At 65.3% G+C, this 52601-nt stretch carries 66 protein-coding genes and 6 tRNA genes (2 of these 72 running past the window's edge); 45 read left to right on the plus strand and 27 right to left on the minus strand.

Annotation, left to right across the window (positions count from 1 at the left end; all coding sequences use genetic code 11):
- Window positions 1-849: the 3' portion of a pyridoxal-phosphate dependent enzyme gene (locus tag DEQ67_RS02410; RefSeq protein WP_115802141.1), read on the plus strand. 255 nt of this gene lie to the left of the window's left edge; only the last 849 of its 1104 coding nucleotides appear in the window; the start codon falls outside the window, past its left edge; its stop codon occupies window positions 847-849.
- Window positions 850-866: 17 nt separating this feature from the next.
- Here the strand turns inward: DEQ67_RS02410 and DEQ67_RS02415 are convergent, their stop codons facing one another.
- Window positions 867-2225 carry a hypothetical protein gene (locus DEQ67_RS02415; RefSeq protein WP_115860473.1) on the minus strand — a complete coding sequence of 453 codons (1359 nt, stop codon included), beginning with the start codon at window positions 2223-2225 and terminating at the stop codon, window positions 867-869.
- A gap of 126 nt (window positions 2226-2351) precedes the next feature.
- Entirely contained in the window at window positions 2352-2627 is a 276-nt protein-coding gene (locus tag DEQ67_RS02420) for a YgaP family membrane protein (RefSeq protein ID WP_115860471.1), read from the minus strand.
- A gap of 138 nt (window positions 2628-2765) precedes the next feature.
- Between DEQ67_RS02420 and DEQ67_RS02425 the strand changes: the two genes are divergently transcribed.
- Complete coding sequence (locus DEQ67_RS02425; protein WP_004044449.1) at window positions 2766-2966, plus strand: hypothetical protein; 201 nt, start codon at window positions 2766-2768, stop codon at window positions 2964-2966.
- A 51-nt stretch (window positions 2967-3017) separates the two neighbouring features.
- Here DEQ67_RS02425 and DEQ67_RS02430 read toward each other — a convergent pair whose 3' ends face one another.
- From DEQ67_RS02430 to DEQ67_RS02445, 4 genes are all read right to left on the minus strand, one after another.
- Window positions 3018-3752, minus strand: a complete 735-nt coding sequence (locus DEQ67_RS02430; protein WP_004065276.1) for a protein-L-isoaspartate O-methyltransferase family protein — start codon at window positions 3750-3752, stop codon at window positions 3018-3020.
- A gap of 21 nt (window positions 3753-3773) precedes the next feature.
- On the minus strand, window positions 3774-4712 hold the full coding sequence (locus DEQ67_RS02435) for a class I SAM-dependent methyltransferase (RefSeq protein WP_115860468.1): 939 nt from the start codon (window positions 4710-4712) through the stop codon (window positions 3774-3776).
- Between the two features lie 96 nt (window positions 4713-4808).
- Window positions 4809-5465, minus strand: a complete 657-nt coding sequence (locus DEQ67_RS02440; RefSeq protein WP_004065274.1) for an HVO_0476 family zinc finger protein — start codon at window positions 5463-5465, stop codon at window positions 4809-4811.
- A 138-nt stretch (window positions 5466-5603) separates the two neighbouring features.
- Complete coding sequence (locus DEQ67_RS02445) at window positions 5604-6563, minus strand: aminopeptidase (protein ID WP_115860466.1); 960 nt, start codon at window positions 6561-6563, stop codon at window positions 5604-5606.
- A 189-nt stretch (window positions 6564-6752) separates the two neighbouring features.
- Here DEQ67_RS02445 and DEQ67_RS02450 point away from each other — a divergent pair, with 189 nt between their 5' ends.
- Both DEQ67_RS02450 and DEQ67_RS02455 read left to right on the plus strand, forming a co-directional pair.
- Window positions 6753-7820 carry a type II glyceraldehyde-3-phosphate dehydrogenase gene (locus tag DEQ67_RS02450; protein ID WP_115802147.1) on the plus strand — a complete coding sequence of 356 codons (1068 nt, stop codon included), beginning with the start codon at window positions 6753-6755 and terminating at the stop codon, window positions 7818-7820.
- A gap of 423 nt (window positions 7821-8243) precedes the next feature.
- A complete protein-coding gene (locus tag DEQ67_RS02455; protein WP_158543164.1) occupies window positions 8244-8420 on the plus strand; it encodes a hypothetical protein in 177 nt (58 codons plus the stop codon).
- 144 nt (window positions 8421-8564) lie between these two features.
- Here DEQ67_RS02455 and DEQ67_RS02460 read toward each other — a convergent pair whose 3' ends face one another.
- Window positions 8565-9053, minus strand: coding sequence for a metallophosphoesterase (locus tag DEQ67_RS02460; RefSeq protein WP_115860464.1), 489 nt, complete (start codon window positions 9051-9053; stop codon window positions 8565-8567).
- 107 nt (window positions 9054-9160) lie between these two features.
- On the opposite strand from DEQ67_RS02460, the gene DEQ67_RS02465 reads away from it, so the two are divergent.
- Window positions 9161-9460 carry a hypothetical protein gene (locus DEQ67_RS02465; protein ID WP_004044442.1) on the plus strand — a complete coding sequence of 100 codons (300 nt, stop codon included), beginning with the start codon at window positions 9161-9163 and terminating at the stop codon, window positions 9458-9460.
- 8 nt (window positions 9461-9468) lie between these two features.
- Here DEQ67_RS02465 and DEQ67_RS02470 read toward each other — a convergent pair whose 3' ends face one another.
- Complete coding sequence (locus DEQ67_RS02470) at window positions 9469-10674, minus strand: phosphoglycerate kinase (RefSeq protein WP_115802149.1); 1206 nt, start codon at window positions 10672-10674, stop codon at window positions 9469-9471.
- A gap of 75 nt (window positions 10675-10749) precedes the next feature.
- Complete coding sequence (gene gap / locus DEQ67_RS02475; protein ID WP_115802150.1) at window positions 10750-11802, minus strand: type I glyceraldehyde-3-phosphate dehydrogenase; 1053 nt, start codon at window positions 11800-11802, stop codon at window positions 10750-10752.
- A gap of 267 nt (window positions 11803-12069) precedes the next feature.
- Here gap and DEQ67_RS02480 point away from each other — a divergent pair, with 267 nt between their 5' ends.
- Window positions 12070-12432, plus strand: a complete 363-nt coding sequence (locus tag DEQ67_RS02480; protein ID WP_004970480.1) for an Hsp20/alpha crystallin family protein — start codon at window positions 12070-12072, stop codon at window positions 12430-12432.
- A 24-nt stretch (window positions 12433-12456) separates the two neighbouring features.
- On the opposite strand, the gene DEQ67_RS02485 is transcribed toward DEQ67_RS02480, so the two are convergent.
- Entirely contained in the window at window positions 12457-13329 is an 873-nt protein-coding gene (locus DEQ67_RS02485; protein WP_115891385.1) for an ATP-grasp domain-containing protein, read from the minus strand.
- Between the two features lie 85 nt (window positions 13330-13414).
- Window positions 13415-13945: a 50S ribosomal protein L16 gene (locus DEQ67_RS02490; RefSeq protein WP_004044437.1), complete on the minus strand. Its 531-nt coding sequence runs from the start codon at window positions 13943-13945 to the stop codon at window positions 13415-13417.
- Between the two features lie 160 nt (window positions 13946-14105).
- Here DEQ67_RS02490 and DEQ67_RS02495 point away from each other — a divergent pair, with 160 nt between their 5' ends.
- A complete protein-coding gene (locus DEQ67_RS02495) occupies window positions 14106-14756 on the plus strand; it encodes a type 1 glutamine amidotransferase (RefSeq protein WP_115891384.1) in 651 nt (216 codons plus the stop codon).
- On the opposite strand, the gene nucS is transcribed toward DEQ67_RS02495, so the two are convergent.
- On the minus strand, window positions 14757-15563 hold the full coding sequence (gene nucS / locus DEQ67_RS02500; RefSeq protein WP_004065265.1) for an endonuclease NucS: 807 nt from the start codon (window positions 15561-15563) through the stop codon (window positions 14757-14759).
- Between the two features lie 122 nt (window positions 15564-15685).
- On the opposite strand from nucS, the gene DEQ67_RS02505 reads away from it, so the two are divergent.
- From DEQ67_RS02505 to DEQ67_RS02540, 8 genes are all read left to right on the plus strand, one after another.
- Window positions 15686-16141, plus strand: coding sequence for a pyridoxamine 5'-phosphate oxidase family protein (locus DEQ67_RS02505; RefSeq protein ID WP_004044434.1), 456 nt, complete (start codon window positions 15686-15688; stop codon window positions 16139-16141).
- 128 nt (window positions 16142-16269) lie between these two features.
- Entirely contained in the window at window positions 16270-16668 is a 399-nt protein-coding gene (locus tag DEQ67_RS02510) for a winged helix-turn-helix domain-containing protein (RefSeq protein ID WP_004065264.1), read from the plus strand.
- A 70-nt stretch (window positions 16669-16738) separates the two neighbouring features.
- Window positions 16739-16900, plus strand: a complete 162-nt coding sequence (locus tag DEQ67_RS02515; RefSeq protein WP_004065263.1) for a DUF7560 family zinc ribbon protein — start codon at window positions 16739-16741, stop codon at window positions 16898-16900.
- A 124-nt stretch (window positions 16901-17024) separates the two neighbouring features.
- The gene (locus DEQ67_RS02520; protein WP_188148070.1) at window positions 17025-17171 is read left to right on the plus strand and encodes a DUF7560 family zinc ribbon protein; all 147 of its coding nucleotides are present in this window, start codon (window positions 17025-17027) and stop codon (window positions 17169-17171) included.
- Window positions 17172-17288: 117 nt separating this feature from the next.
- The gene (locus DEQ67_RS02525) at window positions 17289-17750 is read left to right on the plus strand and encodes a pyridoxamine 5'-phosphate oxidase family protein (protein WP_004044430.1); all 462 of its coding nucleotides are present in this window, start codon (window positions 17289-17291) and stop codon (window positions 17748-17750) included.
- A 102-nt stretch (window positions 17751-17852) separates the two neighbouring features.
- The gene (locus tag DEQ67_RS02530) at window positions 17853-18500 is read left to right on the plus strand and encodes a helix-turn-helix domain-containing protein (protein WP_115802155.1); all 648 of its coding nucleotides are present in this window, start codon (window positions 17853-17855) and stop codon (window positions 18498-18500) included.
- 114 nt (window positions 18501-18614) lie between these two features.
- Window positions 18615-19007, plus strand: coding sequence for a winged helix-turn-helix domain-containing protein (locus DEQ67_RS02535; RefSeq protein WP_004044428.1), 393 nt, complete (start codon window positions 18615-18617; stop codon window positions 19005-19007).
- A 117-nt stretch (window positions 19008-19124) separates the two neighbouring features.
- Window positions 19125-19934: a DUF7537 family lipoprotein gene (locus DEQ67_RS02540; protein ID WP_006600706.1), complete on the plus strand. Its 810-nt coding sequence runs from the start codon at window positions 19125-19127 to the stop codon at window positions 19932-19934.
- Window positions 19935-20207: 273 nt separating this feature from the next.
- Here the strand turns inward: DEQ67_RS02540 and DEQ67_RS02545 are convergent.
- The 7 genes from DEQ67_RS02545 to DEQ67_RS02575 form a co-directional block, all read right to left on the minus strand.
- A tRNA-Phe gene (locus tag DEQ67_RS02545) sits at window positions 20208-20281 on the minus strand.
- Between the two features lie 49 nt (window positions 20282-20330).
- Window positions 20331-21056: a DUF2270 domain-containing protein gene (locus tag DEQ67_RS02550; protein WP_008606036.1), complete on the minus strand. Its 726-nt coding sequence runs from the start codon at window positions 21054-21056 to the stop codon at window positions 20331-20333.
- A 169-nt stretch (window positions 21057-21225) separates the two neighbouring features.
- Window positions 21226-21420, minus strand: coding sequence for a cold-shock protein (locus DEQ67_RS02555; protein ID WP_004057909.1), 195 nt, complete (start codon window positions 21418-21420; stop codon window positions 21226-21228).
- Window positions 21421-21579: 159 nt separating this feature from the next.
- Window positions 21580-21774, minus strand: coding sequence for a cold-shock protein (locus DEQ67_RS02560; protein ID WP_004057907.1), 195 nt, complete (start codon window positions 21772-21774; stop codon window positions 21580-21582).
- A 430-nt stretch (window positions 21775-22204) separates the two neighbouring features.
- Window positions 22205-22278 (minus strand) — tRNA-Phe (locus DEQ67_RS02565).
- A 61-nt stretch (window positions 22279-22339) separates the two neighbouring features.
- Window positions 22340-23008, minus strand: a complete 669-nt coding sequence (locus DEQ67_RS02570; protein ID WP_004065258.1) for a hypothetical protein — start codon at window positions 23006-23008, stop codon at window positions 22340-22342.
- A 44-nt stretch (window positions 23009-23052) separates the two neighbouring features.
- Window positions 23053-23451 carry a VanZ family protein gene (locus DEQ67_RS02575; protein WP_115802158.1) on the minus strand — a complete coding sequence of 133 codons (399 nt, stop codon included), beginning with the start codon at window positions 23449-23451 and terminating at the stop codon, window positions 23053-23055.
- 104 nt (window positions 23452-23555) lie between these two features.
- Here DEQ67_RS02575 and DEQ67_RS02580 point away from each other — a divergent pair, with 104 nt between their 5' ends.
- Window positions 23556-23759, plus strand: a complete 204-nt coding sequence (locus DEQ67_RS02580; RefSeq protein WP_004044421.1) for a hypothetical protein — start codon at window positions 23556-23558, stop codon at window positions 23757-23759.
- Window positions 23760-23881: 122 nt separating this feature from the next.
- Here DEQ67_RS02580 and DEQ67_RS02585 read toward each other — a convergent pair.
- Window positions 23882-23955 (minus strand) — tRNA-Val (locus DEQ67_RS02585).
- 93 nt (window positions 23956-24048) lie between these two features.
- Here DEQ67_RS02585 and DEQ67_RS02590 point away from each other — a divergent pair.
- The 5 genes from DEQ67_RS02590 to DEQ67_RS02610 all read left to right on the plus strand — a co-directional run bounded on the left by DEQ67_RS02590 (window position 24049) and on the right by DEQ67_RS02610 (window position 28637).
- Window positions 24049-24543, plus strand: a complete 495-nt coding sequence (locus DEQ67_RS02590) for a DUF192 domain-containing protein (protein WP_115891383.1) — start codon at window positions 24049-24051, stop codon at window positions 24541-24543.
- A gap of 40 nt (window positions 24544-24583) precedes the next feature.
- Window positions 24584-24853 (plus strand): DUF7538 family protein, encoded by a 270-nt coding sequence (locus DEQ67_RS02595; protein ID WP_004044418.1) that lies wholly within the window; start codon window positions 24584-24586, stop codon window positions 24851-24853.
- Window positions 24854-24985: 132 nt separating this feature from the next.
- Entirely contained in the window at window positions 24986-25870 is an 885-nt protein-coding gene (locus tag DEQ67_RS02600; protein WP_115802160.1) for a NosD domain-containing protein, read from the plus strand.
- A gap of 62 nt (window positions 25871-25932) precedes the next feature.
- Window positions 25933-27870 carry an ABC transporter ATP-binding protein gene (locus DEQ67_RS02605; RefSeq protein ID WP_115860451.1) on the plus strand — a complete coding sequence of 646 codons (1938 nt, stop codon included), beginning with the start codon at window positions 25933-25935 and terminating at the stop codon, window positions 27868-27870.
- 44 nt (window positions 27871-27914) lie between these two features.
- Window positions 27915-28637 carry a creatininase family protein gene (locus DEQ67_RS02610; RefSeq protein WP_115860449.1) on the plus strand — a complete coding sequence of 241 codons (723 nt, stop codon included), beginning with the start codon at window positions 27915-27917 and terminating at the stop codon, window positions 28635-28637.
- Window positions 28638-28675: 38 nt separating this feature from the next.
- Here DEQ67_RS02610 and DEQ67_RS02615 read toward each other — a convergent pair whose 3' ends face one another.
- From DEQ67_RS02615 to DEQ67_RS02625, 3 genes are all read right to left on the minus strand, one after another.
- Window positions 28676-29113 (minus strand): DUF5790 family protein, encoded by a 438-nt coding sequence (locus DEQ67_RS02615; RefSeq protein ID WP_115802163.1) that lies wholly within the window; start codon window positions 29111-29113, stop codon window positions 28676-28678.
- Window positions 29114-29201: 88 nt separating this feature from the next.
- Window positions 29202-29672: an NUDIX domain-containing protein gene (locus DEQ67_RS02620; protein WP_115802164.1), complete on the minus strand. Its 471-nt coding sequence runs from the start codon at window positions 29670-29672 to the stop codon at window positions 29202-29204.
- Window positions 29669-30010, minus strand: a complete 342-nt coding sequence (locus DEQ67_RS02625) for a dihydroneopterin aldolase family protein (RefSeq protein ID WP_115860447.1) — start codon at window positions 30008-30010, stop codon at window positions 29669-29671. Before DEQ67_RS02625 ends, DEQ67_RS02620 begins: the two co-directional genes overlap by 4 nt.
- A 101-nt stretch (window positions 30011-30111) precedes the next feature.
- On the opposite strand from DEQ67_RS02625, the gene azf reads away from it, so the two are divergent.
- Entirely contained in the window at window positions 30112-30900 is a 789-nt protein-coding gene (azf, locus tag DEQ67_RS02630; RefSeq protein ID WP_004065250.1) for an NAD-dependent glucose-6-phosphate dehydrogenase, read from the plus strand.
- 143 nt (window positions 30901-31043) lie between these two features.
- A complete protein-coding gene (locus DEQ67_RS02635) occupies window positions 31044-31253 on the plus strand; it encodes a hypothetical protein (RefSeq protein ID WP_115802166.1) in 210 nt (69 codons plus the stop codon).
- A 43-nt stretch (window positions 31254-31296) separates the two neighbouring features.
- On the opposite strand, the gene DEQ67_RS02640 is transcribed toward DEQ67_RS02635, so the two are convergent.
- The gene (locus DEQ67_RS02640; protein WP_115802167.1) at window positions 31297-31908 is read right to left on the minus strand and encodes a DUF309 domain-containing protein; all 612 of its coding nucleotides are present in this window, start codon (window positions 31906-31908) and stop codon (window positions 31297-31299) included.
- A 144-nt stretch (window positions 31909-32052) separates the two neighbouring features.
- Between DEQ67_RS02640 and DEQ67_RS02645 the strand changes: the two genes are divergently transcribed.
- On the plus strand, window positions 32053-32280 hold the full coding sequence (locus DEQ67_RS02645; RefSeq protein WP_115891382.1) for a DUF7564 family protein: 228 nt from the start codon (window positions 32053-32055) through the stop codon (window positions 32278-32280).
- A 164-nt stretch (window positions 32281-32444) separates the two neighbouring features.
- On the plus strand, window positions 32445-33128 hold the full coding sequence (locus tag DEQ67_RS02650) for a rhamnogalacturonan acetylesterase (RefSeq protein WP_115891381.1): 684 nt from the start codon (window positions 32445-32447) through the stop codon (window positions 33126-33128).
- 170 nt (window positions 33129-33298) lie between these two features.
- Here DEQ67_RS02650 and DEQ67_RS02655 read toward each other — a convergent pair.
- A tRNA-Arg gene (locus DEQ67_RS02655) sits at window positions 33299-33371 on the minus strand.
- Window positions 33372-33518: 147 nt separating this feature from the next.
- Between DEQ67_RS02655 and DEQ67_RS02660 the strand changes: the two genes are divergently transcribed.
- The 4 genes from DEQ67_RS02660 to DEQ67_RS02675 all read left to right on the plus strand — a co-directional run bounded on the left by DEQ67_RS02660 (window position 33519) and on the right by DEQ67_RS02675 (window position 37333).
- On the plus strand, window positions 33519-34028 hold the full coding sequence (locus tag DEQ67_RS02660) for a hypothetical protein (protein ID WP_115802170.1): 510 nt from the start codon (window positions 33519-33521) through the stop codon (window positions 34026-34028).
- A gap of 188 nt (window positions 34029-34216) precedes the next feature.
- Complete coding sequence (locus DEQ67_RS02665; protein WP_115891380.1) at window positions 34217-35689, plus strand: single-stranded DNA binding protein; 1473 nt, start codon at window positions 34217-34219, stop codon at window positions 35687-35689.
- A gap of 199 nt (window positions 35690-35888) precedes the next feature.
- On the plus strand, window positions 35889-36320 hold the full coding sequence (locus DEQ67_RS02670) for a histone (protein ID WP_004044404.1): 432 nt from the start codon (window positions 35889-35891) through the stop codon (window positions 36318-36320).
- Window positions 36320-37333: a histone deacetylase family protein gene (locus DEQ67_RS02675; RefSeq protein ID WP_004065243.1), complete on the plus strand. Its 1014-nt coding sequence runs from the start codon at window positions 36320-36322 to the stop codon at window positions 37331-37333. The genes DEQ67_RS02670 and DEQ67_RS02675 overlap by 1 nt, the downstream gene beginning before the upstream one ends.
- Here the strand turns inward: DEQ67_RS02675 and cca are convergent.
- A complete protein-coding gene (gene cca, locus DEQ67_RS02680) occupies window positions 37312-38691 on the minus strand; it encodes a CCA tRNA nucleotidyltransferase (RefSeq protein WP_115891379.1) in 1380 nt (459 codons plus the stop codon). The genes DEQ67_RS02675 and cca overlap by 22 nt on opposite strands.
- Before the next feature lie 136 nt (window positions 38692-38827).
- Between cca and DEQ67_RS02685 the strand changes: the two genes are divergently transcribed.
- The 14 genes from DEQ67_RS02685 to DEQ67_RS02750 all read left to right on the plus strand — a co-directional run bounded on the left by DEQ67_RS02685 (window position 38828) and on the right by DEQ67_RS02750 (window position 49026).
- Window positions 38828-38900: transfer RNA gene (locus DEQ67_RS02685), tRNA-Asn, on the plus strand.
- 97 nt (window positions 38901-38997) lie between these two features.
- Window positions 38998-39072, plus strand: a tRNA-Ile gene (locus tag DEQ67_RS02690).
- Between the two features lie 172 nt (window positions 39073-39244).
- The gene (locus tag DEQ67_RS02695; RefSeq protein WP_233506000.1) at window positions 39245-39640 is read left to right on the plus strand and encodes a hypothetical protein; all 396 of its coding nucleotides are present in this window, start codon (window positions 39245-39247) and stop codon (window positions 39638-39640) included.
- 153 nt (window positions 39641-39793) lie between these two features.
- Window positions 39794-41611, plus strand: coding sequence for a hypothetical protein (locus tag DEQ67_RS02700; RefSeq protein WP_115891378.1), 1818 nt, complete (start codon window positions 39794-39796; stop codon window positions 41609-41611).
- Between the two features lie 84 nt (window positions 41612-41695).
- Window positions 41696-42064 (plus strand): hypothetical protein, encoded by a 369-nt coding sequence (locus DEQ67_RS02705; protein ID WP_226908717.1) that lies wholly within the window; start codon window positions 41696-41698, stop codon window positions 42062-42064.
- Window positions 42064-42471, plus strand: a complete 408-nt coding sequence (locus DEQ67_RS02710) for a hypothetical protein (protein ID WP_015060815.1) — start codon at window positions 42064-42066, stop codon at window positions 42469-42471. Before DEQ67_RS02705 ends, DEQ67_RS02710 begins: the two co-directional genes overlap by 1 nt.
- A 189-nt stretch (window positions 42472-42660) precedes the next feature.
- The gene (locus DEQ67_RS02715) at window positions 42661-44034 is read left to right on the plus strand and encodes a hypothetical protein (RefSeq protein ID WP_424020161.1); all 1374 of its coding nucleotides are present in this window, start codon (window positions 42661-42663) and stop codon (window positions 44032-44034) included.
- A gap of 1 nt (window position 44035) precedes the next feature.
- On the plus strand, window positions 44036-44209 hold the full coding sequence (locus tag DEQ67_RS02720; RefSeq protein WP_004043505.1) for a hypothetical protein: 174 nt from the start codon (window positions 44036-44038) through the stop codon (window positions 44207-44209).
- Window positions 44210-44241: 32 nt separating this feature from the next.
- Window positions 44242-44832 carry a hypothetical protein gene (locus tag DEQ67_RS02725; protein WP_115860438.1) on the plus strand — a complete coding sequence of 197 codons (591 nt, stop codon included), beginning with the start codon at window positions 44242-44244 and terminating at the stop codon, window positions 44830-44832.
- The gene (locus DEQ67_RS02730; protein WP_233505995.1) at window positions 44829-45692 is read left to right on the plus strand and encodes a hypothetical protein; all 864 of its coding nucleotides are present in this window, start codon (window positions 44829-44831) and stop codon (window positions 45690-45692) included. The genes DEQ67_RS02725 and DEQ67_RS02730 overlap by 4 nt, the downstream gene beginning before the upstream one ends.
- Window positions 45689-46078 carry a hypothetical protein gene (locus tag DEQ67_RS02735; protein ID WP_115860436.1) on the plus strand — a complete coding sequence of 130 codons (390 nt, stop codon included), beginning with the start codon at window positions 45689-45691 and terminating at the stop codon, window positions 46076-46078. The genes DEQ67_RS02730 and DEQ67_RS02735 overlap by 4 nt, the downstream gene beginning before the upstream one ends.
- Window positions 46075-47067, plus strand: a complete 993-nt coding sequence (locus tag DEQ67_RS02740) for a hypothetical protein (RefSeq protein WP_115891377.1) — start codon at window positions 46075-46077, stop codon at window positions 47065-47067. Before DEQ67_RS02735 ends, DEQ67_RS02740 begins: the two co-directional genes overlap by 4 nt.
- Window positions 47027-47902 carry a hypothetical protein gene (locus DEQ67_RS02745; RefSeq protein ID WP_233509303.1) on the plus strand — a complete coding sequence of 292 codons (876 nt, stop codon included), beginning with the start codon at window positions 47027-47029 and terminating at the stop codon, window positions 47900-47902. Before DEQ67_RS02740 ends, DEQ67_RS02745 begins: the two co-directional genes overlap by 41 nt.
- Before the next feature lie 218 nt (window positions 47903-48120).
- Window positions 48121-49026, plus strand: a complete 906-nt coding sequence (locus DEQ67_RS02750; protein ID WP_115891375.1) for a DUF4238 domain-containing protein — start codon at window positions 48121-48123, stop codon at window positions 49024-49026.
- Window positions 49027-49084: 58 nt separating this feature from the next.
- Here the strand turns inward: DEQ67_RS02750 and DEQ67_RS02755 are convergent, their stop codons facing one another.
- Entirely contained in the window at window positions 49085-49345 is a 261-nt protein-coding gene (locus tag DEQ67_RS02755; protein ID WP_115891374.1) for a MarR family transcriptional regulator, read from the minus strand.
- 536 nt (window positions 49346-49881) lie between these two features.
- Here DEQ67_RS02755 and DEQ67_RS02760 point away from each other — a divergent pair.
- Together DEQ67_RS02760 and DEQ67_RS02765 are read left to right on the plus strand one after the other, a co-directional pair.
- Entirely contained in the window at window positions 49882-50934 is a 1053-nt protein-coding gene (locus DEQ67_RS02760; RefSeq protein ID WP_115860428.1) for a tyrosine-type recombinase/integrase, read from the plus strand.
- A gap of 886 nt (window positions 50935-51820) precedes the next feature.
- On the plus strand, window positions 51821-52601 hold the 5' portion of the coding sequence (locus DEQ67_RS02765) for an ABC transporter substrate-binding protein (RefSeq protein WP_004044400.1). Its footprint extends 377 nt past the window's final position; only the first 781 of its 1158 coding nucleotides appear in the window; it begins with the start codon at window positions 51821-51823; its stop codon lies beyond the right edge, outside the window.

Here is a 52601-nt window from a genome sequence, read left to right on the forward strand (position 1 = left end):
GAGTGGGAGGCCTCGTTCAAACTGGAGTACGTCTTCCCTTCCGGCTCGTTCAAGGACCGCGGCGCGACGACGATGCTCTCCGTCGCGTCCGAACTCGGCGTCGAGCGCGTCGTCGAGGACTCCTCGGGCAACGCGGGGGCCGCCGTCGCGACCTACGCCGCCCGCGCCGGCATCGACGCCGAAATCTACGTGCCCGCGTCGGTCAAGCCCTCGAAGGTCCGCGCCATCGAGCGCGCCGGGGCGAAGCCGGTCCGAATCGAGGGCTCCAGACAGGCCGTGACCGACGCCTGCGTCGAGGCCGTCGAGGCCGACGACGCGTGGTACGCGAGCCACGCGTGGAACCCCGCGTTCTTCGCGGGCACGGCCACCGTCGCCTACGAAATCGCCGCCCAGCGCGACTGGTCGGTCCCCGACGCGGTCGTCACGCCGCTGGGCCACGGGACGCTCTTTCTCGGCGCGTACCGCGGCTTCCGCGCGCTCTACGAGGCGGGCTGGACCGACCGGATGCCCGAACTGTACGGCGCGCAGGCCGCCGGCTACTCGCCCATCGCCGACGCCCGTCACCACACGGCCGACGAGACCAACGACGTGGCCGACGGCATCCAGATTCTCGACCCCGTCCGCGAGGCCGAGATTCACGAGGCGCTCGACGCCACCGGCGGCGACGCCATCGCCCTGTCGGCCGACGCGGTCGAAGACGAACTCGACCGGCTCCACCGCCACGGCTTCTACACGGAGCCGACCTGCGCCGTCGCGCCCGCGGCGCTCCGCGAACTGCGTCTCTCGGGCGTCCTCGACCGCGACGCCGACGTGGTCGTGCCGCTCACCGGGAGCGGTCTCAAATCGTGAGCCGGCTCAGAACACAGCTACCGTAGCGCTCTCCACGACCGGAGCCAGCCGACCAACGACCAGCCGCGTCCCGCGTTTTCGACGCCGGCTCTCGCTTCGGCTCCCGCGTTGCGGTCGCCCGCTCGGGCTTCGAGGTCGCGTCGCCGCTCGCGCTCCGCGTCGAGTTCGTCGCGGAGTCGCTCGTTTTCGTCGACGACCTCGTCGAGCCGCGCCCGGAGTTCGTCGAGGCGGTCGAACCCCCCGCGACCGTCGCCCGGTGACGCGCCGGGTGAGGCCGGCGGCCGTCGCGCCGGGTCGGTCACCGCGTCGTCGTCGCGCCGATTCCGGTTCGGGTGTCGGTGTCGGACCCGGTGTCGGTCGTCGTCCGATTGCGTCGCTGACCGCCGCACCGCGCTCGACCAACCGGACGGGTCGTAGAACTCGCTGGTCTCCCGAATCGCTCGCCGGACCGTCCTCGCGCCGTAGGTCGAGCCGTCGGCGTGGACGACTTCGTCCCACGTCGGCCGAAAGAGTCCGGAGTCCCGAAACAGGCGGCACATCTGTCGCGCGTCGCCGGCGGTCCAGAACGCGAGCATCGAACACAGCGCCGCGTCAGCCTCGTCGCGGTCGTCGTAGCCGCTCGCGTCACCCCGCCACAGGCGGGTGAACGCCACCCCGTTGACGGCGTTCGAGGCGCGGCGGACGACCTCGTCGTCCGTGAGGTCGTTGCCCGGGCCGCTTATCTCGTCGAGACGCGCGTCGGCGGGCGCTCGGTCCGAGTTCGGAGCGTCTGGGTTGACCGAGTCGATTGAGGCGGCCGGGGCGACGGCGTCGACCGACGGCGACGGCTCCGGGTCGGTTTCGAAGTACGCACCGTGAACCGTCGCGAGCGCGTCGCTCCGTTCTGCGACCGCCGCGGGCGCGCCGTCGGCGCAGTCGCCGGTCACGGGACGGAACCGCGTGGCGTCCGAGAGTTCGAGGCCGCCGGCTCGGGCGCTCCCTGACGGGAGCGTCCCGCGGACGATAACGCGGAACCCCGTTCCCGAGGGAGTTACTTCCGTGTAGGAGTCGAGTCGGTCGACGAGCGCCCGCGCCCACTCGTCGGTCGCGCCGGTCTCGACGTCGCGGCAGTTTTCGAGCTCGATACCGACGAACGGGTCGTCGTCGGTGAACGCGAATCCCACGCCGTCGACGCGCCCCTCCCGAGCACACGCGAGCGCCTCGTCGAATGTCGCCCACGTCGAGTCGTCAGTTGCCGATGCGGGCCCGCCGTCGGTCGCGCTTCGGGGCACAACTGTCTCCTCGCCGTCGCACAGCTGCGTTCGCCACCCGACCCAGTTGGCCCGTTCGAGCAGGTCGTCCGGGAGCTGTTCCCGCGTCGGGAGTGGTGGCGTCATCGCTACTTCCGGTCTCTGGAGCGATGCAAAAGCTGTTTCCCGCAAGATATCAGATTTGATAGTAAGTCCCCGGTCTCGCCGCACTCGTCGGTCCGGCCGGGCCCGAGTGACGAGTCGAAGAAACGCTTACTGCGCGCGGGGTTTGCCCGCGGATTCGGTCTCGGTCGCCGTCGCGCCCTCGTAGGTGTCGACGCCCAGCAGGTCGTTGAGCGGGCACTTCTGGGTGACCGCCGTGGTCGCGAGGACCGCTCCGACGAGGAGCGCCGCGACCGCGATGACGAGTCCGAGGGTGCCGGCCGCGATGGTCAGGAAGCCCGCGAGACTCGCCGCCCCGACGACGATGAGCACCGGTCCGAGGACGGCGCGCGCGATACGGTCGTAACCGCCGACGTTCTTCTCCATGGTTGATTCACCGATACCTAGGTACGCGCTCTGCGGCTAAATCGTAGATTGGTGATTCCCGCGCCCGGAGACGCGTGACTGTCACGCCGGCCGACACGTCGACAAAAGCTAACTCCCTCGGCCGCGTCTCCCCCGCGTATGCCCCGGCTCTCGTTCCTCCTCCCCGGCGAAGACGACACAATCGGTCGGTTTCTGACGCTCACGCTCGTCATTTACGCCGTTATCAGCGGTTTCGAAATCCTCGGCGTCCTCTGGGCGATGTGTCTCGCGATGGCGGTCTGGACGCTCGCCACCGCGATTCAAGGGTTCCGGTACGGCTACCTCGAAGGCGCGACGTAGTCGGCCAACCTGCCGCGCCCGCTTCCACCCTCCCGCGTCGTTCCGCCTCGTCTACCCGCTGCCGCCCCAGTCTATCCAGTCCTGTTCCCAGCCGTGGCCGGCGTGCCAGCCGCGACCCTCGTACTCGGGGTCCTCGCGGCGCGTCCGGTTTCTGACGATGCTTCCGGTCTGTTCGCCGTCGACGAGCAGCGGCTTGAACGACAGCGGGCCGAACGACTCGGCCACTTCGCCGTCCTCGACGGCGACGAGCGTCTGCTCGCCGACGCCCTTCGGCATGACGAGTCGGCCGCCGTCAGCGAGCTGTGCGAGGAGTCGCGCGGGCGGGCGGACCGCCGAGGCCTCGACGAGGATGCGGTCGAAGGGCGCGTAGTCGGCCAGCCCCTCCGCGCCGTCGCGGCAGTCCACGAGGACGCCGCCGTAGCCGGCGCGCTGGAGGTTCTCGCGCGCCTCGTAGACGAGCGAGCGCGTGATGTCGACCGCGTGGACGCGGGCGTCGCCGACGATTTCGGCGAGGACCGCGGCGGTGTAGCCGACGCCCGCGCCGACGACGAGCACCTCGTCGTCCGGTTGGGGGTCGAGCGCGGCGAGCAGGCGCGCGACCGTCGTCGGCGCGAGGATGGTCGTGTTCGTGTCGCGGTGCTCCGTCGGGCGGTTCTGATACGGCGAGTCGGTGACGAACTCGTGTCGCGGGACGCTGCGCATGGCGATGGAGACGGCCTCCGGGAGCGACTCCAGCGAGTGCTCCAAGCCGTCGACCATGTCGTCGCGCAGCACCGAGTTGTCCATAGTCGACCTCGGAGGTCGGTCCTAATCAACCGCACGCTCGCCAACGACCGCCTGGAGGTCGGTCCCCGGCACGTCTCGAACCGTACAGCCGTCGAATCCGGCCGATTCGACCCACGAGCGAACGGTCTCCTCGTCGTGGAGGTCGCCGCGGCCGGCCGCGAGCGCGTTCACCGCCCGCCCCGCAGTCGCGTCGGTCGAACACCGGCCGTGCAGGCTATCGACGAACACCGCCGCGCCGCCCGGTTCGAGGACGTCGAACGCGCCCGCGACGAGGGCCCGCGAGTCGTCCGGGTCGCGCCCGGCGAAGGCGTCGCCGGCGAAGACCAGTTCGAACCCCGATACCGGCGGGTCGGTCGGGTCGCCCGCGACGAGGTCCACGCCGGCCCGGGAGAGGAGCGGTCGGACGACTTCCACGGTCTCCGCGTCGTCGACGAGGGTCACGTCGCGGCCGCGGGCGACGAACTCGCGGGCGAAGACGCCCGACGCGCCGCCGAGGTCGAGGACGCGCGTCGCGTCGGGAGCCGCGCGGACCGCGGCGGTCACGCAGGCCCGGACGACCGACTCCTCGGTGGCATCGTGCGCGCCGAGTCGGTTCCGAAGCCAGTCGTCCGGGAACGCGGGTGGCTGGCCGGTCGCCATCGTCTCCGGGAGGTCGGCGTAGAGCGAGAATCGGTCCAGCGCGTGCGGGAGGCGGCCGATGGAGCGCACGTCGCGCTTGGCGAGGAAGCCGAGCGCGCGGTTGGTTATCTCGTACTCGTCGCCGACGCGCTTGATGAAGCCCATCGCGGCCAGCGCCTCGACGGTGATGCGGGCCGCACGGGGCTCGATATCGGCGGTCTCGGCCACGGCCTCGGCGGTGCCGGCGCTCGTCGTGAGCGCGTCGATGACGCCGCTCTCGCGGGCGGCCCACAGGAGCGCGAGCGATTCGACCGACGACTGCGACCGGTCGCGGGTAGGCATGGTCGCACCGACGGGGCGGGAGACAAAAGGTCGTGCGTTGGGTGGGCGGTATCGTCCGGCGTCGGCGGGGCGGAGCGTTTCGGCGTCGGAGTTCCCTTACCAGGCCGACCACGCGGTCGAGGTCTGGTCGCGGGCGTAGACGCGTTTCGCGTCCTTCGCGTACACCATGTCGCCGGGGTGGTCGAGCTTGCCGTGGCGGTACTCGGGGGCGTCCGAGCGGACGACGAGGCCTTCGATTTCGACCTCCTCGTCGCCGAACGCCTCCGTCTCGCCGACGACGAACTCGTAGTCGCCGGGGACGTTGACGGTGACGCTCCGGGTGTCCTCGCGCTTGCCGTCCTTCGGGTGGATGGTGACGTTGACCGCGACGTTGTCGACGACGCGGGTCCAGACGGTCTTCACGTCCGCGACCGCGGCCTCGTCGGCGCGCTGTTCGGGGCCGACCTCGATGCCCGTGATGCGCACGAGTTGAATCGCTTCGGGCGTGTCGACGATGAACTCGTCGCCGACCTCGATGGTCGTGCCGACCGGCACGGGCACTTCGGTCGAGACGGAGTCGCCGTCCTGCGAGACGACGACGTTCATCTCGGTCTCGTCGGGAATCTCGACTTTCTCCTTGTGGACGTGGCTGCATTCGGTACACCGGACGGTCGAGTGACCGCCGGGCTTCAGCACCTCGTGGACGGTGGGTTCGTCGGGCGAACACGTCGGACAGGAGAGGGGGACGCGCTCGCCGGCGTCGGGTAGGCTCATACGGGTCGCTAGCCCATCAGGCCGTAAAAAGCCGCCTTTCTCCGCCTCGGCGTGGGAGTCGGTGGCAGGACGCTCGCTCAACGAACGGGGCGAGCCGACCGACCGGACCGGCCGGTCACGGGCGCGGCGTGCGCCCGCTTAGGGTTGCGGCAGGTCGACTGCCTCGCCGTCGGCGTACACCGTCGGCTCGCGGATGATGCCGTCGAGGTGGAGCGGCGCGTCGGTGTCGCCGCCGATGCCGGCGTCGTCGCCGATGGCGATGTGGACCGTGCCGGCGGCCTTCTCGTCGAGCAGGACGGAGCCGACGAGGTCGGTGACGCCGACGTTGGTGCCGATGCCGATTTCGGCGAGGTTGTAGGCGTCCTTCCCGACTTCCTCGGCCGCGGCCTCGACCTGCTCGCGGATGTCGTCGTCGGAAATCTCGGTGACGTAGCCGTCTTCGACTTCGAAGCGGAGTTCCTGTCCCTCGTCGAGGCGGCCGTGGGGCATCATCGTCCCGTCGACGACGTAGGTGCCCGTCGCGGACGCGGGGCTGAGGAAGATTTCGCCCGCGGGGAGGTTCGAAAACGAGCCGGCGTCCGCGATTGCGCCGGTGTCTGCGAGCCACTCGCGGTCCCCGCGGACGAACGTGACGTCCGTGCCTTTCTCGGTCGTGACGCGGAGTTCGTCGGCGCCGCCGACGGCGTCGAGCATCGCCGCGCTGTGGTCGTAGATGGCGTCGTAGTCGGCGTCGAGGCCGGTGACGAACACCTCCTCGGTGATTCCGGGAAGGGTCGCGCCGCGAGCGCCGGCGTCGCAGGCGTCGCCGCGGGCGCGGGTGTGGCTCAGGCTCTTCGTCGTCGGCGCGAGGAAGGCGTCGCAGGCCTGCATCGCGGCGGCGACCGGCGCGGGCGGCTCCTCGCCGTGTTGGTTCCCCGGGGGGTAGCGGACGATGGTCGCGTCGTCGGTCACCTCGCCTGCGACCTCGTAGAGCGCCTCGCCGATGCGCTCGCGCTTGTCGTCGGTGACGACGACGAGCGACTCGTCGGGCTGGAGGTCGAGACACTGACGGACCGCCGTCTCGCTGGCGGCGCGGAGGTCGGCGTCGGCTTCGGTCATGTGGACACCTGCGCCACCGGCGCTGTTAGGCGTTCCCATCTGCCCCCTCGCGTTCGGTTTCCGCCCCGTCGCCCCGAATCGGGGGTTTCACTCGCCTCGGAGGTAATCGAGGGACTCACTCGCCCGAGAGTTAATTTCTAAGTATTAACCATCGAAATAACTATGGTTGGGCCCGGTCGTTTGTCTCCCATGATACGAGTGGGTGTCAACGGCTACGGCACAATCGGAAAGCGCGTCGCCGACGCGGTCCACGCGCAGCCCGACATGGAACTCATCGGCGTGGCCAAGACCCAGCCCAACTTCGAAGCGCACACCGCGGGCGAACGGGGCTACCCGATGTACGCCGCGATTCCGGAACGCTCGCCGCTGTTTTCCGAGGCCGGCGTCGACCTCGCCGGCGAGGTTGACGAACTGGTCGCCGAGGCCGACGTTATCGTCGACTGCACGCCGTCCGGCATCGGCGCGGAGAACCGCGAACTGTACGAGACGCACCACACGCCCGCCATCTTCCAAGGCGGCGAGGACGCCGACGTGGCCGACGTGAGCTTCAACGCGCGGGCCAACTTCGACGCCGCCCGCGACGCCGACTACGTCCGCGTCGTCTCCTGTAACACGACCGGCCTCTCGCGCATCATCGCGCCGCTCGAAGCCGAGTACGGCGTCGAGAAGGTTCGGGCGACGCTCGTCCGCCGCGGCGGCGACCCCGGCCAGAACTCCCGCGGGCCGATAAACGACATCCTGCCGAACCCAATCGAGATTCCGTCGCACCACGGCCCCGACGTGAAGACCATCTTCCCCGGCCTCGAAATCGACACGCTCGGGCTGAAGGTGCCGGCGACGCTGATGCACGTCCACGCGCTCAACGTCACGCTCGAAGACGACGTGACCGGCGCGCACGTCCGCCAACTGCTCGAAGGCGAGAACCGCGTCTACGTCATCCCCGAGGGGATGGGCATCGACGGCGCGGGCAAGCTCATGGACTTCGCGCTCGACGCGGGCCGCCCGCGCGGCGACATGTGGGAAAACTGCGTGTGGGGCGAGTCCATCGGCGTCAACGGCCGCGACCTCTATCTGTTCCAGGCCATCCACCAGCAGTCCGACGTGATTCCCGAGAACGTCGACGCCATCCGCGCGATGTTCGACCTCGAAGACCAACAGGACAGCATGGCGCTCACCGACCGGACGCTCGGCATCGGCATCTCCGGCGACCCTTCTGGGTTCTCTGAGCAGGCGCGCGCGGAGTTCGCCGACGACTAACGGCGAATCGTCTGTTCAGTTCGGTGCGGTGCGGTTCGGCTGCGGTCTTTCACCCATTCGGCTCTTTGAACCCCGTAGCAGATCCACATCTTGACTGTACGATTAGTAGCGTATGTGAGAACTGCAACTGACGACGTGCTCTGATACCAACCAGCGAAAGTACTATCTTTCAATCACTTCATCAATATATATGGTGGAAGTTACCTGCCCCTACTGCAACAAGAGTACAATTCCTGAATATGCGGATGTTGGTCATGGGGATGGACGTGTGTGGGCTTGCAATAAGTGTAATAAAGTCCTGGGAATGACTACAAAGTAGGCGAAAGATGGATGTCCCTCTGGATTCCGTAGTTCTATTCACTTCAGAAAAGCAGATCTATACAATGGACGGCTTTTAAATAACTAGGTCTCTCTTATGTATTCATGCCTGAATTAGCAGTACTCAATGATAATGGGTGGAAAATAACGACTTGCTGGGACTTTGAGGAGACCGAAAACAATCTGATTATTTTCGACTCAGATGGAGAGAAGAAGGGGTGGCTACAACAACGGAATGTGGGTAAAATTCTGCCCGTTGAGGAAACCCAAGACAACGAGTAATCTGGATCTGTTGAAGTGACAATTACTGTATACTAACTTTAGTGAAATAGCCGGCCAGTTTGTACGCGCTACCGAGCGGCTGTTTCACACGACGGCCTCGCTGAAGCAGAGGTTTGTAACAGCTATCCGCTCACTCCACCCGTCTCACAGCGACCGCGACGCCACGTTCCCCGTGTCGAGGTCCACGACCGCGACGTGGAACGCGTCGTCAGCGCCGGGAATCGGCAGGCCGCCGGGGTTGATGTGCGTCGTCTTCCCGCGGTGTTCGACCACCCGCTCGTGGGTGTGGCCGCGCAGGACGAGGTCGTACGTCCCCGAGTCGACGAGCGCGTCCACCAGTCCGGCTTCCGTGCCGTGGTACACCGCTATCTCTTGGCCGTCGAGCGTCAGGTGCGCGAAGTCGCCGTGGTAGGTGCCGAACGACTCGACCGCCTCGCGGAGCGCCCACTCGCCGTCGTTGTTGCCGCGGACGGCGTGGAAGTCGAAGTCCGCGTCGAACGGCGCGGCCGAGAAGGGCGCGACGATGTCGCCGCAGTGGACCACCACGTCAACGCCCTCGGATTCGAAGTGCGAGACCGCGGCTTCGACGTGGTCGAGGTTGTCGTGCGTGTCGGAGACGACGCCGAGTTTCATGCGCGTCGGTTCGGCGGCGTCGGCTATCAACGTTGGGTGACACTTTTATCCCGAGCGCCCGCTGTCGCCGGTATGTGCCATCTCGCCATCGACTCGGAGGCCGGGAAATGAGCGACGACCCAAACCGTCACGGCGACGACATTCCCGACGACGAGCCGACAGCCGCGACCGACTCGGACGGTCTCGTCCTCGAAACCGGCGACCACGGGACTGTCTTCACCGGCGCGGTGCTCGTCGGTGTGACGACGTACAGCGCGGCTCATACACTCGCAGTCCGCGCGGCCGGTTCGTTCCCGGACGGCGGGCTTCTCACTGCGGTTTTGACGCTCGGCGTCTTCGCAACTGGCGTGGGGTTACTCGTCGACGGGGCCGCCGGGCTCGTCGCAAAAAGGGACGCGGATCTCTGAGCGCGGCTTCAGTCCTGCTTCAGCGCCTCGACGCCGGCCAGCGGCGCGCCGGTCAGCGCGCGGATGTACGCGCCGCCGGCGATGGAGACGTGGCCGAAGTCGCCTTCGTCCATGCCGTACATCCCGATGGCGCGGGAGGTGTCGCCGCCGCCGACGACGGAGAAGCAGTCGGTCTCGGCGATGGCGCGGAGGACGCCGGTCGTACCGACCGCGAAGCGCTCGTCTTCGAACAGGCCGAGTGCGCCCTTCACGAAGACGGCCTCGGAGTCGCGGATGATGGGGTCGTACTCGTCGACCGTCATCGAGCCCACGTCGAGGTACGCGCGGTCCTTCTCCGTGATGTTGGCGACCGCGATTTCGCCGCGGTCGTCGGTCTCGTCCTCGTAGGCGAGGTCGACCGCGAGTTTAATCTGGTCGCCGCGCTCGTCGAGAAGCGACTCGATGGTCTCGCGGTTCGCTTCCCACTGGTCGTCGAAGAAGTCCATGCCGTCGAGGTCGAAGCCCACGTCGTTGCCGGCCGCGCGGAGGAACAGTTCGCCGGCGATGCCGCCGAGCAGGAACTGGTCGACCTTGTCGCCGAGGTTGTTCATCACGTCGATGACGTCGGTGGCTTTCGTCCCGCCGACGACCATCGTCACCTGCCCGTCGAACTCGCGGGTGGCGATGGAGGAGTTGGCCTCGTACTCGGTCTCCATCACGCGGCCCGCGTAGGCGGGTAACACGAGCGGGAAGCCGACGAGGGAGGCGTGCGAGCGATGGGCCGCCGAGTACGCGTCGTTGACGTAGGCGTCGACGTGCTCGGCGAGCGTCCGGACGAACTCGGTGTCGGCTTTGACCTCAGGGTCCTCTTCGGGGAGTTCCTCGTCGCACATCCGCGTGTTTTCGAGGAGGAGCACGTCGCCGGCTTCGAGCGCGTCGATGGCGGCGATGGCGTCGTCGCCGTAGGTGTCAGCGACGAAGCCCACATCGCGGTCGATGTGCGAGGCGAGGATGTCCGCGTGCTGTTCGAGCGAGACGAAGTCGTCGCCGCCGGGGCGGCCCTGATGGGCCATGAGGACGACGCGGTGGCCGGCCTCGGCGAGTTCGCGGACGGTCTCCGCGTGGCGGTCGAACCGTCGGTTGTCTTGGACCTCGCCGTCTTCGACCGGCGAATTGAGGTCGAGTCGGACGAGTACGCGCTGCTCCGGGTCGAGGTCGTCGAGGGTCTTGAACATCGGGTGGAAGAACGTGGAGGGAGTACTTAGTGGTGGGTAGCTCGCGCTGAAACCGCGGGCGATTCGCGGCGGCGTCTACTGGTGCGTGACGAAGTGGGCGACGTCGAGCATCCGGTTGGAGAAGCCGTACTCGTTGTCGTACCACGTCAGAATCTTGTAGAGGCCGCCGTCGTTGACCTGGTTGGTCGTGTTGAGGTCGACGGTGCTGGAGAACGGCAGGCCGAGGATGTCACGCGAGGTGACTTCGTCGTCCGTGTAGCCGAGGACGCCCGCGAGCGGGCCGGAGTCGGCCGCGGCGCGGAAGGCGTCGTTAATCTCCTCGACGGAGGGCTTGTCTTCGAGGCGGACGACGAGCTCGGTGAGCGAGCCGTTCGGCACGGGGACGCGAATCGCCATGCCGTCGAGCTTGCCGTCGAGCTGGGGCAGAATCTCGGTGGCCGCCTGCGCCGCGCCGGTCGTCGTCGGGACGATGTTCTCGGCGGCGGCGCGCCCGCGGCGCTGTTTCGCGTGGGGACTGTCGATGAGGTTCTGGCTGCCCGTGTAGGCGTGGACGGTCGTCAGGAGACCGTTTTCGATGCCGAACTCCTCGTCGAGCACCTTCGCGACCGGCGTGACGGAGTTGGTCGTACAGGAGGCGTTCGAGACGATGTCCTCGCCGTCGTACTCGTCGTGGTTGACGCCGTAGACGATCTGCTTGACCGGCTCGTCGCCCTTCGGCGGCGCGGAGATGACGACCTTCTCCGCGCCCGCTTCGAGGTGTGCGGAGGCGTCCTCCTTCGTGCGGAAGATGCCCGTACATTCGAGCGCCACGTCCACGTCGAGTTCGCCCCACGGAAGCTCCGCGGGGGACTGGACGTTGTAGAGGCTCACCGAGGTGCCGCCGATGGACAGCGAGTCGCCGTCTCGCTCGACGCCGTCGAGCCGGCCCATGACGGAGTCGTACTTCGCGAGATACGCCATGTCGTCGAAGTCCATGACGTCGTTGATGGCGACCAGTTCGACCTTCGGGTTGTCGAGGACGGCACGGAAGATGTTCCGGCCGATGCGGCCGAAGCCGTTGAGTGCCACCCGCACCACGTCCGATTCATCCACGTTCTCGCCCGCGCTGAGGTAGGATTTTTCACTCATGTTCGAGTAGTATCCGTATAGATATCTCGAGCGCAGGAGTATATCTGTTTCGGTAAATCAGACTGAATCGAACGTTACCTTTCATTCACAATCACAATCTAGACAGAAACGAACATAACCGGTCAGACACGGGCGGCGATTGACACGCCCGCACGGGGGCGAGTGGTCAGGTTGTAGACGGTCGCTCGCGGCCGAATCCTGGCGATTCGCTGGCAGGTGACTGTCACAGGCAGAAACGTTTTATCCTCCGATTTCATAGCGCCCCTCATGGTCAGAGACGACCGCGACGACCCGTTCGACAACATCTTCGACGAAATCGAACGGATGATGAACGACATGACCGGAGGCGACGCCGGATTCGCCTCCGAGACCCACATCGACGTGTACGATGAGGGCTCTACACTCCGACTCGTCGCGGACCTCCCGGGCGTCGACAAAGACGCCATCGACCTCAAGTGCGACGGTGAGACGTTGACTATCAGCGCCGCCGGTGACCGCCGCGAGTACGACGAACGCATCCGCCTCCCGGCCCGCGTCGACGAACACTCCGCGTCGGCCACGTTCAACAACGGCGTCCTGCAGGTCACGTTCGACCGCGCCGAGGACTCCGCCGCCATCGACGTCGAGTAACGACTCGGCTTCGCTACGGCCCGCTCAGGACTTCTTTGCGACCCGCTCTATGAGCGCCGCCAGTCGGTCGAAAAAGTCGGCGTCGTACTTCGCGTCGTCGTCGATGGTCGGCCGGGCGTTCGTCTCCGAGACGACGACCCGCCCGTCGGATTCGAGCAGGTCGACTCCGAGATAGCGGATGCCCAGTTCGTCGGCGACCGACTCGACGAGCTCGCGGTGGCGCTTCGGGAGGGTCACCCCGACCGCCTCCGCGCCGCGGTGGACGTTGTGCTTCCAGCGCCCGCCCTCGCGCGCGCCGTCGGACAGGCGGCGCTCCACCGCGCCGACGACCTCGCCGTCGAGCACCATCGCTCGGTAGTCTCGCGCCTCCGGGAGCCACTCCTGAATCAGAAACGACTTGTCGCCGGTCGCTCGGAAGTCGTGGACGAGCCCCAGCACGTCCGCGTGGCCCGAGAGCGAGTCCGGGTCGTGGGCCTTGGCGATGCCGACGCCCCGCGTCGTCGAGTTCGGCTTGACCACGACCGGGTAGTCGAGGCCCGCCGATTCGACGGCGTCGAGCAGGTCCGACTCGTCCGCCGGGTTCGAGACGCAGACGCTCCGCGGGACCGGCAGGCCGGCGCGTTCGAGCGCCGCGATGACGCCCGCCTTGTTCCGCGAGGTGAGCACGTCCTCGCGCGTGTTCACCCACGGAACGTCGTGTCTGGCGGTGACGACGCCGCCTTCCATCGGCCGCGTGGGGTAGACGAAGCCAACGTCGAACGACTCGGCCGGCGGCGTCGAGAGGTCGAGCGCGAACTCCTTGGCGCGGAGGTGTCCCACGTCGATGCCGCGGTTTCCGAGCGGGCCGCGCATTCGCTCGAACGTCTCGCTGGAGGTGGTGACCGCCAACCGAAGCATACGCTACGAGGCGGGGTCCCGGGGGAAAAATGGTGGGTTCGAGGCGAGGCGCGTTCCGAGCACGCGCCGACGCGCCGACGCGAACTTACGCGACGAGCAGCTCTTCGCCGCGGTCGACGACGATGCGGCACGGCGGCGACATCTTGTTGTACGCGCGGCGGAAGGCGTCCTTCGCCGTTTCGGCGTCCTCGACGTCGCAGTAGATGGTGAACACCGTCTCCCCCTTGGGGATGCGAGCGGCGGTCCCGACGACCTTCCCGAACGACTGGCGCATCCCGTCGGAGACGCGGTCCGCACCCGCGCCGGTCGCCTGCTTGTTCTCGCGGATGACGTGGTGCGGGAACTTACGCAGAATCATCTTGTACTGCTTTTCGCCCGCGTGCTTGAGCATGAGGCGGTTGGCAGACAGACGCGCGGATTCGAGCGACCCGTGGCGAATCTGCACTTCCTCTTCGACCTTCAGGCTGATCTGGACGGGGTAGTCCTCGGGGTCGGCCTGCAGGTCGCCCATGTTGTGCTGTGCGATCTTCGAACCGGGGATACCCGTGATGTACTCGCGTCGGGTGTACGCCGGGTTCGTAATCTCCCGGTACATAGAGGCGGGTTTGTCTGACATGGTTACTTGTGAAACCGAAGGGTCAGGCGGGCTAAAAACGCTTCGAAGCTTCATTCGCCCGCCGCGGTCGTGTCAGCCCCTCGCACGCCGGTTCGTCGCAGGGACCGACCGTCCCGGCCGGGAGACAGTCTTATGCGCCGCCGCCGCCACGGTTCTGTCCATGCTGCTCGTCTGCGACTGTATGCCTGCGGACGGCCCCGCGTACTTCACCGACGCGCTCGCCGACCTCGCGCTCGACGGCCGCGAGGGGGCCGTTCACTCGATTCCCGCCGACGGCCTCCCGACGCTCTCGAACGTCGACGCCGTCGTCCTCACCGGGAGCACCGCGGGCGTTTACGAGACCGACGAGCGACCGTGGCTCGACGACGCGCGCCTGCTCGCCCGCGACCTCGTCGCCCGCGAACTGCCCACGCTCGGCGTCTGTTTCGGCCACCAACTCGTCAACGACGCCCTCGGCGGCACGGTCGAAGCCGGCGACCAGCGCCGCGGTATCACCGACGTGAACCTCGACGACGACCCGCTGTTCGACGGCGTCTCCGGACGTATCCCGATGGTTCACGGCGACTACGTCGTCGCCCCCGGCGACCGCATGGAGACCGTCGCCGCCGCGGACTACTACGACCACCTCGCCACCCGCCACGAGGACGCGCCCGTCTGGACGGTCCAGTACCACCCCGAGTTCACAGCCGGCCTCCTCGACCGTATCGACGACGACTTCGGTTGGCCCGACGACGACGCCGACCGCGACTTCGACGACGTGACGGCCGACCGAACCCTCGAGAACTTCGTCGCCGCCGCCGGTCTGGACTGATTAGGCGTCCGCGTCGGCGTCGGTTTTCTCGTCCTCGTCTTCTCCTTCGTCCCCGCTTTCACTCTCGTCCTCCTCGACCGGCGGTTCGCCCGTCTCGGGGTCGAGCGCGACGAACTCCAGCCCCTCGCGGTCGAGCATGTCGGCGGCTCGCTCCGTCACCGACGGCGCGACGAGAACGCCCCGAATCGGCTCGTCGTCACCGAACTCGCGGTGGAGCGCGTCGACGTACCGGCGAAGCTGACTCGCCGCCGAGGGACCGACGCGCCGCCGTTTCAACTCCACGACGACCGGAACGCCCGCTGCGTCCTCGCCGAAGATGTCGATAGCGCCCGCGTCGCTCTGTCGCTCGGTTTCGAGCGGCTCGAACCCCGGTTCGAGGACATCGGGGTCCGAGAGGATGTGCTGACGTAGGTCCTCCTCGCTGCCGACGAGTTCGAGGTCGCTCCGGTCGTTGACGGCGTAGGCCGAACACTGCTCGACGCGCTCGAACTGTACGTCGAGGCGCTCGTCGGGGCTCGTGCGCGTGCTTCTGACCCGAAGCCGGCCGTCGCGGACGCTCGCGGAGTGGGTACAGCCCGGCGGCTGCCAGTTGACGGGCGTCCGCTTTTCGTCGGTGTGGACCAGAATCGAGCCGTCCGGCTTCAGGACGACGAGCCGGTCGCCGGGGCCGAGTTCGCTCGTCGCGCGGCCGTCGTAATCGACCGTACACCGCCCGAATATCGTCACCATGTCGCCGCGCTCGAAGGCGGCTTCGAGGTGGACGAGGGCGTCGCGGTGCGTCGGCCGGTGGAGTGTGTTCACCGTCATCCGGGTGTCGTCCCGCGGTTCGTCGTCGCCGGGGATAAGCCCCGCGTCGCCGCGTCGGGGGACGCTGGTGAGACGGGTCAGTTCGCTGGCAGGCTTATGGTCTCCCCGTGTGTATCTCTCCCATGGCCCCTGACTTCGCCCAACACAACCGCATCGAGATGCCGGCCGAGGAGATAGACCGCCTGCTCCGCGAGGAGGGCGTCGGCGTCCTCTCGCTCGCGGACGACGGCGTCGCCTACGGGATTCCCCTCTCGTTCGGCTACGACGCCGACCGGGGGCGGCTCTACTTCGTCTTCCTCCGCCCCGGCGAGTCCTCGAAGAAGGCCGAGTTCGCGGAGCGGACCGCCCGCGCGAGCTTCACCGTCTGGAACGCCCCGTCGCGGGACCAGTGGGAGAGCGTCGTCGTCGACGGCGAACTCCACCAGGTCGACGACGGCGACTGGGACCGCGTCCGCGACGCGCTCGAAGACAACGCGTGGTATCCGACCCTGTTCTCGGAGACGGAGCCGATGCAGGACATCCTCGGCTGGGAGCTTCGCATCGACTCCCGGTCGGGGCTTCAGCGCCGGCGCGCGTGAGCGCCGAGTTCGAACCCCGCGGTGCCCCGCAGACTGGCCCGACTCGAAGCCTTCGACGGGTCGAGTACTTAAACCTCCCCGGATAGCGCGGGCGGAGATACCTCCCGCTGTCGGTCGTCTATCGAAGTATGAACACGTCATCTGTCTCCGCCGTCGAACAGTCGTTGACCCGAAACTCGCGCCGCAGCCACGTCCTCTCTGACCCGTCGAGTGCCCTCTCGGCGCTCAGCGACGGCGACAGCCGGCGAATCCTCGCCGCCTGCGACGAGGCTCCGAGAACCGCACAGGAGTGCGCCGAACTCTGTGACGTGCCGCTGTCGACGGTCTACCGGAAGCTCGACCTGCTGACCGAGGCGTCGCTCCTCGACGAGCGACTGCGGGTCCAGACGGCGACGCACCACCCGCGGGAGTTCGCGACCAACTTCGACACGCTCTCGTTTTCGTTCGACGACGCCGGCGTGTCGCTCGCGTTCCGGCAGGTCGCCACCGACGGCGGCGAAGACGGCGCGGAGGGCCGGTCGCGATGACCGCGACGCGCGCCGCCGCGCGGCGGACGGAGCGAACCGAGACGGCGCTCGCCTCGCCGGAGGTGGACTGATGAGCGCGACGACGACGACGGACGACTACGAGTTCACGTGTTCGCAGTGCGGCGAGGGCTTCGCCGTCAACGGCGGGATGCGCGCCGCGGTCCTCGAACGCGGCTGTCCCATCTGCGGAAGCCCCGTCTCGGCTGACGCCTTCGACCCATGTCCCGCGTGAGTCTCGCTTTTCGGTCGCGCCCGCGACCGAACCGGCGCTCGGTCGGGGCGCTCGCCTCGCCGCGTCCCCGGCACTCGAAAAACAGTAGGCTACATATACGTGTGCCACGCGTACTACGAACCACATGAGTGACAGCGCGGACTACACATTCGTCTGCCCTGAGTGTGCGGAGTCCATGCTGGTCAACGACTCCATGCGCGACGCTCTCCTCGAAAACGGCTGTGTCGTCTGCAGCGCCGCGCTCACGACCGACGCCTTCTCGGCTACCTGAGCGCGCGCCCGCGACCGAGTCGCGACCGGGTCCGCCGATATCACCCGACTCGACTCTCTCGGGCGTGCCGAGAAGTAACAGTAATTACGTCGGCCGCGAGTCTGGTGGTACGAACCGATGTCTCTGGACCAACAGACCGAACTCTCGCCCGACGAGATACGCGAGGTCCTGTCCCGTCACGAGACGGGCGTCCTCTCGCTCGCGAAGGCGGACGAACCATACGCGATTCCCATCTCCTACGGCTACGACGGCGAGAGCGGTCGGTTCTATCTCCGACTCGTCTCCACACCCGAAAGCGAAAAACGGCAGTTCCTCACGTCGTCGCCGCGGGCTCGACTCGTCGTCCACGAGTCGAACGACGGGAGCTATCGGAGCATCATCGCCGAGGGGACGCTCGAACGCGTCGACCCCGACGAGCTGACCGTCGAACGAATCGTCCAGTACGGCAAGGCAAAGCGTCCGCTGTTCGAAATCTGGGGCGAGACGAAGCGCGACCTCGACATCCAACTGTTCGAACTCGACCCCGAGACGCTGGGCGGGCGCGCCGTCGAACTGGACGCCCCGGAGTCCGACCAGTAATGCCCGCGGTCGTCGCCTCCGAGGCGGCCCCCGTCGCGACGGTCGTCGCTGCGGCGGGCAGCGCGTCCCGCGACGAACCTCGACCCGCCCGCTCGTAACCTCATGCCCGCCGGTATCCGCGCCACGGTCGAGTTCGACTCGCCGTCGGTCTGCCCCGTCGCCTCGGTCGCCCACTCGACGGACTCCGTCGTCGATTCCGTCTCGACCAGCGTCGTCTCCACCCCCGGCGAAGTGAGCGTCTCCGAGTTCGTCCTTGAGGCCGACGACCCGCCGGACGCGTCCGCGCTCGAACCCATCTTCTCCTACGGTTCGAAGCACCTCTACCGCTACACTCACGACGGGAGCGCCGACTGTCCCTGCGAGTGCCTCGGGGAGTTCGGCTGTCCGGTCGACCGCTACTTCGCCCAGCGCGGCAGCCTGACGCTCGTCTTCCACGCCGCCGACTACGAGCAGTTACAGGCCGTCATCGGTGAGCTTCGCGACCGCTTCCCCGGCCTCGACATCAAGCGCCTCGTGCGCTCGCCCACCGGCGACGCCCCCGGCGACAGCGTCTTCGTCGACCGCGGGAAGCTCACCGCCCGCCAACTCGAAGTCCTCCAGACCGCCTACGACATGGGCTACTTCGAGCGCCCGCGCGGGGCCAACGCGACCGAGGTCGCCGCCGAACTCGACATCAACCAATCGACGTTCTCGGAACATCTCGCCGCCGCCCTGACGAAACTGCTCGGCGACGTGCTCGAAGAAGGATAGCGACCCGCCGCCGTCGCCGCCGGCCCCCTCGCCACCCGAGTCCGACGGGAGTATATAAACGTCCCACGCTATCGGGGTTGTCAGTTGGTCCCCGTTCGCCGGTTCTACAACAGTATGAGTCAGGCTTCGCTCCCGTTCGATTTCCGCTCTGCAACGGCCGCCTCCGAACCCCGCGTCGTCGACGACCACGACGAGGTCGACGCGCTGTTTTCGCTTCTCGAAGACGACGACTGCCGACGCATCCTCGACGCAACCGACGGTATCGCCCGCTCTGCGAGCGAACTCTCCGAGGCGTGCGACCTCCCGCTTTCGACCACCTACCGAAAGCTCGACCCGCTCGTGGACGCCGGCCTCCTCTCGAAGCGCCTGCGCATCTCGCGGTCCGGAACTCACACGGCCGAATACGAACGCACCGTCGACGACGTGACCGTCTCCGTCACCCCCTCGGGCGTCGAGGTCCGCGTCTCGCACCGCGACGTGGCGCAGTCGGCGTCGGTGACCGCCTGAGCGTCGCCCCGTCTGAGCGCCGCGCTCGCGCGGCTCCCGTCCCGTACTCGCCATCGACAGCGCCGAACGACGCGGTTCGCTGTGCCTACTTAAGATTCTCCTCGTCGTATCGTCGTCGTGTACTCCAACCGCATTCCCGTCTTACTTATCGCAGTCCTCGTGCTTCTCGCCGGGTGCGCCGGCGGCGCGGATGTCGCCCCGGCCGCCGACGCCGACGACACCGATACTCCCACCGACGGCGGTGGCAGCGCGGACACCGACGCGTCGAGCGACGGCGACGACTTCGAACTGAGCGACCCCGAGCGCCTGCTCCGCGACGCCGGGAGTTTCACCGTCAGTTGGTCGTACACCGGCGTCGACGCGGACGGCGTCGAAACCGCGGTCACCCGCGAGTTCGCCGCCGACCTCGACGCCGAACGGTCGTACAGTCGCACGACCTCGACGACCGACGGGCAGTCCGACGCGGGCGGCGTCGAGCAGTACGTCGCCGACGGCGTGACGTACGTCCGCGTCGGCGGCGACGACGAGGCCACGTACACCTCGTACGAGGGGTCGACGGAGGTTCTCGCCACCGCCATCGCGCTCTCGCAGGCCCGCGCGTACGGCGCTGACGACGACCTGACGTTCGCCGGCACCGAGACGCTCGACGGCGCGTCCGTCGAACGCTACGAACTGTCGGCCGCGAACGAGGCGCTGATTCTCGCCGGGTCGGCCGCGGCGCAGGGCGAGCCCGGAACTCTGGAGGTCACGAGCTTCGAGTACGTCGTCCTCGTCGACGAAGACGGCCTCTCGCGCCACGAATCGTGGTCGTTCTCGGGGCGGATGGACGACGGGTCCGAGGTGAGCGGGTCGTGGGAGTACTCGCTCACGGGCGTCGGCTCGACGACCGTCGAGGAACCCGCGTGGCTCGACGAAGCGCGGGCGTAGGGGGCCGGTTTGGGGTCCGAGTCTCGGTCTTCAATGAGGCCTCCCGGATTTGAACCTCACTCGCAAATCAGAGATTTGCTCGCTGGTTCAGAATCCGGTCGGGTCGAATTTTCACTGCTCACGACTCGGTCGCTTCGCTCCCTCGGTAGTTCGCAGGAAAATGCCGCCTCCCGGATTTGAACCGAAAGAAGGCTCACTCCGTTCGACTTCTTGGGTTCAAATCGGTCCGGCGTCGTTTCTTCGATTCTTCGCGTCGCTCAGAATCTCAGAATATGCCGCCTCCCGGATTTGAACCGGGGACAGCTCGATCTTCAGTCGAGTGCTCTCCCAGTCTGAGCTAAGGCGGCGCGATTCGACAGACGCGCAGGAGCGAAAAAACCATTTCGAATTGCGGCGCTACGACCCGCCGTACTCCGACTCTTCCCACCCCGTCACGTCGCTCGGGATGAGTTCGCCGTTGACGTGCCACTCGCGCGGGCGGAACGAGATGCCGAGCAGCGTCGCGTAGAACCCGGCGACGAACGCGACGATGATGTTTCCGGGGACGCCGCCGATGCCGGCGCTCCCGACGAGGGTCGTTCCGTCCGTGTACGTCGTCAACTGGATGACCCACGCGGCGAGCATCACGAGGAACAGCGGCAGGTACACCCGACGGAGCCGGTGGGCCAGCGCCTCCTCGAAGGGGATTTTCATGTTCGGCGTGCGGTAGTCCTCGCCGAGTTTCTCCCGCCAGTTCTCGTCGAGGACGCCGCCGTCCGGGTCGAGCGCGTACGCCCAGACGTTCTGCTGAATCAGCCGAACCCGAGAGCGCCAGATGTCGTACGCGCGGAAGCGACGCGCCTCGATACTGAGGAAGATGCTCAGCGTCACCACTCCGAGCAGGATGAGGTAGTGCGGATGCGTTTGTGCGGAAAACGACCACGTCAGAATCCCGGCCATCAGCGTAATCGCCCAGTTGCTGGTCCGGTCCAGCCGCTCCCGCCACGACTTCATCCGGTGTATCTCTCCCCGATAGAGGTGCGCAAACGACGACCCCGGCCCCATCGTCTCGTCGAAGACGCCCGCGCCGATGTGGGTGTCGTCCATTCCCGCGGGAGGTTCCAGCTCCCCGTCGTCAGACATTGTTGTTCGTTTGATGCACAACTGCCGGAGGATAAGAGCCTTCTGGGTTACGGGCCGAGGAAGGTGTCTCCTGCGCTCCGGCCGGCCTCGCACCGGACGGTCCCGTAGCTCAGGGGTGTGAAAAAACGCTCAGAAATCGATTCGTCTGGTACTGAATTCGGAAACCGAATTACAGGCGCGTGACGTTCGTCGCGCGCGGGCCCTTGGGGGCCTGTTCGATGTCGAACTCCACTTCCTGACCCTCTTCGAGGTCCGGACCGCCAACATCTTCCATGTGGAAGAACACGTCGTCGTCCGCGTCGTCAGTAGAGATGAAACCGTAACCGCCAGTGTCGTTGAAGAAGTCGACCTTACCTTTCGCCATTGCGACTGTACAACGACCCTGCGGACGGATAACCTTTCCGCATATGTGGGTATCGCTCGCCCAGTCGACGACTCGCCACCGAGCGCCGCCGCTCGCGGTCGTGAAAAACGGAGGAAAGTTCGTCAGTCTGTGAATGTACTGCGGTGAACGGAAGCCTGCTTAGAGGCGGGTGACGTTCGTCGCGCGGGGGCCCTTGGGGGCCTGCTCGATGTCGAATTCGATTTCCTGACCCTCTTCGAGGTCCGGACCGCCAACATCTTCCATGTGGAAGAACACGTCGTCGTCCGCGTCGTCAGTAGAGATGAAACCGTAGCCGCCAGTGTCGTTGAAGAAGTCGACCTTACCTTTCGCCATTGCCTTTGAAACCAACGACCTCACGCTCATAAGTCTTCTGAAGCACGCCTCGGCTTCCCGTAGTGCGATATAGACGACTCTCCGTGGTTGAACCGCCCAGATTCCGCGTCGTTCGTATTGCGTCGTTGAGAATTCGGTCGTCGTTTTTCCGAGGTGACTCTCGGCCCCGACGTTCTATGTCGCTCCCCGCCTCCCGGATTTGAACCTCACTCGCTCGCTCACTTCGTTCGCGTCGCTCGCTGGTTCAGAATCCGGTCGGGTCGCATTTTCACTGCTCACGACTCGGTCGCTACGCTCCCTCGGTAGTTCGCAGGAAAATGCCGCCTCCCGGATTTGAACCGAAAGAAGACTCACTCCGTTCGACTTCTTGGGTTCAAATCGGTCCGGCGTCGTTTCTTCGATTCTTCGCGTCGCTCAGAATCTCAGAATATGCCGCCTCCCGGATTTGAACCGGGGACAGCTCGATCTTCAGTCGAGTGCTCTCCCAGTCTGAGCTAAGGCGGCTCGCACTCTTCCGAAGCCGGACCGCATCAAAAAGACTTTCGAATCGCCCGTCGGCGCTGGGTCAGCGGTGCCGACCGCCCGTCGCGCTCGCCCGCGCCCGCTCCGCCCGCGAACGAATCCCTTTGAGCATCTTCCGTTCCATGGCGAACTGGACCGGCTCGACGACTAACCGATTCACCGCGCGCTCGCGGAGCGTCTCCGACCGCCCGCGGAATCTGACGACCAACCGCGTCGCACCGGGAGCCACCTCGTGCAGCGCGAAGCTCCACGTCGCCCGGCTCTCGCCGGTCTCCCAACCCGGCGCGCTCAACACGAGGCAGCGCTCGGTGTCCACGAAGGCGACCCGGAACGACGGCGCGCCCGACCCCGGCGGGCCGAGCCGTATCTCGTCGCCCACGTCGAGTCGCTGGTGTTGCGGGAGGATTCGGTCCGCGTTATGAATCTGCAAGCCGAACAGGTTCTCCAGTCGCTCGTAGCTGTAAAAGCCGCCGCGGCCCTGTCCCAACTGGACGAGCCACGGCCAGACCGCTCGCGCGGGGGCCATAATCGTAATCGCCCGCGTCGAAGAAACGTCCGCGTCGCCGGCGAAGTCGTCGCCGGGGAGCCAGCCCGTCGCCTCGTCGTCGGTCGTCCCCCAGCGTCTGTGCCACGGCCGAACCGCGAGGAGGTACGTCCCGACGACGCCGATTCCCGCGAGACCGAGTGCCCGGATGAGTCGTCTCGTGCCCATTGCCTTCACCGTTCGTGCCCCCTTGGAGAGGGGGTGAGATAACCCTACCCCCGAGCGTCCGCGACCCGAACGGCCGCGACCCAGACGACCCCGCCGAGGACCGCGCCAGCGAGGTTCGCCCCCGCGTCAGCGACGCCGAACGACCGGTACGGGAGCACCGCCTGCACGACCTCGATACCCGCTCCGAACGCGCCGGCGGCGAGGGCGGCCGCCGCGACCTCGTCGCGCCCCCTCGCGCGCACCGCGGACGCGAAGGCGAAGCCGAGACCGGCGTACCCGGCCGCGTGGACCCATTTGTCGAGGCCGACGACTCCGAGCGGTCCCATCGGTGCGAGGCTCCCCGGCGGCGTCGGCGCGACCGACGCCGCGAAAACGCCGAGCGCGTACCCGAGGGCGACGGCCGCCCGCCGCGGGTTCTCGCGGAGTCGCGTGATTGGGTTCACTACCCGGTGGTGGGTCCGTCTCGGGCTAAAGGGTTCGTGTCTTCGTGGCTTCGAACGCGACCACACGGAACTAAATAGCAGGTGGAAGACACGTTTCGACTACCGTGTCACTACTCCCCCGCTGGTTCACGTCGAAGAACTTCGCAGTACAGCTCGTCATCCTCGCGTTGGTGCTCGACCCGGTCGGGTTCGTCGGCGGCTACCTCCTCGGTCCGTCGCTGGGCGTCGACCCGCTCGTCGGCGGCGCGTTCGGTCTCGTCGCCGCCAGCGTCCCGATGTCGCTGCTCGTGATGCAACGGAGCGTGTGAGTCGGCGGTTTGGTTGCTCGGGCGGATTCGAACCTCGGTCGCTCACTCCGTTCGCTCCCTGATTCGAATCGCCCTCACGGAACAGATTTGTGACTCACCGTCCGGTTCGTCACAAAATCTGATGGGCTCGGGCGGATTCGAACCACCGACCTCAGCCTTGTAAAGGCCGCGTCATAACCAACTAGACCACGAGCCCTGCACCTCAATCGAACCGGTTCGCGCTCATAACGGTTTTCGTTTCGCCTGACCCCCGGAACCCTTAGACGCGCGGCGAACGTCACGTCCGGCAATGACATCTCGTACGCGAATTGCCCTGCTGGTCGCCGTCGTCGTCGCGGTTGCGAGCGTCGCGTACCTCACCAACCCGGCGGTCGTCCCCGGCTCGACCGACGGCTACGAACGGACCACGCTCACCGTCGTCGACGACGAGACCGACGAGACCCTGGCGACCGTGGACGCCCGCGTCGCCGACACCCGCGCCAAGCGCTTTACCGGCCTGAGCGACACCGAATCGCTCGCCGAAAACGAGGGGATGTGGTTCGTCCACGACTCCTCGGGCACCTACGCCTACGTGATGCGCGACATGGACTTCCCGCTGGACATCGTCTTCGTCGCCGAAAACGGCACTATCACGCGCATCCACCACGCCGAACTCGACCCCGAGGGGACGAGCGAGTCCGACCTCACCCGCTACCGCGGAACCGGGAAGTACGTCCTCGAACTCCCCTACGGCTACACGAACGAGACCGGCATCGAAGCGGGCGACCGAGTCGAAGTCGAGTAGAAGCGAAACGCCCGAAGGGCCGGCGACCGTTGACCCGACCATGACAGCACACGTCGCGGCGCTCTCCGAACTCGAAGGCTGGCGCGCCGAGGAGTTCGCCGCGCGGGTCCACTACCGCGGGGCTGACGACGCTTACAGCATCGAGTACTACGAACCGTCCGACTGCGTCCTCTACTGGAAGGTGAAAGGCGACGGCGAGGTCGCGGTCCCCGTCGGCCGCGACACGGTTCCCGACCCGCTGCGCGAGCGCGTCCGACAGGACCTCGTCGAGGCCGGCGTCGACCCCGAGGTCGAAGACCGAGTCGTCTGAGCGCCAAGCGCGACGACGCGTCCGACTCGCCTACCAGTCGGCGTTGCAGTACGTCACGAATACTGATACGTAGTTGGTATGCATCTCACAATATCTGTATTTGTGCCGACGTGTTGTAGTTGAACGGGTGTCATGTCGACTCGACTCACGAGGAGAAGAGCGCTTCGGGGGCTGGGCCTCGCCGCGCTGCCGGCGCTCGCGCCGGGCGTGTTGCAACCTCGGACCGACGAGGAGTTGCTTTCGGGATGTGCGAGCATCACCGAGTCGGGGCGGTACTCCCTCGACGAAAACCTCGACTGTCTGGAGATTCTCGCCGACGACGTCCGTGTCGACGGCCGGGGCTACGCCGTGAACGGTGAGACGACGATTTCGGGCAGTCGCGTCTCGATAACCAACATCGTGCTGACGAAGGGCGGGCGAATCACCGATTCGAGCCGGGTGACGATTGCCGACTCGCAGGTCGTTGGCTATCCGGACGATTGGAGACCACAGTTCGTCCTCGCGGATTCCTCGCGCTGTGCGGTGACGAACACGAGTTTCTTCACGCCGAGCGTCAGGGGCGTGATTCTCGACCGAGTTGAGCGAACCCGATTCGAGTCGTGTACGCTCGTCAGTCCGGTCGTGCTCACGCTCACGGATTCGCACCGAAACGAGTTCGTCGACTCCGAGTTTAGAACCGATACCATCCAGGTCTCGCTGTACGGGAGCACGCAAAACAGCTTCCAACGGAATCTCGTCGACGGAGAAGGTCCCGGCTTCCAACTCCGCGACAGCCACCGAAACCGCTTCGTCGAGAACGAGGTCGATATCATCATCGCCGGGTTCGAACTCGTTGGAAGCGACCGTAACGCGATTCACAGGAACGTCGTGACGACCGGCCTCTTGGCTCACGGCGTCACACTGGAGGACTCCCACCGCAACCGACTCACCCAGAACGACCTCTGCGGCGTCAGCCAACAGCCGGTCGTCGAATCCGGCGGTTCGAGCAGGAACACGGTTCGGAACGCCTCCTGTTGAGCTACCGGCGGCTCGCTCCCTCACCCGAGTACTTTACTGCGAGCGCCCCCTGAACGGTTGTCGTGTCCCCTGAAACCGACGACGACCCGTTCGAGGACCAACGCGAGCGGGTCGACAACCCGATGCGGCGGTTGTTTGCCGAGTACGGCCGCGAGAACACCTTCGAGTTCGTCGTGGGCGTCCTCGCGAGCGTCGCCGCCCGCGTGCTCGACCTCATGCCGCCGGTCATCCTCGGCCTCGCCATCGACGCCATCATCCGGCAGGAGACGTCGTTCGCGGCCGGCTTCCCCGTCCTCCCCGAGGCGTGGATTACCCCGTACGTACCGGCGACCAGAGACGGCCAGTTCCTCTTGGCGGTCGGCATCATCGTGTTCAGTTTCACCGCCGGCGCGGTGTTCCACTGGCTCCGCAACTGGGGATGGAACGCCTACGCCCAGCAGATTCAACACGACGTTCGGACCGACACCTACGACCGGATGCAGCTGCTCAACATGGACTTCTTCGCCGACAAGCAGACCGGCGAGATGATGTCCATCCTCTCGAACGACGTGAATCGCCTCGAACGGTTCCTCAACGACGGGATGAACTCCTTTTTCCGCCTGTTCGTGATGGTCGTCGCCATCGCGGTGGTCCTCCTCTCGTACAACTGGCAGCTCGCGCTCGTCGCCCTGTTGCCGGTCCCGCTCATCGCGCTTTTCACGTGGAAGTTCGTCGATATCATCCAGCCGAAGTACGCCGACGTGCGCTCGTCGGTCGGCAAGCTCAACTCCCGGCTGGAGAACAACCTCGGCGGCATTCAGGTCATCAAGACGTTCAACGCCGAGTCCCACGAGTCCGACCGCGTCGACGGCGTCTCGATGGACTACTTCGACGCCAACTGGGACGCCATCAACACCCGCATCAAGTTCTTCCCCGCGCTCCGCATCCTCGCCGGTATCGGCTTTTCGCTCACCTTCGTCGTCGGCGGCCTGTGGGTCATCAACGGGCAGGGCCCCGGCCCCTTCACCGGCGACCTCGAAATCGGGGAGTTCGTCACGTTCATCCTGCTCACCCAGCAGTTCGTCTGGCCGCTGGCTCAGTTCGGGCAGATTATCAACATGTACCAGCGCGCCCACGCCTCCAGCGCCCGCATCTTCGGCCTGATGGACGAGCCCGCGCGGCTGGCCGAACAGCCCGACGCTCCCGACCTCGCCGTCTCCGAGGGCCGCGTCGAGTACGACGACGTGACCTTCGGCTACGGCGACGGCGAGACCGTCGTCGAGGACATCTCCTTCGAGGTCGACGGCGGCGAGACGCTCGCGCTCGTCGGGCCCACCGGCGCGGGGAAATCGACGATTCTCAAGCTCCTGATGCGGATGTACGACCCCGACGAGGGGCGCGTCAGCGTCGACGGCCAAGACGTGCGCGACGTGACCATCGCCAGCCTCCGGGAGTCCATCGCCTACGTCAGCCAAGAGACGTTCCTGTTCTACGGGACCGTCCGCGACAACATCACCTACGGGACGTTCGACGCCGACGACGAGGCGGTCGTCGCGGCCGCCAAGGCCGCCGAGGCCCACGAGTTCATCTCGAACCTCCCCGACGGCTACGACACCAAAGTCGGAGAGCGCGGCGTGAAGCTCTCTGGCGGCCAGCGCCAGCGCGTCTCCATCGCTCGCGCCATCCTGAAAGACCCGGATATCCTCGTCCTCGACGAGGCGACTTCGGACGTGGACACCGAGACGGAGATGCTCATCCAGCGCTCGCTGGACGAACTCACGGCCGACCGGACGACGTTCAGCATCGCCCACCGCCTGTCGACCATCAAGGACGCAGAACAGATTCTCGTCCTCGAGGACGGCCGCGTCGTCGAGCGCGGCACCCACGACGACCTCCTGTCGGAAGACGGCCTCTACGCCCACCTCTGGGGCGTGCAGGCCGGCGAAATCGACCAACTCCCCGACGAGTTCGTCGAGCGCGCCGCCCGCCGGCAGGCCGAGGTCGACGCCGGCAACGACTGAGCGAAGCGCCCACCACTAAGGGCGGGGCCGTCCCTTCTGTCGCCATGCGACTCTCCGAGGCCACCTGGACCGAAATCGCGGACCTCGACGCCGACCTCGCGGTCCTCCCGGTCGGAAGCACGGAACAGCACGGCCCGCACGCGCCGCTCGGCACCGACGCGCTCAACGCCGAATCGGTCGCCGAGGCCGGTATCGAGGAGTTCGACGGCGAGGCCGTCGTCGGCCCGACTATCCCGGTCGGCGTCGCCGAGGAACACCGCGCCTTCGACGGCACGCTGTGGGTCTCGCCGGATACCTTCCGCGCGTACGTCCGCGAGACAATCGAATCGCTCGCCCACCACGGCTTCGACCGCGTCGTCGTCGTCAACGGCCACGGCGGCAACATCGACGCGCTCGCGGAGCTCTGTCGGCGCGTCTCGCGGACGGGCGACGTTTACGCGGTCGCGTTCACGTGGTTCGACGCCGTCGGTGACCACTCCTCGGACATGGGCCACGGCGGCCCGTTAGAAACCGCACTCCTCCGCCACACGCATCCGGAACTGGTTCGCGAGGACCGAATCGACGAGGCCCGCGCGGGCGGGTCCGACCGCTGGGGCGAGTGGGTCTCGGGCGTCAACCTCGCCCACGACTCCGACGAGTTCACCGACAACGGCGTCGTCGGCGACCCCGCCGAGGGCAACGCCGACCGCGGCGCGGAACTGGAATCGCTCGCGGCCGACTCGCTCGCGTCGCTCCTCGACGCGGTCGAAAGCCGGCAACTCGACTGAACGGCCCGCGGACGCGGACCGGCGAGCCGGTCTACGGATTACTCCTCTTCTTCGTCTTCGTCGTCCGAGCTGGCGACTTCCGCCGCCTCGGCCGCGTCGGTGAGCGCGCCGCGGAGTTGCGGCATCGTGTTGGTGAGTTCCCCGACGAGTTCGTGGGCCTCCTCGACCATCTCGATGAGTGCTTCGAGCTCTTCGATGGCCGCTTCGAGGTCCTCGGGGTCGTCGAACGCCTCGGCGCGCTGGCCGATGACGTACCACTTCTTGGCCTGTCGGACGTGTTCGGCCGCGCCCTCGACGTCGAGCGAGGAGCGGAGGCCGTTGAGGACGCCGAGGACGTTGTCGGCGTCGGCCTCCCACACGTCGTCCGGGTCGGGAAGCGCCGACCGGGCCTCGCCGAGATGTTCCTCGACGTCGGCGCGCATCTCCGCCGCCGCCTCTCCGAACAGGTCGTCGTCGCCGAGCGTGCTTTGACTCATGCTCACACGTTCGGCGCGCGGGGGTTTAAAAACGACCCCGAAAGTGAAAGTGAAATCGAACGACTCCGGAGTCGTCGCCGCCGGATTCTCAGTCCACGTCGCCGAGGTAGACCGCGCCGCGTGCGTCGCCCATCTCGTCGGAGTCGCCGCTCCGGAGTCGGTCACCGAGCGGGCCGGGGAAGAACCGGACCTCCCCGAGTTCGTCGAGGGGGAGCCACCGTACGCCGACCTGGACCGAATCGCGCTCCGTCGGGTCGTCCGGCTCGTCTCCCACTCGCTCGCACCAGAAGAAGTGGTCTACTTGATGGCCGTCGTCGTCTCTATCTTCGTAATGCGTCGAGGGCACGAAATCCCTAACGTACGCGAGCGACCCGACGGCGACCTCGTAGCCGGTTTCCTCGTACACCTCTCGGCGGACCGTCTCCGCGAGCGACTCGCCGCGCTGCTGGCCGCCGCCGGGCGCGACGTACCAGTCCTCGCCGTCGGTGCGGTACTGAATCGCGAGGAGTTCGTCGTCGCGGACGACGAGTCCGCGGGCGGCGCTTCGCGGGCGGGTCATTCGACCGACACGAGCTTCATCAGCGGGTAGCCGTCTTCCATCTCCATTTCGGTCCGGACGCGGACGCCCTCGTAGTCGATTTCCATCTCGACTTCCATGAACCGCCCCGTGAGTTCCGTGTAGTCGGCGGTCGACCCGGCGAGTTCGGCGTCCAGCGCGTCGTCGAGAATGTGGACGGAGACCGACTCGCAGTGCGGTTGGTTCTCGATGGCCTCGGCCATGGCCCGTTCGAGGCTCCGGGCGCTGTCGGGCGAAACCGGCGTGCCGGCGAACTGGTGATAGAGCGTCCCGAACTTGATGCCCGCCTCGAAGCAGGCCGTCTGCGGGTCTGTGACCATACCGGGAACACCGTCGCTCCGGGTTAAAGTTCGGCGGTCCGAAGGGTCCAGCGAGCGCGAACCGGTCCTTACTTAGCCTCCCTCGCCGGACGTTACACCGAATGGACCAGCCGGTTTTGCTGACGGGGGCTGGCGGGCGCGTCGGCCAGGCGATACTAGGGCACATCGGCGACGCCTACGACTGGCGGCTGTTGGACCGCGAGCCACTCTCCGACGAGAAGATTCCCGATTCGGTCGACTCCACGGAGGTGTACGTCGCCGACGTCACCGACGAGACCGCCGTGCGAAACGCCATGGACGGCGTCCACGCCGTCATCCACCTCGCGGGCGACCCGCGTCCCGAAGCGCCGTGGGACAGCGTCCTGCGGAACAACATCGACGGCACCCAACAGATGTTCGACGCCGCGGTCGACGCCGGCGTCGAGAAGTTCGCGTTCGCCTCCTCGAACCACGCGGTCGGGGCGTACGAAACGACGGACCGGACGCCCGATATGTACCGCCCGCACCACGAGTTCCGACTCGACGGGACGGAACTACCGCGCCCGAGTAACCTCTACGGCGTGAGCAAGGCCGCCGGCGAGACGCTCGGCCGCTACTACCACGACCACCACGACATCTCGGTCGTGAACGTCCGCATCGGCAACCTCACTCAGCACCACCCGCCGAAGGAGTACGAACGCGGGCAGGCGATGTGGCTGTCGTACCGCGATTGCGGGCATCTCTTCGAGTGCTGTATCGAGGCCGACTACGACTACGAAATCGTCTACGGCATCTCCGACAACGACCGTAAGTACTACTCCATCGACCGCGCTCGGGCGGTGCTCGGCTACGACCCGCAGGACAACTCCGCCGAGTTCACCTTCGAGGGCGAACCGCTGGACGAAGCCTGATTGCGGCGTCGGAACTCCGACGTTTGGCCCCGTCGAACCCCGATTCCGATTCTTCGGCTAGCCCGTCGCGTGACCCGGCCGGGTATAGACGCGCGAACGTGCCGGGGGAAAACTTATAGAAATACGACACGTCGGTGGACGTAATGACGCCACTGGGTTCCACCGCGGAGGACGCGGGAGTGTCGCTCCGCGACGCGGTTTTACTCGTCTGCTCCCTGTTCGTCTTCCACCTCGGTCGAGGATGGGCGCGCGGACTCGTCGAAGGGGAGTATCTGATAGGCATCGTCGGCTTGCTCCTCGCCCTCGCCCCGGTCGTCTGGCTCCTGTTCGTCATCAGAAAGGCGTACTTCTGAGACGGTCTCGCCTCCAGCGACGTTCGACGACTCCCCTCTTTGCTCACTCGAACAGGCCGCTCACGTCGTCTTCGCGGCGTCGCCGCCGGCGGACGTGCTCGCTCAATCGCTGAAACACCAGTCCGCGCTGGGCTTCGTTCCGCACGAAGTCGAACACCATCGCCGTGAACTGCGTCTGTTCCCCGTCGGCGACCTCTTCGTGGGCGTACCCGACCGCGTCGGCGACGACCGACTCGTCGTAGCCGTCCAGTTCCTCCGCGAGCGTCTCGGCCGCGACCGCGACGGCGTCGAAATCGAGGTCGTCGTACGTGACGACCCGGCCGTCGAGTCGGAGCGCGGGCGGGTCGGCGGCGACGCCGGGGTCGGCTTCGAGGCGCGCGAGAGATTCTCGAACGCCGGCGAGGTCGACGCCGCGGTAGTCGTCTGCGAGGCCGTCGAGGTACTCCCGCGCGCTCCGAGCGAGGCCGACCGCGCCGGAGTCGTTGCCGTCGCGGGCGTGGTGGACCGCCGCGGTGAACTGGATAAGCCCGTGGAGAAACCGCTCGTCGTCACCCCCGCGGTCGAGCGACAGCCACTTCGACTCCCACGCGCCGTGGGCCGCCCGGTACGCGCCCGCGTTGTAGATGGCGACGCCTGCGCGAAGCGAATCGTCCATGCGAACCGTTCGCCGTCCACGAGTAAAGATTCCGCGAAGGGCGCGCTCCCGCGGCGTAGGGCTTGCATACTTATCCCTCTCGGGAACATATGAGGTATGATAGCACATGAATGCCCTCGAAACCCTCGTCCGAGGTGTCGAACGATGACCCAGTCCCCGGTTTGTATCCGCTGCGGTGAGCAGTATCTGTTCACGCGGGCGTACAAAGGCAACTACTGTCGGGACTGCCACGGGTCGTGGGCCGCGAAGCCCCGGTCCGAGGAGACGCCTCGCCCCCGTCCGCAGCGGTCGCGCACGACCTCGTCGGTCCGCCGCCGCCGCGAGGACGACGAGCGGTCGCCCGGCCTCGAACCGCCGTACGACGAGGCGTAAGCCCATTTTTCGGTCCGGACTGCCGAGTGCGCTCGGCGCTCCGTCGGTCGGTCCAACGCCACGTCCCGGCGGGTAGGCACCCGTTAGCGACGGTTAGGAGCTGATTTTTCCGTCGATTGATCCGACCGGTGTCACTATACGTCGCCCGGACGAGCGCTATCGAAATGTCGTCCGAGTCGATTACCGTCCATCTCGTCGGGGATTCCACCATGGCCGACAAGGAGGCGCACGAACGCCCGGAGACCGGGTGGGGAATGCCCTTTGCCGACCGCTTCGACGACGCCGTCACGGTGGCGAACCACGCCCGAAACGGTCGCAGCACCCGCACGTTTCTGGAAGAGGGTCGCTGGCGTCCCGTCGCCCGCCAGTTGACCGAGACCGACTACGTGTTCGTCCAGTTCGGCCACAACGACGAGGTGTCGTCGAAAGAACAGCACACGACCGAGGCGGCGTTCGTCGACAACCTCCGGAAGTTCGTCGGTGAGACGCGCGAACAGGGGGCGACGCCCGTGTTGCTCACGCCCATCGCGCGCCGCCAGTTCGACGACGGCGGCGTCCCGAAAGACACCCACCGCGCGTACGCCGACCTGACGAGAACCGTCGCGCTCGACCGCGACGTGCCGCTCATCGACACGGACGAGCGAACGCGGGCGCTCTTGGCTGAACTCGGCCCCGACGCGTCGACGGCGCTCTACAACCACCTCGAACCGGGCGAACACTCGAACTATCCGGAGGGAATCGCTGACGACACGCACTTCAGCGAGCACGGGGCGCGCCGCATGGCCGACGTGGTGCTCGGCGGGGTCGCAGAACTGGACCTCGGACTGGCCGCCCACGTCGAGTCCTGACGAGCGGTGAACCCGGTCGCGACGATATCGCTCGCTGTTCAGGTCTCCGGAGAGACGGTGTACCGCCCCGAGAGCGCAGAAGGCTCTCGAAGGTCGGGTCCAAAGAGAAACGTCCACAGAGCTTCGGTGAAGACAGACCGCTTCGCTCGTCGTGTAGTTCCTCGTAGAAACGTCCTGACGGAGATTTGAACTCCGGTCCCTGGCTCCGCAAGCCAGGAGGATAGTCCACTACCCTATCAGGACTGTCTTGCTGCATCCTTCGGTACTCGACGGTTACTTAAGACGGTTACGATGTGAACTCCCAGTGAACCGCGGGACCACGGCACGAGGCGGGCGTCGGTGTGCGTGTCGTACGCAAGGACTTTTTCGCGAGCGGGCCTAGTTTCGCACGTGAATCGACGCGCGCTCCTCCTCGGAACAGCCGGGCTGTGCGCCTCGCTCGCGGGGTGCGCGAGCGGCGGCGACGCGGCGGAGGGGTCGACGGCGAGCACCGGCACCGAGACCGGAACCGCGTCGCCGACGGCGACGGAGACGCCCCGCCGCCCGCGACTCGTCGGGCGGTCGTTCACGCCCGTCCGCGCCGACGCCTGCTCGGCGGACGGCGGGGCGCTCGCGTCCGAGACCGAAACCGGCGTCTCCGTCGTCGGGTGCGTCACGGGGGCGACCGACTGTTCTATCGCCCGACTCGCGCGCGCCGACTACGACGCGGCGTCGGACACGGCCACGCTCGTCGTCGAGACCGTCGAGCGAGCCGACGCGGAGAACTGCGCCGAATCGCCGGTCGTCCGCGGCTACGAGGCGACGCTCCGATTCGAAAGCGGCCTCCCCGGCCGGGCGGTCGTCGTCCACGACGACGCGGACGGTCGTCGAGAGGTCGCCCGCATCGATATGGACACCTGAGGCGTCCGAAGGTTCAAATCCGGGGCCGCGACCACCCCCGTTATGTCGCTCGATTCGCGCGGTCGGTTCGGCGGTCCAATTCGGAGGAAAACAACGCTTAAGCGCCGCCCTTCCCTGTTCGTCCATAGTATGAGTATGACGCTCGGTCTGCCGCGACGCGCGCGCTTCGTTCCGGGAGGTGACGCCTGATGGGCGTCATCCGGGAGGTCTACGACGACCTCGACACCGATGTCGAGTTCGAGGAGTTCGAAGCGGCGGTCAACGACAAGGTCGAACAGATGGGCGGCCTCGCCGACGAGGAGACGGCGGCGATGCTCATCGCCCACGAACTGCGCGACGAGGAGGTCAACGGCATCGCCGACATCGAACCCGGCATGGAGGACGTGAAGTTCCTCGCCAAGGTCGTCAGCATCGGCGAGGTTCGGACGTTCGAGCGCGACGGCGAGGACGAAGACGGGCGGGTCGTCAACATCGAGGTCGCCGACGAGACCGGTCGCATCCGCGTCTCGCTGTGGGACGAGATGGCCGCCGGCGCGAAGGAGAATCTCGAAGTCGGCACCGTCCTCCGCATCGGCGGTCGCCCGAAGGACGGCTACAACGGCGTCGAAGTCAGCGCCAGCAAGGTCGAAGAGGACCTCGACGCCGAGGTCGACGTGCAGGTGCTCGATAGCTACCGCGTCGAGGACCTCGCGCTCGGCCTCTCGGACGTGAACCTCGAAGGCAAGATTCTCGACGCCGGCACCGTGCGAACGTTCGACCGCGACGACGGCACCGAGGGCCGCGTCTCGAACCTCTCGGTCGGGGACCCGACCGGTCGCGTCCGCGTCACGCTCTGGGACGAGCGGGCGGACCTCGCCGAAGAACTCGAACCCGGCCAGTCGGTCGAGGTCGTCGACGGCTACGTCCGCGAGCGCGACGGCTCGCTCGAACTCCACGTCGGCTCCCGCGGCGCGGTCGAACCCATCGACGAGGACATCGAGTACGTCCCCGAGACGACCGACATCGGCTCGCTCGAACTCGGTCAGACGGTGGACATCGCCGGCGGCGTCATCGAGGCAGACGGGAAACGCACCTTCGACCGCGACGACGGCTCCGAGGGGCAGGTCCGAAACATCCGCGTCAAGGACGGCACCGGCGATATCCGGGTCGCCCTCTGGGGCGAGAAAGCCGACGCCGACGTGGACCTCGCGGACTACGTCGTCATCACCGACGCGGAGATAAAAGAGGGCTGGCAGGAGGACCTCGAAGCCTCCGCCGGCTGGCGGTCGTCCGTCGCCGTGATGGACGAGGCACCCGAGGGCGCGGCCGGCACCGACGCCGGCGATTCGGGGCCGACGCCGCCCAGCGACCAAGGCCTCGGCGCGTTCTCCGGCGACGGGTCGTCCGGTGGCTCGTCCGGGTCGTCCGACGACACGTCCGCCGCGAACGGCGGGTCCTCGTCGGACGCGTCCGCGGCCGAGTCCGCCGGCGAGGCGGTCGAGTTCACCGGGACGGTCGTACAGGCCGGAACGCCGGTCATCCTCGACGACGGCACGCAGACCAAGACCGTCGACACCGACGCCGACCTCGGCCTCGGCGACGAGGTGACCGTCTCCGGGACGGAGACCGACGGCCGCATCAGCGCCGAGTCGGTCGAAGTCCACACTGGCGCACAGCAGTAGGACGGATAGACCACCGGTCGCCGGTCGCCGGTCACCCACCGCCCCGCCGTCGGCGGGCCGTCGAACCTGACTCATCGTTCGCCCGGTTTTCGCGGCTCTTCGGCGCGAAATCCGACCGCTCGGGAGCGCTCCGTGCGATAAAATACAGAAGGGGCCGCGACGGAAAGGATTATACGCCGCACGGACCCGATATGTGGGTATGAGTGTCGAGCTACCGTTCGCCCCGGTAGACGCGATTATCCGGCAGAACGCAGGTGAGTTGCGAGTGAGCGCCGGCGCCGCCGAGGCGCTCGCCCGCCGGATTCAGGACCGCGGCGCGGAACTCGCGATAGACGCCGCCGACCGGGCGACGGCGGACGGTCGCAAGACGTTGATGGCCGAGGACTTCGGCGTTCAACAGGTCGTCGACCGCGACGAACTCTCCCTCCCTATCGCCCCCATCGACCGCATCGCCCGCCTCCGAATCGACGACCGCTACCGCGTCGCGATGGACGCTCGAATCGCCCTGGCCGATATCCTCGAAGACTACGCCGTCAACGTGGCGGACGCCGCCGTCAAACTCGCCCACCACGCCGACCGGCGGACGGTCCAATCCGAGGACATCGAGACCTACTTCTCCCTCTTCGAATAATGCAATTCGGCTACAGCGAAACGTGTCTCGACCACGACACCGGGCCGCGGCACCCCGAGACGGCCGACCGACTCCGGGCCATCCGGCGCGGGCTGGCGAAGCGCCACGGCGTCGAGTACGTCGACGCCTCGCCCGCCGAGAAATCCACCGTCGCGGCCGTCCACGACGACGGCTACGTCGACGAGTTCCACGAGTTCTGTCGCGACGGCGGCGGCAACTGGGACCCCGACACCGTCGCCGTCGAGGCGTCGTGGGACGCCGCGCTCACCTCCGCCGGCCTCGCGGAGTGGGCCGCCCGCGCCGCGCTCGACGGCGACGACGGCCGCGACACGCCGTTTTCGCTCGGTCGCCCGCCGGGCCACCACGCCGTCGAGGACGACGCCATGGGCTTTTGCTTCTTCAACAACGCCGCCGTCGCCGCGCAGGCGGTCATCGACGACGGCCTCGCCGAGCGCGTCGCCATCTTCGACTGGGACGTTCACCACGGCAACGGCACGCAGGACATCTTCTACGACCGCGGCGACGTGTTCTACACGTCCATCCACGAGGACGGCCTCTACCCCGGCACGGGCGAGGTCGAAGAGACCGGCGAGGGCGACGGCGAGGGGTCGACCCTCAACGTCCCGCTCCACGCCGGCGCGGGTGACGCCGACTACGTCTACTCGTTCGACGAGGCCATCGCGCCCGCAGTCGAGCGGTTCGACCCCGACCTGTTCATCGTGAGCGCCGGCTTCGACGCCCACCGCCACGACCCCATCTCGCGGATGCGCGTCTCCACCGAGGGCTACGCGATGCTCACCGAGTGCGTGCAGGAGCTCTGCGAAGAGACCGACGCCGCCATCGCCTTCGTCCTCGAAGGCGGCTACGGCCTCGACACGCTCTCCGAGGGCGTCGCGACCGTCCACGAGACGTTCGACGGCCGCATCGCGATGGACCCCGACGAAGACCCCGACGAGAAGAACGTCGAGCTAGTCGACGACGTGCGCGCCGCTCACGGCCTCGGCGCGAAGTAGCGACCCAACTCGGCACCGAACGACTCCGCGAGCGCGGCCACGTCGCCGCTGACGAGCACGTCGTAGCCGTCCTCTCTGAGCGTCGATTCCACGTGTTTTCCGAGGGCCACGTCGAACAGCGCGTCGCTTTCGAGGAAGCCGGTCGCCGTGGTGAACTCGCGCTCGCGCTCGACCACGTAGCGGTCGCCGTCGAGGAACGGCCCGTAGTGGTCGTCGCCGTCCTCGTACGCGCCGTAGAACCCCTCAGCGTGCTGGCGGACGTGGACCGGCGGCCCCTCGTGGCGCTCGACCGTCGGGCGCTCGGCCACCGAGAGTTCCGCGAACAGGACGGCTTCGCCCTGCCCCTCGCCGTCGGTGTCGGCGAACGTCGCCCGCCGGAACACGTCGAAGCCGCGTCTGTCGAGGCCGTCGGCGACGCCGGTCAGCGACTTCCTGAGCTGCGGGTAGAGCTGGTCGTCCACGAGGTCCGGGCAGTCGAAGACGACGGCGACGGCCGTGGTGCCGCGGCGGTCGAGGTGGTCCCGAACGCCGTCGGCGTCGAGCGCCCGCGGGTCGGGCCGGAAGAACAGCGATTCCCGCGGGTCGGAAAGCAGGTCGCGGGCGTAGTGCTGGAGTCGGGCGACGTTCTCCGCCGAGCAGACCGCGGCGACGTTCCGCTCGGAGTCGGTCGGGTCGATGACGACGAGCGGGTCCGAAAAACTCCGTGTCCCGTGGTCCTCCGGGTCGAACTCGACCTGTGGACTCCAGTCGGCGGCCGCCCGGAGCAGCGGTTCGAAGCCGCCGTGTCCGACGACGAGAAGCTCGGCGAGATAACCCGAGAACCCCTCGGTTCGGAGGTCGCTCCCGTAGGCATCGATACCCTTCAGGAAGCGCTTGAAGACGCGAACGTCCGCCGCGAGGTCGTCGTCGAGGCGCTCGGTCAGGTAGGCGTTGTGAAACGGCGTCCGGTCGACCGCCGAGCGGATGTCCGAGGCGGACGGCACGTCGTAACAGGGGACGAGGTCCACGTCGAAGCCGTCGTAGTCGCCTTTCACGTAAGGGTGTTCGGCGTACTCCTCGTGGCCGTCGGGGAGGACGGCGTGACCCACTTCGAGGCCGTACGCTTCGAGTTCCTCGCGGTCGAGGTCGGCCGGAAAGCGCACGAACAGGTCGATGTCGCGGTCGCCCGAGAGCCACGTGCCGCGGGCGGTGCTGCCGACTTGCAGCGCGTCGGCGTCCACCGGCAGGTCCGCGAGGGCGTCGTACACGCGGGATTCGAGGGCCGCCGCGGCGTCCGCGAGCGCCCGACGCTCCGCCTCGTCGGGGTCGATGCGCTCGCGGACCGCGGCGACGACCGCGGCGAGGTCCGAGTTCGTCATGCCCGCTGGTTTCCCGCGGGCGGGCGAAAGCGTGACGGTGCGCTCGCGACCGCGTCAGGCGGTGGCATCCGCCAGCCGTCGGTTAAAAACGAAAGCCCTATCAAGAAACATCGAATACGAGAGAGTGCAGACGAAAGCCGCCGTAGCTCAGTTGGTAGAGCACCTCGCTGTTAACGAGGTTGTCCCAGGTTCGAGTCCTGGCGGTGGCGCTTCTCCGTTTCTCATCCCGACGAGCGGTTCGTCTCCGGTTCGTCGGCGACGGCTTCTGATAAGACATAAGAGGGACGACGGGAAAGAATCGGCCGAGGGCCCCTAGCTCAGTCTGGTCAGAGCGCTCGGCTCATAACCGGGTGGTCATGGGTTCGAACCCCATGGGGCCCATAATAATTTTAGTCGATTCGTTGCTGATGAAAAAGGTCGACTACGGACCCTAACGCGCCTAAATTCGCCGTTTCCGCGAAATCTCGAAACGCCCGAAAATCCCAATTCCATAAGCTCTGCTTACGGACCGGCTCGCGGTCGGGCGATAACTTTAGCCGGGGGTGTTCGGTAGATGTCGCGGGCTCGTCGAGAGACGAACCTGTGGCGGTACGTCCGCTACGTCTGCGGCAGTTGCAAAGCGTGGTGTCTCGTCGACCACGCTGAGCGCGCCGCGAAGATGCGCGAGTGCAAGGACTGCGCGCGCATCCCCGCCATCGAGGACGAGATTCGGGACCATCGACTCACCTCGCTCCTGTGGGCACACCAACTGGCCGCAGAGACCACCGCAAGGACCGGAACAGCGGAGGGCGGGTCCCAGTCCGCCCGGAGCGGCCGGAAGCAGGGGCTTGCCCCTGACCCGGAAGCCGGTCCGCATGAGGCCGACAGCCGTCGGCCGAAAACGAGCGGCGGTAAGGCCCAGTGCCGTCTGAGCGATTTCATCCGCACAGACGGGGGTTCGCGTGAGTAACGCGGAAACTCGCGCCCCCGGCGCTCACGACTCACCAGCCGCGCGTGCGGTCTCTCGGAGAGACGAATGAGCGTCGGAAAACGCTCATCGTCCGAAATCGCTGACGTATGGGGCTCTCGCCTCCGCCCGGACCGATGTAAAGATACCTACCTCGTGGACTACCTGGGCGACCTCGGCCTGTTGGCCTACGGGTACGACCCGGCAGACTCGGACGACGACCTCGAACTTCGCGGGCGCGACCGGGACCGCGTACGACTGGTAAAGCGCATCTCGACCTCGCCAGAGGGGATTTACCTGCCGACGCTCGTCTCCGAGTGCGTCAAGGGTCAGTACATCGGGCAGTGCGAGCGGTTCGACGGGAGCGACCCGGACTACCAGTTCGTCTACCGGTTCCTGAACGACCTCGACGGGCACGACCCCCAACTCATCGAAAAACGCCAGTCTGACGGCATGACGATGGTCACCCCGACAATTCGCCTACTTGACTTGATATCAGAAGGCATTACTCAAACAACCAGGGAACGCGACGACTTGCTGTATGACCGGCATTTCTGCGAGAACTACCTGAGAACCGCGAATAAGGTCGATGACTGGGGTCGGGACCTGCTGGAAGACTCTTTACATCGGTATCTGAAGCGCATCGAGAACTACCAACTGCTGTTCGACGTCCACTTCTGCGGGCGACGCGGCGGCGACACCACCCGCCGGATGACGAAACAGTACAACACCCGCTTCAACTCCCAAGGGCGACTGCGAAAGACGTGGGCGCGCTACAATAGCGCGCTCGAACACGCGTACGAGAAGTACGACAACGCCGTCTTGATGACGCTGACGACGGACCCCGGCACGTACGACGACCCGACTCGACCCGACCCGCGCTCGCTGTACGACGGAATTTCGTCGATAAACCCGAACTTCAATCGGCTCCTCTCGTACTTTGACTCCGACCCGTCGACGAAAGACGACACCAGGAAGGATGGCGTTCCCAGCTGGTCACGGGCGCTCGACGACAAGGTGACCGGGCGACCTCGCTACCGGCCACCGTATCTGAAAGCTCTGGAGTTCACCGAGAAAGGCTACGCGCACCTGCACGTCCTGATGTTCGACGTGCCGACCCGCGAGAGCGACGGGATGCCGTTCCTGATAGACAAAGCGGAGCTAGAACAGAAATGGAAGGACTACGGTCAGGGCCAAATCGTCGACCTCTACCCGCTCGTGTTTCGGGATGACCTCGACGAAGTCGGGAACTTCGGCACCAAAACGCTCGTCGACGACGACGGCGACGAGTTCGAAGTACCGGTTTCGAAAGGGTTCGTGGACTGGTACCGCTACGGCGACCACGACCACGGCGAAGAGTGGATAGCGAAGAACGCGAGGTCTCACGACCTCATCGAGTTCTACGACGACGAGAGCGGCGAGGACGGCGACGAACAGATGCAAAGCCGGACGGCTGGCGCGTACCTCGGAAAGTACCTCTCGGCCACCTTCGGCTCCCTGCTCGAAGCCTCCGAGTCGTTCGAGGACGCGAAAGAGTCGGATTCGTACGCGGACAAGGCGGCGACGTGGAAACTCGGCCTCTACTGGGCGACCGGTAGGCGATTCTGGTCCATCTCGCGGGACATCGAGAAAGCGATAGAGAGACCCGAGCACCTGCAAGACCCGGATGTTCGGCACGCCGTTCGAGAGCTCTCTATCGACTCTCTCCATCTCGCGTGCGATGGCGCGACAGTCGATGACCTCGACCTCGACGACGTGGTGACTCCAGGCGTCGAATCGACGCTCCCGGAGAGTGCCGATTTCTACTGCCATATCGACTACTTGGGTTGCTACGCCTACTGGGACATGCCGACGGCCGACGCGACGGCTGCCAACCTCGAATACGTCGAAGATTACGTTGCTGCGGGCGGCCAGCCCGAATACCCCGATGTGGGCGGCGAGAAACCCCCACCGGTAGCCGACGTGTGGGGATGATGTAGGCACCTACTGTCTGGTGATTCCACTTTCACACGGCTGGTAGGTACGACTAGTACCTACTAACGGAGTAGTCTAGTTGTAATGGCGTCTGAACCAATGTCGTTCGACGACTTCGAAGAAACGCAAGTCGAGGACGACTACGACGACGGAGTAGAGGAAATCAAGTTCGAAGTAGACGAGCCGGTCATCGGCGTTATCGTCGACATCGACCGCGACGTGGGACCGAACGAAAACGACGTGATTCACCTCGCCCGCGGCGGCGACCTCGGTGACCGAGTGAAGTTCTGGTCGAACGGCCAGATTCGCCGGACTATCGACAAGAAGGGTCTCGGCAACGGCAGTTGGCTCGCGGTCAAGAAGACCGCCGAGACCCGGACGTACGAAATCGAGCATGACGACGGCTCGACCGAGGAGCGTGAGTACCACGTCTTCGACGTGAGGGGCGAGTAATGGCGTCGCGCTACTCGCAGGGCCTCGGTGGCCTCGCGTCGGACTACGCGATGCTGCGGACCATCCCGGCGCTCCTGTCGGTCGTGTTCGTTGCAACGGGCCTGTACGCCTTCGGCGGCATCTCTGACATCACCATCACGTGGCTGTCGTCCTACACGCTGACGAGCGAGCACGCGACGCTCGGCGGGATTCTCGTGTACGCGCTGGCGTTCATGTCGAGCGAGACGAAATCGCTCGAACACTACGAGTACTGGGAGATGGCGTTTATCGTCGCGTCGCCTGCTGTCATCCTCGGCTGGCAGTACGTGACCGAAATCAAGGACCTCCTGCTCGGACTGGGCGACCCGCTGGGCGCGCAAGTCGCGTTCCTGATTACGGTCGTCGGCTGGGCGGTCGCCGTGAGGTAACCAGACCATGACTATTCCTTTCGGCCTCACCAGACTGGAAGCGACTGCGACGCTCGGCTACCTCGCCGCGTGTCTCGGTGCAGCTGCGTTCATCGTCACGGGAGGCCTCTGATGCGCGAGTTCGCTCGACGCGGGCTCGCGTTCGTCTTCGCGTTCCTGCTGATTGCGACCGCGTCGACGAGCGGCGTCGTGCCGGGCGCGTCGCCAGTCGGTGACGCCTCGGCTGAGTGGGTCGACTGTAACCTCACCGACCCGCTGCTCGGTGCGGCGTTCAACACCCTGACGGGTGCAGACAGCGGATGCCGCTGGCAGTCTGGTGATGTGACGGACTTCGAAAACGTCTCTAAGACAGATGGTTACGCGAGTGCGCTCGGTATCAAAGACGCTTCTGAGTCGTACACGACGACGACGGGCAACTTCCTCGAAGACACGCGCTCGGTTGCGTGGTCCAAAGCGAAACTCACCATCGTCAATGAGCTGAATAACGGCTCGTCGGCGGCGGATGCGAAAGCGGCTGCGAACGCGACCATCGAAGAGTATTACTCTAAGATGCAGCGCAACGTCTTCGCTGATTGGAACTCGAAGACCCACACGCTTGACTATATCCACACCGAGACGGGGGTCGCACTCGGCCCCAACGAACACACCCAGATTAAGGAGTGGGACAACAAGACCTACACTCTGTCGAACGGGACGGGTGTCGCTGTTCGCGTGATGGACTTCGCTAACGATGGTAATGACAACTACCACGCTGGTCCTACTACGTCAGTGATGCCTCACTCGACAGCCGACCCGGGTTTTGATGGCGGCCCGACGAACATCAAGGCGTACGACCCGAATTCGAGTGATGTGACGCTCATCTTGAACTCGGGGGAGTACGCCGGTATCCTCGACGAGTCGTATCAGCAATCGACTCAAGTCAAGGGTAACGTCGACCAGTACGTTGATGGTGTCTTTGCTGAGTATCAGGCGGGCGAGATTAACGCGACGAGCCTGCTCGACCCGACGACGATTGCCTCGCAAGCGGCGACTGAGTATAACTCGACGGGGTACTACTCGTTTGCCGCGGTGCAACTCGCGTCGCTCGGTGCGTCGGGAGACATCAACGCCTCACACACTCTCGAGATGGGAGACGGTACGACGCTGAACGGGACGCTCTACTACACGGGTGACGACGCGCCTGCTGGTGGTTGGGTGACCGGTCAGAACTACACCATCTCGAACTTTAGCGGGGCGTTCTACGTGGCCGCCCAACAGCAGGACGGCAACGGGAGTATCGTCGACCTCTCGTCGTACGAGAGCTTCACAATCACGGACGCGGTCAACACTCGGACTGGTGAGGCGCTGAACGCTACCCAGCCTGAGGCGTACGTCTACAATTCGACGAACGCGAGTGCGCTCGAATCCGAAATCGGCCGTCTCAAACAACTCCGTCAGGAGTACGAGACTGCCGGTTCGGGTGGGTCGTCATCCGGTGGTGGCCTCGACTCGCAGGCGCTCGGTATCGCGCTGCTGGTTGGCGCTGCTGCGGTGCTGCTCATCCAGCGGGAGGGCAACGAGTAGGATGCTCCTCTGGTTCTTGAAGCAGCTGCCCATCGGGACCATCGCCGGCGCGGTCGTGCTCGCTGGTGCTCTGCAACTCGCGGGCATCGACCTCGTCGGGATGGGTTCGGACCTGCTGCTCGACCTGCTCGGCGTGCCCGACTGGTCGGGCGACTGGTTCGGGTCGCTGCTGTAACGCTTGCCAACCTCCCTGCCCCACCCCTTCGTATGACTCGAATACACACCATCATACTCGTCAGTTGTATCGCTCTGCTGTTCGCCGTTCCCGGCACAGTCGCCGCCCAAGAGACCGCGACCGCGTCTGCTCCGACAGAGACGACGACAGCCGCGGCTCCGACCACGGCTTCGGAGTCGTCGAACGAGACGACGTACTACGGCGACGTGGCCGGCGACCCGCTGCTTCGCATCGTCGATGCGGAGTACCGCGACGGCACCGCCATCATCACGCTCGAAGCCGACGCCCCGCGGCTGGTGACGGTGACTGCCCCGACCGGCTCGACCTCGGCCGGCGTCGCTTCGGGGAACATCGTCCGTCGCTCTGTGCCGAACGGACGCTCGACGATTCGCGTCGCGTCGCCCGAACCGCGGGTGACGCTGACGACCTCGACCAGCGTCGGAAACGGCCAATACACGGAAATCCGGTTCGAGGACGGTTCGGCGCTTATCGCTGGTCCGTTCACCGGAACGGACGTGCGAGACGCGGCTATCGGCGGAACGGTCGGCACGTCGTTCGGTGCGCTCCTGATAATCGTCCGGCGGCGCTTCGGGCTCCACCGTGGCATGGAGCGTGTCGCATGAGCGACGACGCCGAAAGCAGTGCTGAGGCGCAGCGGCAACCCCCGGAGGAACCAGAGATGACTGCGGCCTCGACGACGGTCGCGCCGGACCGCGACGCGGGACGACTCGTGACGGCGTTCGTGTGGGTGATGCGCTACGGCGTTCACCTCGCTGTCGCTGGTTCGCTCCTGCTCGTCGGCCTCGTGCTCGTCTTCGACGTGCGCGTGCCTCGCTCGCTCCAAATCATCGGCCTGACGGCTGGTCTGTCGGCGGTCATCGCCGGGCGCTGGGTCGGCGGGCAGGCCGTCGACCTGATGGGCGGCCCGCAGATGATGTGGCTCGTCGACGTCGACCTGCTCGACCGCGACGGCGCGGGTGTCTACACCTGCCCGACGCCGCGGTGGTCCGAGTGGACAGTTGTCGATGGACAGCTGTGGTGGGCGACGCCGAACCTCGCGTTTGGCCGCGGCGTCGACCTCGACGCGCGGGAAGTCGCCGGGACGTGGGTCGGCTCGCTGCCGGACCCGGTGCTGGCGCGGGCGCTCGAATACCTCCGGTACAATCGCAAACAGTTGGAACCGAAGGCCCGGAAGGGCGAATCGCTCGAAATCAACTCCTTCGCTATCGTCCGGGCGGCGGCTGTCAAGACCGTGAAACACGTCGTGCGGACGTTCGAGAAAGGCGCGCTCCCGGACGACGGCGAGGCGCTGCACGCAGAGATTGATAGCGTGCTCGAAGACTTCGACCTGGACGGCTCGGATTCCATCTTCGACGAGGACCCGACCGAGTGGGCACCAGGTGACGGCGACCCGGCACCGGACCCGCTGGCCGACCTCGACCAGCGACGGAAGCAACACACGGCCAACGGTGAATCAGAATGAAACTCGAACTCGAACTTTCGACGCGCGAACAGTACATCATCGCCCTCTCGCTGTCGGTCGGCATCGTCGCTGGCCTGTGGTTTGGTATCCTGATGATACCGCCGCGGGCGCTCGACGTGCCGATGCGCTTCCTTGAGGACGGTTCGGTGTCGGCGTCGTACTACCCGGTGACGAACACGCACCTGTTCATCTCGGCGGCGCTGCCGCTGGCGACGGCATACCTCGTACGGAACCACGCGCGGGACGACGAGACGGACGACGCGGACGAACTCACGCCTGACCGCTCCGACGGTGACGGAGATGGGCGCGACTGCGCTCACGACCTCGACGGCAGTTCGACCCGCGAGTTCGGCCCGCATCCCCTCGACGGAGGTGAATCCGCGTGACCGACGAACGACTGCTGACGGCGGCGAAGCTGTACGAACAGGTGCGCGGCCGCATCGACGGCGACCACAGACTGCTCGACCACGCGGGCCTGCCGGTCTCGCAGGGCGACCACGCGAACCTGTCGTTCCTAAACTCGCTCGACCTCACCGACGACGACGAACTGGCGGACTCGTTCGCAGAAACCTCGCTCGGTCGCCTCGTCGATTCGTCGCTGCGGACCCAAGCCGCGACCCGCGCGGTGCAGTCGTCGCACGCGACCGCGCTTTCGTACCTCGTCGGCGTGACCCAGCAGGACCTCGACGCCAGTTCGCTGACGCTCCCGCTGCGGCTCGTCGACGAACTCGAAAACGGCGGTGGTCTCACGACCATCACCGGCGCGGGCAACCCGAACACGGGGAAGACGAACACGATGTTCCTGCTGAACGGCGACCTCGCGCGGGCGCACTTCGGTGATGACCTGCTGGTCATCTCGAACGTGGGGACGTGGGACGGCGCGGACATCGTGGTGCGGTCGATGTACGACCTGATGGACGTGCTGCTGACCCACCGCGAGCGGCCGAAGACCGTCACTATCGACGAAGGTTCGACGCACTTCGACGCCCGGACGTTCAGCCGCGAAGTTGCCTCCCAGTGGACGCCCGCGATTAAGCGGTTCTCGAAGCTCGGCGTCGAGTCGGTCGGCGTGGTGAGTCACACGGGGAAGGACGTGCATCCCGAACAGAAACGACTCTCGACGCTGTCGTTCTACAAAGAGGCACAGGACGAAGTGACGTTCTACCGCGACTGGGACGCTGATTCAGACTCGCCCGCTGGTGAGCTGTTCGGCGGCTCGCTCGTGAACCTCGAACCGACGCTGGAAAAGTACGACCCGGACGACGCCGCGCCGTGGGCGTGGAATCTGCCGAGTGATCTGTTTCAGGAGCAGTTCGAGGACTGGAGCGAGTTTCATGACCTCTTGCAACGTGCTGAGCCTGTGGAGAAACGCTGAGAAAGATATAATTTCCCACACGAAATCTTCGGATGTAGTGTACCGCTATACCCCGGACGAAATCGACTACGAGCGCGCCAACCACCAAGCGAAAATCCAGGACCGAAAGAACCTCGACGTAAAGCGAATCGGGAACCTCGGAGAGCTCGCGTTCGAACAGTTCTGCCGCGAATACCTCCCTGTCGAGCTGTGGGAGTGGAAGAACGAAGAAGCGATGCGGCGATGCAACCCTGAAAGCTTCTCGTCGTACGACTTCGAAGTGTTCGGCTACGAGGTTGACGTGAAGACCTCGCGCGACGTGTCCGCGTTCCTTCCCGAAACCCTCCTCGACAACGACCCGGATGACGACATCATCGTGATGGTCTGGCATCGAGACAACGAAGACAGCCTCATCCTGCTCGGCTGGGAGCGCACCGAGACGCTGAAATCGAAAGCGGCCTCGCAGGAGAAGTATTCCGGCGAAGAACCCGAGAAACTGGATCACCTCGCGGCCCGACCGATGAACGAACTCATCGACCTCGGACCGAACACGGCGTACATGAACCAGAAGCCGGAGAATCCGTTTTCGCCCGGCGACCGAGTGAAAAAGAAAGGCGACAAAGACGCATCCGTTGCGATTGTCGTGGAGGTACTGCCGCCGGAACAGAACACCGGCGCGTACGGTGTGGAGATGGAAGGCGAAGCGGTGAGCGTCGCGTTCCCGTCCAGCCTCGACGAAGGTCCAGGTAACTGGGAAACGATTCACCCGGCGCTGTATGCCTCGTACTGCTACGACCAGAATATCAGGCTCTACACGTACAAGCATTCAAATCTGGAGTTTGCTGGGGAAGAGTAGTCCCAACTTTGAACTGATGTTAGAGAAGTACGACCCGGACGACGCCGCGCCGTGGGCGTGGAACCTCTTGAGAGACCTGTTTCAGGAGCAGTTCGAGGACTGAGAGGAGTTCCACGAGTTACTTTTGTCATGATGGACTGAGTAGTGATCTCCATCACCACACAGTTATGTCTCAGAGTGCCGATAGTTATTATGTCTAATCCCTACTATATTCTTCTGTGAGAGAGGAATATATTGCCCAACATCTGGTGCACGCGTATCATCTGTCGATGTTTAGTATATCAGAGGATACAGATCATGTCCATGCGTTCGATAAGGTTTCTGAGAGTACATTTAAAGCGTCTGTATCCAATGTCGCTGTTGCTGACTGGTACTACGATGGGAAAGAAGAAGACCCCGAGACTGAGCTTTGGCTTCAAAAAATTGAGTCCGACGTTGTTGGTCAGACCGGCGCATACAATAAATTCAGGATTCTGAAGGACCTGTCAAATACACAGATAACCCGCGAAGATGTCCGTGCGATGGCGAAATATATTGCCTTACATGATGAAAGGACTGCTACTGTTCGGAAATGGCTCAAGAAGATTCCAGAACATATACTGAAGATTTATGACGGAAATATGACTGACGATTTCCGTGAAGAACTTGAGAGATCTATGGAAACAGATTCTCTTAGAGACACACATGTGAATGTGATGAAATCAGTAGTTTCTTCGGCTCAGACCTTGATTGATGAATTCTATTGGGCAATTCTCGAAAATGACACAGAGATCCCTCTCTGGACTTCTGATAATCCTGTTGCTAAAACCAATGAATATGATTTGAGCCCGTACGGTTCACTAGGTTTACATTCTCCTGGTATACAGATCTACTTTCCATTATCGCCAGATTCTGTTCTGGCTCTCTTTGACCCTGACCAATATTATTTAGCTAGTTCAGAGATCACAAATCCGGCAGAGATAAAGAAGTTAAACCGAATTCAGGTTGAATGTTGTGACCGGCAAGTTTACTCTTCAACATGTGATTTCTCGGATGCGAAAGAACTCATCTCACAATATCCTGAAATTGCAGATGAGGATTATACAAGACAAAGCTTCGGTACTGGTCTTCCAGATAGCCTGTGATAATTAACACCCACCCATCCACCCGCCCCCTTTACGGGTAAGGGTGGTGGGTGCTTGCTCACTCGCTGTTCTCTAACTCGGCGGCGTCGATCTCCCCGGAGAGATAGTCGCGCCCCTTCGAAGAAATCCGGTAGTACCCGCGCTCGACTTCTTCGATTAGCTCTGCTTTGCTGAGTTTACTCATTCGTCTGGAAACCCAGTTTCGAGTATAATCGAGATTCATCGCAACAACAGCTGGGCTGAGAATCAGATCAGATTCGTCTAAAAGCTCCAGTACCCGGTCGTCGGTCTGATTCATCCAATCGACGCGGGGGCGCATATCTCACCGTCAGTCTTTGACATATAAGCGATACCGAGACGTGGTCAAATAAACACGAATCACAATTTAGTAGAACACGAATTGTTGGGTTAAAACTAAGGTCCCTGACTGTATCCGCTATCTCATACGGAAGCTACACGCGACGCTGACTGTTGTGCAGTCGGCGTCAGAAAGCGGACCCGGTGCTCCAACACCGGCCCGCGGTGGCTCCCGTAATCAAGGTACGGAAGCATGTTTGCCTACACGACTCGGGCTATTGAAGCCCCACGACGGACGGCTGTTGATAGACTGACAGAAAGCGACTTCACTTTCGCTCAAACGTACACTTTCACTACGGGGCCATGGCTCAGTACTTTAACTAGCCCCCCCGAATGGATTACCCGGCTGACGGTCCCCTTCGAGGGCGCTCACCCTACCAAAGTTAGCACCCTCGACCCGGACCGCGGCCTCACAATGGAAGCCATGAATCAGTTATCGCACCCCGGTTGTAAGCGTAGCGAATGGGCCGGAAGTGAATCCGGTTCGGAGGTGATTCGATGAGCGACGAACTCGACCCGATTACCCCCGAGTCGGCAATGTCGTACTACCTCGACGCTCGTCGGTACGACCTCTCCCCGGACACGATTCAGTCCCATCGGTACCGCCTGAAATCGTTCGTCCGCTGGCTCCAGTCGCCGGACCACGGGTCGGGCGAAGTGATGAACATGAACGACGTGGACCTGCGGACGGTTCACGCCTACCGCGTGTTCAAGCGCGAGGAGAATTTCGAGGGCGACGACCCGTGTGCCGCGGTGACGATGAAGGGGCAGGTCTCGACGATTCGGACGTTTCTGAGCTACATCGCTGACATCAACGCCGTTTCAGAGGACCTCGCTGAGCGCATTCGGATTCCTCGGATTGAGGACGGAGAGGGAGTTTCGGATGCTGTGCTCGAGGCGGAGCGTGCGCGTTCGATTCTCGATTACCTCAATCGGTGGGAGTACGCGACCGTCGAACACGTCGCGCTGTTGCTCCTCTGGAGGACGTCGTGTCGGCTCGGCGGACTGCGGGCGCTCGACGTGTCCGATTTCGACCGGGAGGACAACGCGCTGTGTTTCCGGCACCGACCGGAAACCGGGACTGGCCTGAAAAACGGGTCGCACGGCGAACGCGACGTTTCGCTGAAGCCCCACGTTGCGAAGGTCGTCGGGGAGTACATCGACGGCCCGCACCGCGACCGGGTGACGGACGAACACGGTCGGGCTCCGCTGATTACGACGACCCACGGCCGGCCGTCGACGACGACGATTCGGATGTGGTGCTACAAGTGGACGCGACCGTGCGCGATTGGCGAGGGGTGCCCGGATAACCGGGTCATCGAGGACTGTGACGCGACGTACATCGAGCACGCGAGTAAGTGTCCGTTCTCGGTTTCGTCGCACCCGTTCCGTGCTGGCTCGATTACTGCGTATCGTGATGCCGGTACTCCTCGGGAGGTGCTGTCCGACCGTGGTGATGTGAGCGAGACGGTTCTGGAGAAGCACTACGACCGGGCTTCGTCTCGCCAGCGCATGCGCCGCCGCCAAGACTTCATTCCGGACGACCTATAAGAATGTTTAGGTACACGTTTCCGGGCTACGTCTGCCGGTCGAGCGACCGATATGTCAAAACCCATGGGGCCCATACGGTCCCGTTACGATTCTGAGCCGTTTACACCGGAGGGTACGGCTTCCTCCCTCGTTTCGGGCTGTCGGTCGGTCTCGGTCCTGACGCCTCTCGTACGCCCGGTTCGAAACTCACCATGCGGAGGCATCGTGTCTTCGAGTCGAATCAACTGCGAGAGCGAAATGTCGCGGTTCGGAAGCGACCGAGCCAGCTCGACCAGCGGGAGTAACTCCGACCGCAGAAGGCTTCCGCGACGATAGCCGTACGGTCGGGTCGGTACCGAGAGAGACAGTTCCGATTCGAGATACTGGTCGAACGGAGCGTTTTCGGTCGGACTCTCGGCGGTCAAGGCTCGGACTGACGTGGTTAGCTTCCTCACCGTGTTTATGTCGTTCCCCGCGTATGTTCTTCGTCTAACTGGCGCTGAGTTCGGAGTTGACTCGGCGACGACGAGCCAGACGGTGCGAAGACGACGACCAATTCCGTTGTGAAATTGGAGCTAGAAGGCTTCTAAACCCGGAATCACGGCGATAAGATACGTCTGAGAATTTTTATTATTATACCGAGTAAATGAATATCAATCGTTAAGTATGGTGCGTTCGACAGTGTCTATGTATGTCACGCGATAGCCAGTCTAACGACAATCGGCTCAGTCGGCGTCAATACGTCGCTGGGGCGGGAGCGCTTGCGACGATGGGGCTCGCCGGCTGCTCCGGTGGCGGCGGTTCCAATGACGGCGGCGACGGCAGTACTACTGAAGCGGGCGGCGACGGTAGTACTACTGAAGCGGGTGGCGACGGCGGTGACGGGGGAAGCAGCGCCCCGGTTGAGGTGCTTCACGGCTGGACCGGCGGCGACGGCGCCGCGGCAGCTGAAGCGCTCGAAGCGGCGTTCAACGAGGCCTATCCCGATGTCGGCCTCGACATGAACCCCATCGGCGGCGGCGGGAATCAGAACCTCGACGCCGTCGTGGCGAACCGGCTCCAGAGCGACGACCCGCCGGGCGCGTTCGCCAACTGGCCGGGTCCGAACCTCCTCCGCTACGAGGGCGTCCTCGGCAGCGTCGACGACGTCTGGGAGGAGAACAACTTCGAGGAAGTGATGATCGACGAGGCGGTCGAGCTTCACCAGCAGGGCGGCAGCTATCGAGCCGTTCCGCTGGGTTCGCACCGCCTGAACTGCCTGTTCTACAACGTTTCGGTCGTCGACGAGGCGGGCATCGACGTCGACTCGCTGAACAGTCCCTCGGCGCTCATCGACGCGTTCGAGACGGTCCAAAGCGAGACCGACGCGGTGCCGATGACCCACGCGATGTCCGGGACGTGGACGACGACGCAGCTGTGGGGCGCCGTGATGCTCGCCGTGAACGGCTACCAGCCGTACATGGACTTCCTCAACGGAGAGGGCTCCGAGAGCGCGGTTCGCTCGGCCTTCGAGACGACCGCGGAGATGCTCGAAAACTACATCTCCGACGACGCGGCGTCGCTCAACCTCACCGCGTCGAACCAGAACATCATCAACGGCAACGCCGCCTTCATCCATCAGGGTAACTGGGCGGCTGGTGCGTTCCGGAACGCCGAGAACTTCGCGTACGACGAAGACTGGGGCTTCA

Origin of the sequence: Haloferax sp. Atlit-48N, from assembly GCF_003383015.2 — an archaeon.
Taxonomy (GTDB): domain Archaea; phylum Halobacteriota; class Halobacteria; order Halobacteriales; family Haloferacaceae; genus Haloferax; species Haloferax volcanii.

Coding starts and splice junctions, on each gene's coding strand:
- DEQ67_RS02415 (WP_115860473.1), bottom strand. CDS start 2,225: ATGACGCCACCACTCCCGACGCGGGAACAGCTCCCGGACGACCTGCTC.
- DEQ67_RS02420 (WP_115860471.1), bottom strand. CDS start 2,627: ATGGAGAAGAACGTCGGCGGTTACGACCGTATCGCGCGCGCCGTCCTC.
- DEQ67_RS02425 (WP_004044449.1), top strand. CDS start 2,766: ATGCCCCGGCTCTCGTTCCTCCTCCCCGGCGAAGACGACACAATCGGT.
- DEQ67_RS02430 (WP_004065276.1), bottom strand. CDS start 3,752: ATGGACAACTCGGTGCTGCGCGACGACATGGTCGACGGCTTGGAGCAC.
- DEQ67_RS02435 (WP_115860468.1), bottom strand. CDS start 4,712: ATGCCTACCCGCGACCGGTCGCAGTCGTCGGTCGAATCGCTCGCGCTC.
- DEQ67_RS02440 (WP_004065274.1), bottom strand. CDS start 5,465: ATGAGCCTACCCGACGCCGGCGAGCGCGTCCCCCTCTCCTGTCCGACG.
- DEQ67_RS02445 (WP_115860466.1), bottom strand. CDS start 6,563: ATGACCGAAGCCGACGCCGACCTCCGCGCCGCCAGCGAGACGGCGGTC.
- DEQ67_RS02450 (WP_115802147.1), top strand. CDS start 6,753: ATGATACGAGTGGGTGTCAACGGCTACGGCACAATCGGAAAGCGCGTC.
- DEQ67_RS02455 (WP_158543164.1), top strand. CDS start 8,244: ATGCCTGAATTAGCAGTACTCAATGATAATGGGTGGAAAATAACGACT.
- DEQ67_RS02460 (WP_115860464.1), bottom strand. CDS start 9,053: ATGAAACTCGGCGTCGTCTCCGACACGCACGACAACCTCGACCACGTC.
- DEQ67_RS02465 (WP_004044442.1), top strand. CDS start 9,161: ATGAGCGACGACCCAAACCGTCACGGCGACGACATTCCCGACGACGAG.
- DEQ67_RS02470 (WP_115802149.1), bottom strand. CDS start 10,674: ATGTTCAAGACCCTCGACGACCTCGACCCGGAGCAGCGCGTACTCGTC.
- gap (WP_115802150.1), bottom strand. CDS start 11,802: ATGAGTGAAAAATCCTACCTCAGCGCGGGCGAGAACGTGGATGAATCG.
- DEQ67_RS02480 (WP_004970480.1), top strand. CDS start 12,070: ATGGTCAGAGACGACCGCGACGACCCGTTCGACAACATCTTCGACGAA.
- DEQ67_RS02485 (WP_115891385.1), bottom strand. CDS start 13,329: ATGCTTCGGTTGGCGGTCACCACCTCCAGCGAGACGTTCGAGCGAATG.
- DEQ67_RS02490 (WP_004044437.1), bottom strand. CDS start 13,945: ATGTCAGACAAACCCGCCTCTATGTACCGGGAGATTACGAACCCGGCG.
- DEQ67_RS02495 (WP_115891384.1), top strand. CDS start 14,106: ATGCTGCTCGTCTGCGACTGTATGCCTGCGGACGGCCCCGCGTACTTC.
- nucS (WP_004065265.1), bottom strand. CDS start 15,563: ATGACGGTGAACACACTCCACCGGCCGACGCACCGCGACGCCCTCGTC.
- DEQ67_RS02505 (WP_004044434.1), top strand. CDS start 15,686: ATGGCCCCTGACTTCGCCCAACACAACCGCATCGAGATGCCGGCCGAG.
- DEQ67_RS02510 (WP_004065264.1), top strand. CDS start 16,270: ATGAACACGTCATCTGTCTCCGCCGTCGAACAGTCGTTGACCCGAAAC.
- DEQ67_RS02515 (WP_004065263.1), top strand. CDS start 16,739: ATGAGCGCGACGACGACGACGGACGACTACGAGTTCACGTGTTCGCAG.
- DEQ67_RS02520 (WP_188148070.1), top strand. CDS start 17,025: ATGAGTGACAGCGCGGACTACACATTCGTCTGCCCTGAGTGTGCGGAG.
- DEQ67_RS02525 (WP_004044430.1), top strand. CDS start 17,289: ATGTCTCTGGACCAACAGACCGAACTCTCGCCCGACGAGATACGCGAG.
- DEQ67_RS02530 (WP_115802155.1), top strand. CDS start 17,853: ATGCCCGCCGGTATCCGCGCCACGGTCGAGTTCGACTCGCCGTCGGTC.
- DEQ67_RS02535 (WP_004044428.1), top strand. CDS start 18,615: ATGAGTCAGGCTTCGCTCCCGTTCGATTTCCGCTCTGCAACGGCCGCC.
- DEQ67_RS02550 (WP_008606036.1), bottom strand. CDS start 21,056: ATGTCTGACGACGGGGAGCTGGAACCTCCCGCGGGAATGGACGACACC.
- DEQ67_RS02555 (WP_004057909.1), bottom strand. CDS start 21,420: ATGGCGAAAGGTAAGGTCGACTTCTTCAACGACACTGGCGGTTACGGT.
- DEQ67_RS02560 (WP_004057907.1), bottom strand. CDS start 21,774: ATGGCGAAAGGTAAGGTCGACTTCTTCAACGACACTGGCGGCTACGGT.
- DEQ67_RS02570 (WP_004065258.1), bottom strand. CDS start 23,008: ATGGGCACGAGACGACTCATCCGGGCACTCGGTCTCGCGGGAATCGGC.
- DEQ67_RS02590 (WP_115891383.1), top strand. CDS start 24,049: ATGACATCTCGTACGCGAATTGCCCTGCTGGTCGCCGTCGTCGTCGCG.
- DEQ67_RS02595 (WP_004044418.1), top strand. CDS start 24,584: ATGACAGCACACGTCGCGGCGCTCTCCGAACTCGAAGGCTGGCGCGCC.
- DEQ67_RS02600 (WP_115802160.1), top strand. CDS start 24,986: ATGTCGACTCGACTCACGAGGAGAAGAGCGCTTCGGGGGCTGGGCCTC.
- DEQ67_RS02610 (WP_115860449.1), top strand. CDS start 27,915: ATGCGACTCTCCGAGGCCACCTGGACCGAAATCGCGGACCTCGACGCC.
- DEQ67_RS02615 (WP_115802163.1), bottom strand. CDS start 29,113: ATGAGTCAAAGCACGCTCGGCGACGACGACCTGTTCGGAGAGGCGGCG.
- DEQ67_RS02620 (WP_115802164.1), bottom strand. CDS start 29,672: ATGACCCGCCCGCGAAGCGCCGCCCGCGGACTCGTCGTCCGCGACGAC.
- DEQ67_RS02625 (WP_115860447.1), bottom strand. CDS start 30,010: ATGGTCACAGACCCGCAGACGGCCTGCTTCGAGGCGGGCATCAAGTTC.
- azf (WP_004065250.1), top strand. CDS start 30,112: ATGGACCAGCCGGTTTTGCTGACGGGGGCTGGCGGGCGCGTCGGCCAG.
- DEQ67_RS02635 (WP_115802166.1), top strand. CDS start 31,044: ATGACGCCACTGGGTTCCACCGCGGAGGACGCGGGAGTGTCGCTCCGC.
- DEQ67_RS02640 (WP_115802167.1), bottom strand. CDS start 31,908: ATGGACGATTCGCTTCGCGCAGGCGTCGCCATCTACAACGCGGGCGCG.
- DEQ67_RS02645 (WP_115891382.1), top strand. CDS start 32,053: ATGACCCAGTCCCCGGTTTGTATCCGCTGCGGTGAGCAGTATCTGTTC.
- DEQ67_RS02650 (WP_115891381.1), top strand. CDS start 32,445: ATGTCGTCCGAGTCGATTACCGTCCATCTCGTCGGGGATTCCACCATG.
- DEQ67_RS02665 (WP_115891380.1), top strand. CDS start 34,217: ATGGGCGTCATCCGGGAGGTCTACGACGACCTCGACACCGATGTCGAG.
- DEQ67_RS02670 (WP_004044404.1), top strand. CDS start 35,889: ATGAGTGTCGAGCTACCGTTCGCCCCGGTAGACGCGATTATCCGGCAG.
- DEQ67_RS02675 (WP_004065243.1), top strand. CDS start 36,320: ATGCAATTCGGCTACAGCGAAACGTGTCTCGACCACGACACCGGGCCG.
- cca (WP_115891379.1), bottom strand. CDS start 38,691: ATGACGAACTCGGACCTCGCCGCGGTCGTCGCCGCGGTCCGCGAGCGC.
- DEQ67_RS02695 (WP_233506000.1), top strand. CDS start 39,245: ATGTCGCGGGCTCGTCGAGAGACGAACCTGTGGCGGTACGTCCGCTAC.
- DEQ67_RS02705 (WP_226908717.1), top strand. CDS start 41,696: ATGGCGTCTGAACCAATGTCGTTCGACGACTTCGAAGAAACGCAAGTC.
- DEQ67_RS02710 (WP_015060815.1), top strand. CDS start 42,064: ATGGCGTCGCGCTACTCGCAGGGCCTCGGTGGCCTCGCGTCGGACTAC.
- DEQ67_RS02720 (WP_004043505.1), top strand. CDS start 44,036: ATGCTCCTCTGGTTCTTGAAGCAGCTGCCCATCGGGACCATCGCCGGC.
- DEQ67_RS02725 (WP_115860438.1), top strand. CDS start 44,242: ATGACTCGAATACACACCATCATACTCGTCAGTTGTATCGCTCTGCTG.
- DEQ67_RS02730 (WP_233505995.1), top strand. CDS start 44,829: ATGAGCGACGACGCCGAAAGCAGTGCTGAGGCGCAGCGGCAACCCCCG.
- DEQ67_RS02735 (WP_115860436.1), top strand. CDS start 45,689: ATGAAACTCGAACTCGAACTTTCGACGCGCGAACAGTACATCATCGCC.
- DEQ67_RS02745 (WP_233509303.1), top strand. CDS start 47,027: ATGACCTCTTGCAACGTGCTGAGCCTGTGGAGAAACGCTGAGAAAGAT.
- DEQ67_RS02755 (WP_115891374.1), bottom strand. CDS start 49,345: ATGCGCCCCCGCGTCGATTGGATGAATCAGACCGACGACCGGGTACTG.
- DEQ67_RS02760 (WP_115860428.1), top strand. CDS start 49,882: ATGAGCGACGAACTCGACCCGATTACCCCCGAGTCGGCAATGTCGTAC.